A 56,123-nucleotide genomic window follows, 5' to 3' on the forward strand; every position below is an offset into this window, starting at 1 on the left:
GCGTTTTCCCTCGGCCGCGAGGGCGAGGGCGAGAGCGGCGGCGACGGTGGTCTTGCCGGTACCGCCCTTGCCACTGACGACATGGAGCCTGCTCATGGTGCGGAGCCTAACCAGTCGCCGCGCGGGCTACGCACGAGGCTGTCAGTGTGAGGCATTACAGTCGGGCCATGACCAAGTGGGAATACGCGACGGTGCCGCTTCTGGTGCACGCGACCAAGCAGATTCTGGACACCTGGGGCGAGGACGGCTGGGAGCTCGTCCAGGTCGTTCCCGGGCCGAACAACCCCGAGCAGCTCGTGGCCTACCTGAAGCGGGAAAAGGCGTGAGTGCCGTCGAGGACAGGCTCGCGGAGCTCGGGCTGACCCTGCCGGACGTCGTCCCTCCGCTGGCCGCCTACCAGCCGGCCGTGCGCAGCGGCGCGTACGTCTTCACCGCGGGCCAACTGCCCATGGTCAAGGGGTCCATTCCCGTCACGGGCAAGGTCGGCGCGGAGGTCAGCCCCGAGCAGGCCAAGGAGCTGGCGGGCGTCTGCGCGCTGAACGCCCTGGCCGCCGTGAAGTCGGTCGTCGGCGATCTGGACCGGATCGTCCGGGTGGTGAAGGTGGTGGGCTTCGTCGCCTCCGCGCCCGACTTCACCGGCCAGCCCGGCGTGCTGAACGGTGCCAGCGAGCTGCTGGGCGAAGTCCTCGGCGACAAGGGCGTGCACGCGCGTTCCGCGGTGGGCGTCGCGGTGCTGCCGCTGGACGCGCCGGTCGAGGTCGAGCTCCAGGTGGAGATCGCGGACTGACGTCCGGTTCGTCTCCAGGGCGGTCGGACCCTCCGTCGCCGGGCCGGGACCGGTGACGGTGCGCGGTGAGGTCCGGCCGAGTCCCGCCGCGCCGTGACGAGTTCCGGGCGTGGAGGTCCGTGGCGCCGGGCGTCCCGGGCCTTTCGCGCCCCCTCGAACATCCGCGCACCAGCGCATAGCATCCGGCCATGGTGACGACGAACGGCCGGACGGGCGGCGACGGAGCGGACGACCGCGCGAGCGGTCGCGAGAACGGCCAGTGGTACCCGCCCGAGTGGCCCGACCGGATCCGGCGGCTCGCGCACGGCGAGCTCGAACCCGTACCGCCCCGGCGCGCCTCCACCGTCCTGCTGCTGCGGACGGACACCGATGGCGCGCCGGCCGTGCACATGCTGCGCAGACGGACCTCCATGGCCTTCGCCGGCGGCGCGTACGCGTATCCGGGCGGTGCCGTCGATCCCCGCGACGAACGCGACGTGCCCTGGGCCGGCCCCTCGCCGCAGGAGTGGGCCGCCCGGCTCGGTGTCGAACCGGAGGTGGCACAGGCCGTCGTCTGCGCGGCCGTCCGCGAGACCTTCGAGGAGGCGGGCGTGCTGCTCGCCGGCCCGGACCCGGCCACGGTCGTCGCGGACACCACCGGCGCGGAGTGGGAGGCCGACCGTGCCGCGCTCGCCGGCCACGAGCTGTCGTTCGGCGACTTCCTGGAACGCCGCGGACTGCTGCTCCGCAGCGACCTGCTGGGCGGCTGGGCCCGCTGGATCACCCCGGAGTTCGAACCCCGGCGGTACGACACCTGGTTCTTCGTGGCAGCCCTGCCCGACGGCCAGCGCACCGCCGGCGTCTCCACCGAGGCCGACCGGGCCGTCTGGATCCGCCCCTTCGAGGCCGTCACCGGGTATGACCGCGGTGAGCTGCTGATGATGCCGCCCACCGTCTCCACGCTGCGCGCGCTGCTGCCGTACGAGGACGTGTCCGCGGTGCTGGCGGCGGCGGGTGAGCGGGATCTCACCCCGGTGCTCGCACGGGCCCGGCTCGTCGGGGAAGAGATCGTGCTGAGCTGGCCCGGGCACGAGGAGTTCACCAAGCACCTCTCGTCCCGCCCTCCGGGCCCTCCGCACACTCCAGCGACCGCGACTCCGGGAGCCGACGCATGACGTACGCAGCCGTACCCGCCGAACCGCCGGGGCGCCCCCGGGCGGGCAGCCCGGCCGGTTCCGCCACCCCGCGCGCGACCTGCGTCCTCGCGCCCAACCCGTCCGCGATGACGCTCGACGGCACCAACACCTGGCTGCTGGCCGAGCCCGGGTCCGACGAGGCGGTGGTCGTCGACCCCGGCCCGCTGGACGAGTCCCACCTGCGGGCCGTCATCGCCGCGGCCGAGGAATCGGGCCGGCGGATCGTCCTGGCCCTGCTCACCCACGGCCACCTGGACCACTCCGGCGGCGCCGAGCGCTTCGCCGAGCTGACGGGCGCGCCGGTGCGGGCGGTGGACCCGGCCCTGCGCGTGGGCGACGACGGGCTCGCCGCGGGCGACGTCATCACCGTCGGCGGCCTGGAACTGCGGGTCGTCCCCGCGCCCGGCCACACGGCGGACTCCGTCTGCTTCCACCTGCCCGCGGACCGGGCCGTGATCACCGGGGACACCGTCCTCGGCCGGGGCACCACCGTCGTCGCCCACCCGGACGGGCGGCTCGGCGACTACCTCGACTCACTGCGCCGGCTGCGGTCGCTCGTCGTCGAGGAGGACGTACGGACGGTCCTGCCCGCCCACGGCCCCGTCCTGGAGGACGCGCGCGGCGCCCTGGAGTTCTACCTGGCCCACCGGGCCAAGCGCCTCGCCCAGGTGGAGACCGCCGTCGAGGCGGGGCACCGGACTCCGGCCGAGGTGGTGGCGCACGTGTACGCGGACGTGGACCGCGCGGTGTGGCCGGCGGCGGAGCTGTCGGTCAGGGCGCAGCTGGACTATCTGAGCGAGCACGGGCTGATCTAACCGGTCCGGCGGGCGCGGCGGCTCCTCGGGCACGGTGGCTCCTCGGGCACGACGGCCCTTCCACCGCCCGGAAGCCGGAGCACGCCGTAGGAGGGCCCCGCCGGAGCGGGACCCTCCTACGGGCGGGCGCGGCTCGGCGCCCGCGGGGTCAGCGCGAGCGCTTGGCCAGCCGCTCGACGTCCAGGAGGATCACGGCGCGCGCCTCCAGACGCAGCCAGCCGCGCCCGGCGAAGTCGGCGAGGGCCTTGTTGACCGTCTCCCGGGAGGCGCCCACGAGCTGGGCCAGCTCTTCCTGGGTGAGGTCGTGCACCACGTGGATGCCCTCCTCGGACTGCACGCCGAAGCGGCGCGACAGGTCCAGCAGCGCCTTGGCGACACGGCCGGGGACGTCCGAGAAGACGAGGTCCGACATGGAGTCGTTGGTGCGGCGCAGCCGGCGCGCGACGGCGCGCAGCAGGGCGGTGGCCACCTCCGGGCGGGCGTTCAGCCACGGCTGGAGGTCGCCGTGACCCAGGCCGAGGAGCTTGACCTCGGTGAGCGCGGTCGCGGTGGCGGTACGCGGCCCGGGGTCGAAGAGGGACAGTTCGCCGATCAGCTCGCCGGGCCCCAGGACGGCGAGCATGTTCTCGCGGCCGTCGGGGGAGGTGCGGTGAAGCTTCACCTTGCCCTCGGTCACCACGTAGAGGCGGTCGCCCGGGTCGCCTTCGTGGAACAGGGCGTCGCCCCTCGCGAGAGTGACCTCGCCCATGGAGGCGCGCAGCTCAGCGGCCTGCTCGTCATCGAGCGCCGCGAAGAGCGGGGCGCGCCGCAGAACGTCGTCCACGAGTTCTCTCCTTGTCGACATGCACAGAGGACCGTGGTCCCCATGATGCCCGTCGGTAAAACTGTGTGATCAAACACAAGTGTGGCGCATCGTCGACGGAAGCCCTACGGCAGGGGTCCGATTGGGCTGTGCTTTTCCCGCGCTCGAGGCGGATGTCAGTGCCGGGCTTTAGTCTGGCTGGGTGTCCAATACGCCGGTGAGAGCACAGGGCAAGGGGGCCGGGAGGGTGACCTCGACCCGCGATTCCGCTGTGGGCGAACAGCCCGCGGCGAAAACCGCAAAAGACGCAGATACCACCAAATCGCAGGCCCGTGGAGAGAGCGGCCGGACGGCGGGCGGGAAGGCGAAGGCGGCGCCGTCGGCCGAACGGGGGGTGCGGCCGGCCGACGGCGCCGGCTCGGCCGTGAAGGCAGCCCCGAAGACGGGCGCCGTCGGCCGGAGCGCCGCCGCAGGGAGAACGGCGGCGAAGAAGGCCACGGCGAAGAAGACGACTGCCGCCAAGAAGGCTGCCCCCGAGGAGGCGGCGGCGAAGAAGACCGTGGCCGGCAAGAAGGCCGTGGTCACCAAGAAGAGCGCGACGCCGGCCGCGAGTGGCAGCGGCGCCCCCGCCGAGTCGCGGGCCGCGCTCGTCCGGCGCGCCCGGCGGATCAACCGCGAGCTCGCCGAGGTGTACCCCTACGCCCACCCCGAGCTGGACTTCGAGAACCCGTTCCAGCTCCTCGTGGCCACGGTCCTCTCCGCCCAGACCACCGACCTGCGCGTCAACCAGACCACCCCGGCCCTCTTCGAGGCGTACCCCACGCCCGAGGACATGGCGGCGGCCGACCCGGAGCGGCTGGAGCAGCTGATCCGCCCGACGGGCTTCTTCCGCGCCAAGGCCCGGTCCCTGCTCGGGCTCTCCGCCGCCCTCCGTGACGACTTCGGCGGTGAGGTGCCCGGCCGGCTCCAGGACCTGGTCACGCTCCCCGGCGTCGGGCGCAAGACGGCCAACGTCGTCCTGGGCAACGCCTTCGGTGTTCCCGGCATAACGGTCGACACGCACTTCCAGCGGCTCGTCCGGCGCTGGCGGTGGACGGCGGAGACCGACCCGGAGAAGATCGAGGCCGAGGTCTGCGCGCTCTTCCCGAAGAGCGACTGGACGATGCTCTCGCACCGTGTCATCTTCCACGGCCGCCGCATCTGTCACTCCCGCAAGCCCGCCTGCGGTGCCTGCCCGATCGCCCCGCTCTGTCCCGCGTACGGCGAGGGCGAGACCGACCCGGAGAAGGCGCGGAAGCTGCTCAAGTACGAGAAGGGCGGCCTGCCGGGCCAGCGCCTGAAGCCTCCGCCGGACTTTCCGGGCCCGCCCGCGCCCCCGCTGGGAGCCGAGTGAGGGAGCCGCCGCGCGGAGGCACGGCGCGGATTCCGCCAGAAGACCAGGGAACGCCCGGCAGCCGCCGGGAAGATCGTCGGGAACATTGGGGAAGCGCATGAGGAGCACGTACGGCCGCGACAGCCGTGAGATCACCGTGACCGCCGAGGGGCTGCCCGAGTGGCTGGAACCGGTGGCGCGCTTCCTGACGACCGTCGAGCCGCACCAGCTGAGCCGCTTCCTGCCGCCGGAGACCGGAGGGCGCCTCTCCGCGGTGCTCGTCCTCTTCGGCGAAGGACAGGACGGCCCCGAGCTGCTGCTCCTCGAACGGTCCGGCACCCTGCGCTCGCACGCCGGCCAGGCGTCGTTCCCCGGAGGCGCCCTGGACCCGGAGGACGGTGAGCCGGCCGACGGCGGCCTGGTCCGCGCGGCGCTGCGCGAGGCCGAGGAGGAGACCGGCCTCGACCCCTCGGGCGTCCAGGTCTTCGGTGTGCTGCCGGACCTCTACATTCCCGTGAGCGGCTTCGTCGTGACCCCGGTCCTCGGCTGGTGGCGCGAGCCCAGCCCGGTCGGGCCGGTCGACTCCGCGGAGACGGCCCGCGTCTTCACCGTCCCCGTCGCCGAGCTCACCGACCCGGCGAACCGGGCGACCGCCGTCCACCCCAGCGGTCACCGGGGCCCCGTCTTCCACGTGGGCTCGGCGACGGTCTGGGGCTTCACCGCCGGGGTGATCGACCGCATCCTGCACTACGCGGGCTGGGAGCGGCCCTGGGACGCCGGCCGGGAGGTGCTGCTGGACCGGACCGCCTGACCACATCGGCGGCACAGTCCGTACCGTCACACGCGCCCCGTCACACCCGCACCTCACACCCCGCCGCGTCACCACCGTCGACAACCGCAATGCGAGGCACCCTTCGGTGAACGTTCTGGACATCGTGCTGCTGCTGGCCGCCGCCTGGTTCGCGGTCATCGGCTACCGCCAGGGGTTCGTGGTCGGCGTGCTCTCGGTGATCGGTTTCCTCGGCGGCGGGCTGGCCGCCCTCTACGCGCTGCCCGTGATCTGGGACAACGCGACCGGGGACCGCACGCCGGGCACCCCGGCGGCCGTCGCGGCGGTGGTCATCGTGATCGTCTGCGCCTCGGTGGGCCAGGCCGCCACCACCCACCTGGGGAACCGGCTGCGCCGCCACATCACGTGGTCCCCGGCCCGCGCCCTGGACGCGACGGGCGGCGCGCTGGTCAACGTGGTGGCCATGCTGCTGGTCGCCTGGGTGATCGGCTCCGCCCTGGCGGGTACGTCGCTGCCGACGCTCGGCAAACAGGTCCGCACGTCGAAGGTGCTGCTCGGCGTGGCCCGGGTGGTGCCGACGGAGGCCAACACCTGGTTCGCGGACTTCAGCACGGCCCTCGCCCAGAACGGCTTCCCACAGGTCTTCGCCCCCTTCTCGACCGAGCCCATCACCTCCGTGCCGGCCCCCGACCCCGCGCTCTCGGGCAGCGCCGTCGCCGCCGAGGCGCAGCGGAGCGTCGTGAAGGTGGTCGGCAACGCGCCGGGCTGCGGGAAGGTGCTGGAGGGCAGCGGCTTCGTCTTCGCCCCGCAGCGGGTGATGACCAACGCCCACGTCGTGGGCGGGGTGACGGATCCGACCGTGCAGGTCGGCGGGCGCGGCCGGCTCCTCGACGCCAAGGTGGTGCTCTACGACTGGAAGCGCGACATCGCCGTCCTCCAGGTCCCCGACCTGCGCGCCCCCGAGCTGCGCTTCGCCCGCGCGGAGGCGGAGAGTGGGATGAGCGCCATCGTCGCGGGCTTCCCGGAGAACGGCGCCTACGACGTCCGGTCCGCCCGTATCCGCAGCCGTGTGGACGCCAACGGCCCCGACATCTACCACCGCGGCTACGTCCGGCGTGACGTCTACTCGCTGTACGCGACCGTGCGGCAGGGCAATTCCGGCGGCCCGCTGCTCACACCGGACGGGCGGGTGTACGGCGTGGTCTTCGCCAAGTCGCTCGACGACGCGGACACCGGGTACGCGCTGACGGCGGACGAGGTGCACGAGGACGTCGTGGAGGGGCGTACGGCCGTGGAACGAGCCGACACCCAGGGGTGCGCCCTCTGAGCACGCCCTCACGCGCCCCCAGAGGCGCCCGGTCCGGGGCGCGTGAGGACGTGCTCCGGGGGCGCGAAGGGGGCGTAAGGGGGGCCTGCGCTACGGGCGTGAGCCCCGCGCTATGTGAGCGCTGCGGGGTCGGCCGGGCCGTCCCGGGCGCCGGCCCGGCGGTCAGCGCCCGCGAGGATGGCGGAGCCGCGCCGACACCCAGCGCGCGCGGCGCCGGATGATGCGCGGGATGCCGAGCTGGGGGTCCGTACCGTCCCCCGGCCGGAGGAAGCCGCCGTGCGGTCCCTCCACCCTCTCGGATGCTTCGGTCACCACAGTCACCGCGGCATCGTCATCGGCGCCGCGCTGCTGAGTCAGGTCGCGATGGTCGTGCGTCCAGCCCATACCGGGTCCTGTGCCCGGGGCGGAAGGTCGGTAATCGCCGACGCGGCGGGCAATTGGCCTATGCACGAGGCAATGACCGATCGTCGGCCAATTGTTCGGCCCGTTGTTCCGGCAGGCCCGGGTCCGCCCCTACCGGTCCGGTTCGGGGTCCTTCAGCCAGCCGATCAGCTCCGCCGAGAACGCGTCCGGGTCCTCCTCGTGCGGGAAGTGCCCCAGGCCGTCGAAGAGGCGCCAGCGGTAGGGAGCCTCCACGTACTCGCCCGAACCCGCCGCGCTCCGGGTCCGCATCACCGGATCGAGCGACCCGTGGACGTGCAGCGTCGGGACGCGTACCGGCCGCTTCATCCGCCGGTTGAACTGGATGCCGTCCGGCCGCGCCATCGACCGCACCATCCACCGGTACGGCTCGACCGAGCAGTGCGCCGTCGACGGGATCGTCATCGCGCGCCGGTATACGTCGACCGTCGCGTCCTCCGGCTGCCGCGGTCCGGACCAGTCCCGGATCAGCCGGCCGACCAGCGTCGCGTCGTCCGCGACCAGCCGGCGCTCCGGGATCCACGGCCGCTGGAAGCCCCAGACGTACGACCCGGCTGCCGTCTGCTGCGGGTCGGTGAGCATCGCCGAGCGCCACCGCCTGGGGTGCGGCATCGACGACACCACCAACCGCCGCACCAGCTGCGGCCGCATCACGGCCGCCGTCCACGCCAGATAGCCGCCGAGGTCGTGGCCGACCAGGGCCGCGTCCGGCTCGCCGAGCGAGCGGATCACCCCGGTGATGTCCAGGGCGAGATTGGCCGGATCGTAGCCCCGAGGCGTGCGGTCGCTGCCGCCCACACCGCGCAGGTCCATCGCGACCGCCCGGAACCCGGCCTCCGCCAGCGCGGGCAGCTGGTGCCGCCACGTCCACCAGAACTGCGGGAAGCCGTGCAGCAGCAGTACCAGCGGCCCCTCGCCCATCTCGGCGATATGGAACCGCGCCCCGTTCGCCGCGACGTCCCGGTGCGTCCACGGCCCGTCCGGGCGCACCACCGCCGTCGGCGACGCGGCGGAGACCGCCGGCGCGGACGGGTCCGGGGCCTTGGCGGGTTCGGGAGACGCGGGCGCTGCGGAGGTATCGGGCACCGTCATACGGACGAGCGTGTCACAGATGCGTCCGCAGGGCGCGTGTCCGTCAGAGGACGGGGGTGCGGCTTGACCGTGCTCAGGACGGCGGCCGTCTCCTTGGCCGACGCCATGGTCCGCTCCGGCTTGCTGATCTTCTTCAGCTTGCTGATGGCCAGCAGCCCCAGCAGACCCGCCAGCACCAGGAACGCACCGCCCGTGATCAGGAACGACCAGGCGAGGCCGAGGCCCAGGTTGTGGATGCCGTACGCCGCTGCGAAGCTCAGCACCGGCAGCGAGAAGAGCGCCAGGGTCCCCGCCGCGGCGATCGCGCCGCCGCCCACGCCGACCCGCTTGGCGTCCTCCCGCAGTTCGGCCTTGGCCAGCGCGATCTCGTCGTGCACCAGCGCGGACAGCTCCGCGGTGGCCGTCGCCACCAACTGGCCGAGGCTGCGTTCGGCACCGTCGTCGGCTGCGCTCATCGCTGCTCCCTCATCGTCGTCGCTCCCTCGTCTGCGCGTCCTCGGCGGCCCGGACCGGGTCCGGCCTGGGTGTTCCGCCCACCTTCGGCGGTGGTGAGGACACTCAGATCATGCCGGACCATCGTCGCCGGTGGTGCGCCCGGAGGCGACTTCCGCCCGGCGGCGGTGTTCCGCGGCCTTCGCTTCGAGGATCGTCGCCATGCGCAGGTGGTACGCCGGGTCGTCCTGCTCGTAGATGTCCGGGATGCCGTCCTGGTCCTCGTTCCGGTCCTCCTCGGCGCAGAGCTTCTTGTATTTGTTGTCGCGGAGCTTCAGCAGGATGCTCGCGAGGACCGCGGCGATCAGCGAGCCCACCAAGACCGCCGCCTTGATCTCGCCGCCCAGGACCGGATCGTCGCCGAAGGCCAGCTCACCGATGAGCAGCGAGACGGTGAAGCCGATGCCGGCCAGCGAGGCGACCGCGAGGACGTCGGGCCACTTCAAGTCCGGGTTCAGCTCGGCCCGGGTGAAGCGGGCCGCCAGCCAGGTGCCGCCGAAGACCCCGATCGCCTTGCCGAGCACGAGGCCGAGTACGACACCCAGCGTCTCGGGCCTGCGGAAGATGTCGGAGAGCGCGCCGCCGGAGAGCGAGACGCCCGCGGAGAACAGGGCGAAGAGGGGTACGGCGAGTCCGGCCGACAACGGGCGTACGAGGTGTTCGATGTGCTCCCCCGGGGAGACCCGCTCGTCGTCGTGCCGGTGGCAGCGGAGCATCAGCCCCATGGCGACACCGGCGATCGTCGCGTGGACCCCGCTGTTGTACATCAGCGCCCAGTTGACGACGGCCAGCGGGACGTAGACGTACCAGCCGCGCACGCCCTTCCACAGCAGCAGCCGGAAGACCGCGAGGCCGAGCACCGCGAAGCCGAGGGCGACGAAGTTCAGCTGCGAGGTGAAGAAGACGGCGATGATCAGGATCGCGAAGAGGTCGTCGACGACGGCGAGGGTGAGCAGGAAGGCGCGCAGCGCGGACGGCAGTGCCGTGCCGATGACGGCGAGGACGGCGAGGGCGAAGGCGATGTCCGTGGCGGTGGGGACGGCCCAGCCCTGGAGGGAGCCGCCGCCGCTGCTCGCGACCGCGGTGTAGACGACGGCGGGGATCGCCATGCCGCAGAGGGCGGCGACCACCGGGAGGATGGCCGCCTTGGGGTCGCGGAGTTCCCCCGCGACGAGTTCGCGTTTGAGCTCGATGCCGGCGACGAAGAAGAAGACGGCCAGCAGCCCGTCGGCGGCCCAGTGCTGGACGGAGAGGTTCAGTCCGAGCGCGCCGGGTCCCACGTGGAAGCCGCTTATGGACTCGTAGCCGTCTTTGAGCGGGGTGTTCGCCCAGATCAGGGCGGCGACGGCGGCGGCCAGCAGCAGGATGCCGCCGACGGTCTCGGTGCGCAGCGCGTCCGCGAGGTGGTTCCGCTCGGGCAGCGGCAGTCGGCCGAGGAAGACGGAACGGTTCTTCTGGGGCGCGGCCACGGTGGAGACCTCCTGGGGTCGATCGACGGACACACGTGGGGCCACGTGTGCCGAGTGCCGACCAGACTTCCCGGCGCGCCTGTGATTCTTGTCGAGATTTCTACGCGATGTGTCTTTACTTTAGCCCGAACAGGTGAAGGGCGCCCGGTGTGCACCGAGCGCCCTTCCGCCGTGGACTTCCAGGGGGTCAGTCCTCGCTGGGCGCCGCCGGGAGCTTGGCCTGGATGAGCTCCATGACCGAGGAGTCGGTCAGCGTGGTGACGTCACCAAGGGTGCGGTTCTCGGCGACGTCGCGGAGCAGCCGGCGCATGATCTTCCCGGAGCGGGTCTTGGGCAGCTCCGCCACCGGCAGGATCCGCTTGGGTTTGGCGATCGGGCCCAGCTGCTTGCCCACGTGCGCCCGCAGTTCCTCGACCAGCGCGGCGCTCTCCTCCTCGCCGAGGTCGGCCTCGCCGCGCAGGATCACGAAGGCGCAGATCGCCTGGGTGGTCTGGGGGTCGGTCGCCCCGACGACCGCCGCCTCGGCGACCCTGGGGTGCGAGACGAGTGCCGACTCCACCTCGGTGGTGGAGATGTTGTGCCCGGACACCAGCATCACGTCGTCCACCCGGCCGAGCAGCCAGATGTCGCCGTCCTCGTCCTTCTTCGCGCCGTCTCCGGCGAAGTAGCGGCCCTCGAAGCGGGACCAGTAGGTGTCGAGGTAGCGCTGGTCGTCGCCCCAGATCGTGCGGAGCATCGACGGCCACGGCTCGGTGAGGACCAGGTAGCCGCCGGAGCCGTTCGGCACCTCGTTGGCGTCGTCGTCCACCACGGTCGCGGCGATGCCGGGGAGGGGCACCTGCGCCGAGCCGGGCTTGGTCTCGGTGACGCCGGGCAGCGGGCTGATCATGATGCCGCCGGTCTCGGTCTGCCACCAGGTGTCGACGACGGGCGTGGTGCCGGCGCCGATGTGCTCGCGGTACCAGACCCACGCCTCGGGGTTGATGGGCTCGCCCACCGAGCCGAGGACGCGCAGGCTGCTGAGGTCGAACTTGGCCGGGATGTCGTCGCCCCACTTCATGGCGGCGCGGATCGCGGTCGGCGCGGTGTAGAGGATGGTGACGCCGTACTTCTGGACGATCTCCCACCAGCGGCCCCGGTGCGGGGTGTCGGGCGTGCCCTCGTACAGCACCTCCGTGGCGCCGTTGCTGAGCGGGCCGTAGACGATGTACGAGTGGCCGGTCACCCAGCCGACGTCCGCGGTGCACCAGAAGACGTCCGACTCGGGCTTGAGGTCGAAGACCGCGTGGTGGGTGTACGAGATCTGGGTGAGGTAGCCGCCGGTGGTGTGGAGGATGCCCTTCGGCTTACCGGTGGTGCCGGACGTGTAGAGGATGAACAGTGGGTGCTCGGCGTCGAACGCCTCGGGCGTGTGCCGGTCGGACTGCCGCTCGACCAGGTCGTGCCACCAGACGTCGCGGCCTTCGGTCCAGGCGACGTCCTCCTGGCCGGTGCGGCGGACGACGAGGACGCTGCGGACGTTCTCCGTGCCCGGGCGGGTGAGAGCCTCGTCGACGGCCGGCTTGAGCGCCGAGGGCTTGCCGCGGCGGTAGCCGCCGTCGGCGGTGATGACGACGCGGGCGTCGGCGTCCTCGATACGGGTGGCGAGGGCGTCGGCGGAGAAACCGCCGAAGACGAGCGAGTGCGGGGCGCCGATGCGGGCGCAGGCGAGCATCGAGACGACCGCTTCGGGGATCATCGGCAGGTAGATGGCGACCCGGTCGCCGGCCTGCACGCCCAGCTCGGTCAGGGCGTTGGCGGCCTTCGAGACCTCGCGCTGCAGCTCGGCGTAGGTGATCGAGCGGGTGTCGCCCGGCTCCCCCTCGAAGTGCAGGGCCACCCGGTCGCCGAGGCCGTTCTCGACGTGGCGGTCCACGCAGTTGTACGCCACGTTGAGCTTGCCGTCGGCGAACCACTTGGCGAACGGCGGGTTCGACCAGTCCAAGGTCTGGGTCGGCTCGGTGTGCCAGCTCAGGCGGCGTGCCTGCGCGGCCCAGAAGCCCAGCCGGTCGGCCCGCGCCTGCTCGTAGGCCTCCGCGGTGACGTTGGCCTGCGCGGCCAGGGCGGCAGGCGGTGCGAAGCGGCGCTCCTCCTTCAGAAGGTTGGCCAGGCTTTCGTTGCTCACGACATCTCCCTTTCCCAGGGGGCTCGTTGCGTCCCGGGCATAGCTCACCAGCCCGGGGCACACCCTGACAAGGGGTGTTGGCGATTGATTGGTGTAGACCTGTACCCGTTCGGGTCGCGGAAGGTCGTCCGAGGTCAGACGGCATCGAGCACCTCCGGCCGGACGGCGGCGAACGTGCGTGACCGCTGGTCGAGGACGTATGCCTGGGCCTCGCCCACATGGAAGTACATGCCCTGGAGGTGGAGCGTGCCCTCCGCCACCCGCCGGGCGACACAGGAATGCGCCCGCAGGTGGTCGAGCTGCTGCATCACGTTGACGAGGGCGAGCCGCTCGATGTCGTCCGCCACGGGCCGGTCGGCGAGCGCCACCTCACCGCGTCCGAGCCGCCCGATCCGCTGCATCCGGGCCAGACTCGGCCGGCCGTGCCGCAGCCAGCGGGCGAGCGGAGTCTCCGGGCCCGCGGCCGTGCCGGAGCCGCCCGCCGCTCCCGGGCGGGCCGCCGGTGGACGCGGCACGGTGTCCAGCAGCGCCTGCATCGCTCCGCAGCCGGAATGCCCGCAGACGGTGATGCTCCCGACCTTCAGCACCTCGACGGCGTACTCCACCGCGGCGGCCACCGAGTCGCAGGAGGTGTCGGTGCCGGGCGGGGGCATGAGGTTGCCGACGTTCCGCACGGTGAAGAGGTCGCCGGGCCCGCTCGACGTGATCATGCTGGTCACCAGGCGGGAGTCGGCGCAGGTCAGGAAGAGCTGGCTGGGGTTCTGCCCCTCCCGGGCGAGCCGCGCCAGCTCGTCGCGGACCAGCGGCGCGGTGTCCCGTTGGAACGCGCTCACCCCGCCGATCAGCTGCCGCCCGCCGGGGCCCCCGCCGGGCCCGGACAGCGGTCGGGTGAAGCGGTGGTGGCGCCAGGGCGTCCACGGCCGGAAGGCGGGAGGCGCCGCACCGGGCGGGGAAGCCGGGGTGGGCCGCCCGCCGGCTCGTGGGGAGGGTTCCGGCCGGTCCTGATGTTCCGTCAGGTCCGGATGGCCGGGCCGGTCATGGCGTTCGGGCCGGTCCCGGCGTCCGGTTCCTTCGGTATGGCCGTGCTGCTCTCCCGCCGCCGTGCGCCCTGTGCGAGCGGACTTCCGCACCGCCATGACGGTGGGCACCAGGGCCGCGACCACCAGCCCCGGTACCACGCCGGACAACGCGACGGCCGCGAAGGCGACCGGGTAGCCGGCCCGGGCCGCGCGGTCGCGGGGCCGGTGGGTGTGCGCGTGGCAGGCCATCCGCACAGCGGCCGCCATGACCAGCGCCGAGAGCGCGGCCACGGGGATGCGTTCCAGAACGGTCGCGAAGAGCACCGCCCCCAGCGGCACCCAGAGTCCGTACAACACCAACGAGGTCCGGGACACCGCCGACCGGCCCCCGCCCGCCGGGCCGCCGGGCCGGAGCATGCCCCCTGCGACCGGCAGGCCTCCCAGCAGCCCGGAGACGGCGGTGGCCGCTCCATGGCAGATCAGCTCCCGGTCCGGACGTTCCGGCTGCCGGCCGCCGTCCTCCGGAGCCAGCGTCGCCATGCCGGCCGCGAGCGCCACACCGAGCACGGCGGAGGCCACCGTGAGGACGGAACCGGACGGCAGCCCGGGCAGGGCGTGCGTCTCCCACCCGGACAACTCCACCCGTGGCAGCGGCAGCCCCGTGCTCGCCGCGGTGACGACGGCCAGCGCGGCGAGCGGCGCCGGCACGGCCCCCGCCCAGCGGCCGGCCCATCCCGGCAGCCTCCGCCACACGAGGAGGACGGCGATCGTGGCCGTCCCGACCAGCGCGCCCCTGAGCCATGGGTGCGCCATGTCCCCGGGCAGCGCCACCAGATTCCGCAGCGTGGACGCTTCGGTGCCCGCCACGCCCAGGACGCACCGCAGTTGCCCCAGCGCGACCGTCAGCCCCAGGCCGGCCAGTGCGCCGTGGACGAGCCCGGGGGCGACGACGGGTACGGCCCGCGCCACTCGCAGGGCACCCAGGGTGACGTGCACCAGTCCGGCCAGCACGGTGATCGCGCAGGTCGCACGCCAGCCGTACCGCTGGGTCAGCTCCGCCGTGACCGCCACGAGCGCGATGCTCGGGCCACCCGCCCGGAAGGGCGCCCGCCCCAGGCCGCCTGCCACGAGACCGGCGGCGGCCGCCGCGATCAGCCCCGCTCGCGGCGGTGCGCCCGCCGCCAGGGCGATCCCCAGGCAGAGCGGCGCGGCGGCCAGGGCCAGAGCGACGGAACGGACCAGGTCCCGCTGCCACGCGGCGCGGCGCGGTCGGTCCGGAGTGTCGTCGGCGGGCCCCTGGGCGGGCCGGGTCGGGTGTCTCGGCTGAACGTGCATGTCGGTCCCGTCTTCATCGTCGGCGGCCGGCGGGAGCGCTTGGGCGAGAGGAGCGCAATGGCAACTCTCGGTAAATGAATCGTAATGCTGAGTAAAGGCCGAGGGAAGGGGCAGACAGGAGTCAAGGGGGAGCTTCCTCCCATCAGGTGAATATGCACTTTTATCGGCTTGTCATACTTTTCTATGCCGTTCGTGCATGCGAGGTTGACGGCGGCTCAGGGCGTCCGAACGCCCACCGAGGGATCGGCCGAGCGGGTCGAAAGATGAGGTGCCTGATGGCGGCTGCATGGAGATACACGTTGGGCGCGCTCGCCGCGCTGTCGCTGGCGACCGGGACCGCGGCCTGCTCCGGTACCGGGCCCCCGGAGCCGAGCGGTCCGCAGGCCGCCCCCGGGCCCAACACGGTCGAGCGGCCGGTCCGCCTCCTCGGCGACGGCTCCACCGCCGACACCGGCCCCCAGCCCCGGCAGCCGAAGCCCCGGCGGATGGCGTCCGGCGAGAAGCCCCCCCAGTTCGTCGTCTTCTCCTGGGACGGCGCGGGCGAGGATAGTCAGCGGTTGTTCTCCCACTTCCGCAAGGTCGGCAAGAAGTACCACGCGTCGATGACGTACTTCCTCAGCGGCGTCTACATGCTCCCCGAGGACAAACGCACCCTCTACGAGCCACCCCAACACGCCGCCGGCGCCTCGGACATCGGCTTCAACGACGTCCGGGGCGTCCGCGACACCGTGGAGCAGCTCCGGGGGGCCTGGCTGGACGGCAGCGAGATCGGCACCCACTTCAACGGCCACTTCTGCGGCCGGGACAGGGGAGTGGGCACCTGGTCGCCGGCGGAGTGGAAGAGCGAGATCCGACAGGCCCTGTCCTTCGTCCGCAACTGGAAGACCAACGCCGGGCTGAGGAACGAGCCCCCGCTGCCCTTCGACTACACCAAGGAGCTGGTCGGCGGGCGCGCTCCGTGTCTGGAAGGGCAGCACAACCTCATCACCGCCGCACGGTCGTTGGGCTTCCGCTACGACGCCAGCTCGGCGGGCGGCCGGCAGGTCTGGCCGTCGAAGATCGGCGGCCTGTGGGACTTCCCGCTCCAGGACGTCCCCGTCCCCGGCCGGGGCTTCGAGACCCTGTCGATGGACTACAACTTCCTGGCGAACCAGTCGGGGACCACCAAGGGCGACCCCTCACGGCGCGAGGCCTGGGGGCGCCAGATGCGCGACGGGCTGCTGGCCGGCTTCGAGCGGGCGTACCACGGCAACCGCGCCCCCCTGTTCATCGGCGATCACTTCGAGTCGTGGAACGGCGGCATCTATATGAAGGCCGTCGAGAGCGTCATGGCCCGGATCTGCACCAAGGAGGGCGTGCGCTGCGTGTCCTTCAAACAGCTCGCCGACTGGCTGGACGCCCAGGATCCCGAAGTGCTCGCCAAGCTCCGCCGGTTGGAGGTCGGTGAGGCGCCGAGGGGCGGCTGGGCCCACCTCGGTGACGCGCGGTCGTCCGCGCCCCACCAGCCCACCCCGCACCTGCCCTCGTGGCACGCCCCCTCCTCGCAGGAGCCCTCGACGCACGAGCCGTACGAGAGCTCCCAGGGCGATGACGAGGAGGACGACGACAAGCCGATGCGGATCAGGCCGGTCCTGGTCAGGCCGGCTGCGGAGTAGCCGACATCCGCTCCCCGAGCACGAAGGCGGGGTCGACCTGGGCTGCCAGGTCGGCGCCCGTCTTCGCGTTGCCCCAGCTCTCGGCGTTCTTGAGGTGGAAGTGAACCATCTGGCGGGTGTACCGGTGCCAGTCCCGCCGCTCGTAGGCCGCGTCCGCCGCCGTGTGAAGGGTGTCCAGCGCCTGGTGGTTGGCCCCCTCGAGCAGCTCGAAGAGGGGTGGCCGGCCCTTCTCCATGGCCCGGACCCAGTCGGAGTGGCCGAAAGTGGTCAGCAGGTCGTCCCCGACCTCGTCCCGGAGAAAGTCCAGGTCGTCCTGGCCCTGCACCTTGTTCCCGACCACCTTCAGGCGGACCCCGAAGTCCCGCGCGTACTCCTTGTACTGACGGTAGACCGACACCCCCTTGCGGGTGGGTTCCGCCACCAGGAACGTCATGTCGAAGCGGGTGAACATCCCGGAGGCGAAGGAGTCGCTGCCCGCCGTCATGTCCACCACGACGTACTCGCCAGGCCCGTCGACCAGGTGGTTGAGGCAGAGCTCCACGGCTCCCACCTTGGAGTGGTAGCAGGCGACGCCCAGGTCCGACTCGGTGAACGGGCCGGTGGCCATGAGGCGTACGGACGCCCCGTCGTCGAGGGCGACCGTCCGCGCGCAGGCCGCGTAGACCGGGTTGTCCTCGTCGACGCGGAGCAGTCGGGAACCCTCCCCGGGCGGCGTGGTCTTGATCATCGTGTCGGCGGAGGCGATCCGCGGGTTGGTACCGCGGAGATAGTCCTTGATCAGTGGGAGGTGCGCGCCCATCGCGGGCAGGGCGGCGGCCTCCGTCTCGTCCAGCCCGAGCGCGGCCCCCAGGTGCTGGTTGATATCGGCGTCCACGGCGATGACCGGGACCCGGTGGGCGGCGAGCCGGCGGATGAACAACGAGGACAGCGTGGTCTTTCCGCTGCCGCCCTTGCCTACGAAAGCGATCTTCATGTTCACCAAGAGTAGGTGCGGAGGTGCGTGGAGTGAGAGCGGTGAGTGAAGAAGACCACTCCTTCGGGGGGTGTAAGGCGGAAGTGCGTAGTGTCGTACTCATGAGTACGACTGCCGATCCCCTGGCCGCTCTGGGTTCCCTGCCGGGCGTCGCCGCATCCGTGGAGTCCGTGCGCAAGGCGGTGGACCGCGTGTACGGCCACCGGGTGATGCGCCGGCGCAGCAACGAGGTGACGTCCGAGGCGGCCCTCCGGGGCGCCCGCGGGTCGGCCGCGCTCTCCGGTGCCGACTGGGCGCTGGAAGAGGTGCGCCGCCGCACCGACTTCGGTGGGGACGGCGAGCCGCGCACGGTCGGAGCGGCCCTGCGCCTGACCGCCGAGGCGGGGCAGTTGCTGAGCGTGTGGCGGCAGTCGCCGCTGCGGGTGCTGGCCCGGCTGCATCTGGTGGCCGCGGGTGGTGCGCAGCCCGACGACGCGGTGGGCCGGCCGCGGCTGCGGGGCGAGTCCGTCGACGAGCCGCTCGTCGACCTTCCGCTGCCCGACGCGGACGAGATGTCGGGCCGCCTGGAGGGCCTGGCGGCCCTGCTGATCGCGGGGACCGAGGCGCCCGCCCTGGTGACGGCGGCCGTGGTGCACGGTGAACTCCTGGCCCTGCGCCCGTTCGGCTCGTGCAACGGGCTGGTGGCGCGGGCGGCCGAACGCGTCGTGCTGGTGGGCAGCGGGCTCGACCCGAAGTCGATCTGCCCGGCGGAGGTGGGCCACGCGGAACTGGGACGGGACGCCTACACGGCCGCCCTCGCGGGCTACGCATCCGGTACGCCCGAGGGGGTGGCGGCCTGGATCGCCCACTGCGGCCGGGCGGCGGAGCTGGGGGTGCGGGAGTCGACGGCCGTGTGCGAGGCCCTGCAACGCGGCGCGGCCTGACTCTTTCGGGCGCGCAATCGGCGGGCGGGACGCGCCTGCCGGGCCCGCACAGGGTTGCGGCGGTACCGGTGCTGCAGTGGTACCGCCGCTGGCATGTTCGCCGGGTTACCAGTGCGTGCACGAGATGCGTCCATCAGGCGGGGGTACTTTGCTCCGCCTGGTGCGACAGGCCCGTAATCGACGGGTCGGCGTCGCGTGGGTGCCCGACGTTCATGCATTCGGTCCGTGGGGCCGTGGTGCGTGAAGGGCGTCCTCTCGGATGTCCCTGGTCTCGCGGGCCGTTGACTCCTTTTTACTCCGCTCTCCGCTCAAGCGGAAGGCGGAGGCGCACTTCTTTACTTTTAGCTTCAAAGACGGGTATTCCGGGCGCCCGCCCCGGGAGTGCGACGGCGGCTCGCCAGCCAGAACAGGCCCGCGGCCGCCAGTGCGGCGCCTACCGTCGCCGCCGTCACCAGGGCGGGGCGGGACGGCATGCGCAGCGCGGCGACACGCTGCTTGAGCCGGACGGGACGGTCGAAGGTGAGCACCGGCCATTCCCGTGCCGTGGCCTCGCGGCGCAGGGCCCGGTCCGGATTGACCGCGTGCGGGTGGCCGACGGCCTCCAGCATGGGCAGGTCGGTCGCCGAGTCGCTGTACGCGTAGCAGCCCGCGAGGTCGTATCCCTCCGACGCGGCGAGCTCCCGGACGGCTTCGGCCTTCGTCGGGCCGTACGCGTAGTACTCCACCTCGCCGGTGAAAACACCGTCCTCGACGACCATCCGGGTGGCGACGACGCGGTCCGCCCCGAGCATCCGGCCGATGGGCTCGACGACCTCCGCTCCGGACGTGCTGACGATCACCACGTCCCGGCCGGCGGCATGGTGCTCCTCGATGAGCGACGCGGCCTCGTCGTAAATGATCGGGTCGATGAGTTGGTGGAGCGTCTCGGCGACGATCTCGCGGACCTGGTGGACATTCCAGCCTCGGCAGAGCTCGGAGAGGTACTTCCTCATCCGCTCCATCTGCTCGTGGTCGGCCCCGCCCAGCAGGAAGACGAACTGGATGTATGCCGTACGCAGCGCGGCGCGCCGGTTGATCAAACCGCCTTGGTAGAAGGACTTGCCGAAGGTGAGCGTGCTCGACTTGGCAATGACCGTCTTGTCCAGATCAAAGAAGGCGGCCGTTCGGCGAGAGGAGTGGTTTTCCACGTCGCCGAGCATAGGGGCCCTCCATTCGGCGTAAGCTGAGGCGTGTGGGTTTGCCTGAGAAGCCTCTCGGGTACACCATGGAAGTCACGGATCGTTCGCGACCGTGTCTAACCCGGTCCGACTCCTCCCCCCCCGAGTCGGCCGTGGGGACGACCCCCGCTCTCCCCCCCGGCGGGGGTCGTCGCATGTCCGGACGCGTTTCGTGTGTCACTCCGGGCCTCCTCCGCCTTCCGCGGGCCCCGCTCGGCGCCCGTCCTCTCCCCTTCATACACGTGACTGTGCGTAATCGCCGCGCTGCGCTGGGGAAGTCACCGGTATAGGTGAGCGGGATATCCACAACCGGTGAGTTGTCCACAGTTTTTCACCAAGATCCACACGATTTCCCGCGCCGCCGCACGGTGATTCCCCACGAGTTCCGCGATGACCGCGGATGCGAGAGCGCGCCATGGGGCGCGCTGGAGAAGCACCGGAGAAGGGGGAGGGGCCATGACCGGACCCGAGACATCCGATTGGGCGCGGGCCGCCGCCACAACGCGGGGCGGGCCTTTGATCGCCACCGAGGACGAGGACCTGCTCGACGATCTGCTGCGATTGTGCGCGGCGGCGGGAGCGCTGCCGGAGGTCTGCCACGGCACGACCACCCACCGCGGCACCTGGGAGCGGGCCTCCCTGGTCCTGGCCGGCGGCGACTGCGCCGGCCGGCTGGCCGGTCTGCCGCACCGCGAGAACGTGGTGCTCGTCGGCCGCGAGCCCGCCGATCCGGACCTCTGGCGGCGAGCCGTTCTCGTCGGTGCCCGGAACGTCGCGCTGCTGCCCGACGAGGAGGGCTGGCTCGTCGACCGGATCGCCGACACGGTCGAGGACGTGGACGGGCCGGCGCTCACCGTCGGGGTGATCGGCGGCCGGGGCGGCGCCGGAGCGAGCACGCTCGCGTGTGCCCTGGCGATCGGGGCGGCCCGGACCGGTCGGCGGACGATGCTGGTCGACGCCGACCCACTGGGCGGCGGCCTCGACGTCCTGTTGGGGGCCGAGCGGATCGACGGACTGAGATGGCCCGCGTTCGCCGGGTCCCGGGGCCGGATGGCGGGCCGGGCCCTGGAGGAGGTGCTGCCCGAGCCGCACGGACTGCGCCTGCTGAGCTGGGACCGCGGCGACTCGGAGGTGCCGCCCGAGGCCGTGCGCGCCGTCCTCGCGGCCGCTCGGAGGCGAGGCGGCGTGGTGGTCGTGGACCTTCCGCGCGGGACCGACGGTTCCGCGGTCGAGGTCCTCAGGCAACTGGACCTGGGCCTGCTGGTGGTCCCTTCCGAACTGCGCGCCGTGGCCGCCGCCCACCGCGTCGCGTCGGCGATCGGCCTGATGATGGGCGACCTCCGGCTGGTCGTCCGGGGCCCGTGCGGGCCAGGGCTCGACGGCGAGGAGATCGCACGGCTCCTGGGCCTCCCGCTCGCGGGCGAGGTCCCGCAGGAGCCCGGCCTGGCCCAGGCGCTGATCAGCGGGCGCCCGCCTGGTGCGGCCGAACGAGGCCCGCTGGCCGCCTTCTGCGCGGAGTTCTGGGCCCGCGCCCTGCCCGAGGGGCCGGAGGTGCCGGCGTGAACACCGCGCTGCTGGACGCCGTACGGCTGCGACTGGCCGGCACGGGCGCCGAGCCCACACCCGCCCGGGTCGCCGAGGCCCTGCGCCAGGAGGGCCGGCTGCTCGGCGACACGGAAGTGCTGGGCATCGCCACCCGGCTGCGCTCCGAACTCGTCGGGACCGGACCGCTGGAGCCGCTCCTCGCCGAACCGGATGTCACCGACGTCCTCGTCACCGCCCCCGACCGGGTCTGGGTGGACCGCGGCGCCGGACTGCGCCGGGCCGACGTCTCCTTCCCCGACGCCACCGCCGTCCGACGGCTCGCGCAGCGCCTCGCCGCCGTCGCCGGCCGACGGCTGGACGACGCCCGGCCCTGGGTGGACGCGCGGCTGCCCGACGGCACCCGCCTGCACGCCGTCCTTCCCCCGGTGGCCGTCGGCTCGACCTGCCTCTCCCTCCGCGTCGTGCGCCCCCGGGCCTTCACCCTGGACGAACTGGCCGCGGCCGGCACGCTGCCGCCCAGTGGCCAGTGGCTCCTCCGGGCCGTGCTGGACGCCCGCCTCTCCTTCGTGATCAGTGGCGGCACGGGGTCGGGAAAGACCACCCTGCTCTCGAGCCTGCTGGGGCTGGTCGCCCCGGACGAACGGATCGTCCTCGCCGAGGACTCGGCCGAGCTCAGGCCCGATCACCCGCACGTGGTGCGGCTGGAGAGCCGGCCCGCCAACCAAGAGGGCACCGGGCGGGTGACCTTGCGGGATCTGGTCCGGCAGGCACTGCGCATGCGACCGGACCGGCTCGTCGTGGGCGAGGTGCGCGGCCCGGAGGTCACCGACCTGCTGGCAGCGCTCAACACGGGCCACGAAGGCGGATGCGGCACGGTCCACGCCAACGCCGCGGCGGACGTTCCGGCCCGCCTGGAAGCCCTCGGGTCCACGGCGGGACTGGATCGGGCGGCGCTGCACAGCCAGTTGGCCGCGGCGCTTTCGGTGGTGATCCATCTGGTGCGGGGCCGTGACGGCCGTCGCAGGGTCGCCGAGGTGCATGTCCTGGACCGGGATCCGGCCGGATTCGTGACGACCGTACCGGCCGCGCTGTGGGGGCCGGATGGGTTCCGACGGGCCACGGGATGGGACCGGTTGATGGCGCTGTGCGGACGCGGCGGGCACGTACCGGATCACGGCGGCGTCCGGCCGGAAGCGGACGGAGTGCTGTCATGAAGACGTACGGCGCGCTCGCCCAGCCGGTGTTCGCCGGCGTGCTGCTTCTCTGCGTCACCCTGATGGCCTGGCAACTGGCGCGACGGGGCCAGGAACTCCGGCGCGCGAGGGTCGTCCTGGCCGGAAGCGGCCCCTGGGGGCCCTGGGCCCCCACCCTGCCGGCACGGATCCGTGTGGGGATCGACCGAGTCGCGGAAGAGGCAAGTCGGCGAAGGGAGTTGCTCTGTCTGCCGGCGGGGTGCCTGATCGGTTGGTGGGGTGACTCGCTTCTTCCGCCGCTCGCCGCGCTGGCGGCCGTGCCGCTGGTGAGACGCCGGCTGGACGCGCGGGCGCGCCGGCGCGCCCGTGAGCGGCGTTCCGAGGCGGTGATCGAGCTGTGCGGGGCCGTCGCGGGCGAGCTGCGGGCGGGCCGCCAGCCCGGTGAGGCGGTGCGGGCCTTCGACGGCGAGGCCCTCGGGCCGGCCTGGGCCGCGGTACCGGCCGCCGCGCGCTTCGGCGGTGACGTCCCGGCCGCGCTGCGGGAGGCGGGGCGGCAGCGGGGCGCCGAAGGGCTGGCCGGGATGGCCGCCTGCTGGCAGGTCGCGGTCGACGGCGGCGCGGGGCTCGCGGCCGGTCTCGAACGGGTCGGGCACGCCCTCTCCGTCGAGCGCGATCAGCGGGAGGAACTCGCGGCGCAGTTGGCGGGCACCAGGTCCACCGCCGTGATGCTCGCCCTGCTGCCCGCCGTAGCCCTGGCCATGGGAACGGCCCTCGGCGCCGAGCCCTTGAGGGTTCTGCTGCACACACCGGCCGGCCTCGGCTGCCTCGCCCTCGGCGGGCTTCTCGAAGGAGCGGGTCTGGCCTGGACGCGGCACATCGTGCGTGCCGCGGCCGGGGGAGGGGAGGGCACATGACAGGCGCGGGAGGAGAGGGAGTTTCGGCGCTCGGGCCGGCGCTCGGGCCGGCGCTCGTGCTGGCCGCCGTCCTGGCGGTCGCCGCGGCCGGCGCGGTGACGGCACTGCGCACGGCACACCGGCGGAACGTCGCCCGACGGCGCCCGGCACGGCTCTTCGCCACCGCCACCCCGGGCGGAGGCCCTCGCGGGCCTGCCCGGCTCCGGCTGTGGATGACGAGACCGGTCGTCACCCGACGGGTGCTGCCGGCGATGGCGGCGGGGGGCGCGGGGCTCGTCCTGGTGGACGGCGCCGGGGGTTGGGCGCTCGGCGCGGCCGCCGCCGGCGCGGCCTGGTGGTGGTGCGGGAGGGCGGCACGCGCTGCCGCGGTGCGCGCGGTTCTTCCCGCGGACGACGTGCTGCGCCAACTGCCCCTCGCGGCCGATCTGCTGGCGGCGTGCCTGGCCGCCGGGGCCGGGCCGGGAGAGGCGGCCGAAGCGGTCGGCGGCTCGCTCGGCGGCCCGGTCGGCGAACGGCTGGCCCGCTCCGCCGCGGAGGTACGCCTCGGCGGGGACCCGGCGGTCGCCTGGGGGCGGCTAGGCGAACTGCCGGGTGCCCGGGGACTGGCCCTGAGCCTGGAACGGGCGCAGGCGACGGGAGTTCCGGCGGTGGACACGATGGCGCGGCTGGCCGGCCGCCTGCGGGCCGCCCGGGGCCGTACGGCGGCGGCCGGGGCGAGACGCGCCGGCGTGCTGGCCACGGCTCCCCTGGGGCTGTGCTTCCTGCCGGCCTTCCTGGCGGTCGGAGTGGTGCCCATGGTGATCGGTCTGGCGAGCGGGTTGCTGACAGGCCGGTGAGCAGCCTGAGGGAGGTCCGGACGGCCCGGCACGACCGGCCGGTGGGGGAACGGAACGCGAAGACGTCCGGGCGACAGGCCCGGAGAGGAAAAACGGCGAACGAAGGGGTGGAGATGGACATGCGGTGGTGGAAGAGGGCCCGGTGCCGAGCCGGCTCGGCGGGTGAGGCCGGCATGACGACGGCCGAGTACGCGGTGGGCACGCTCGCGGCGTGTGCGCTGGCGGCGGTGCTCTACAAGGTGGTCACCAGCGGCGCCGTGAGCGCGGCGCTGCAGGCCCTGATCGAAAAGGGGCTCCATGCGGCGTTCTGACGGGGGTCAGGTCACCGCGGAGGCCGCGCTGGTGCTGCCGGCGCTGGTTCTGGTCGGAACGGCTCTCATGTGGGGGCTGGTGGCCGCCTCGGCGCAGCTCCAGTGCGTGGACGCCGCGCGGGCCGGGGCCCGCGCGGCGGCCCGGTCCGAGCCCGGCCCCGCGGTGGTCGCCGCCGCGCGGTCGGCGGCGCCCGCCGGCGCCCGGGTGGCGCTGACGAGGGAAGGAGACCTGGTGAGAGTGCGGGTGGAGGCCCGGGCGGCCGGTCCGGGGCCGCTCGCGGTCCGGCTCGACGGAGAGGCGGTGGCCCTTGCGGAGGAGACGGTGGGCTGACCGAGGGGCCGGTCCGGACCGGGGTTCCGCCACGGTCTGGACGGCGGTCGCCGCCACGGCGCTGTGCGCGGTCTTCCTGGCCCTGCTGGCCATGAGCCAGGCGGTGCTGGCCCGGCACCGCGCCGGTGGCGCCGCCGACCTGGCGGCCCTGGCCGCCGCCGACCACGCCCTGCTGGGCCAGGAGGCGGCCTGTGGCTTCGCCCGCCGGGTCGCCGACGCCCAGCGGGCGGCCGTGGTCGGGTGCGCCGTGACGGGTGGGACCGCCGAGGTGGCGGCCGAGGCGGGAGCGGGCCCTTATACGGTCCGGGTCCGCTCGCGGGCGGGGCCCGCCTCGGCCGCTGGGGCCCCGGCGGACGCGAAGGCCGGGCCGCCGGGCGGGGCGGCGGAGAGGGGGCCCTGAGGGCGGATCAGAGCTGCTGGTCGGCCTCCGCCGTCGGGGCGTCCACCGGTTGCGGCGCGTCGGCCAGCAGGCGGGTGAGGAGGCGGATCGCGGCCCGTTTGTCGAGAGGGTCGTTGCCGTTGCCGCACTTGGGCGACTGGATGCAGGACGGGCAGCCGGTGTCGCACTCGCAGGCGGCGATGGCCTCGCGGGTGGCGGCGAGCCAGCGCGCGGCCGTGTGGAAGGCGCGTTCGGCGAAGCCGGCGCCTCCCGGGTGGCCGTCGTAGACGAAGACGGTGGGCAGGAGCGTGTCGGGATGGAGGGGCACGGAGACGCCCCCGATGTCCCAGCGGTCGCAGGTGGCGAAGAGCGGCAGCATGCCGATGGAGGCGTGCTCCGCGGCGTGCAGAGCCCCGCCGAGGGCCTCCTGCGGGATGCGGGCGTCGTCGAGCTGGTCCTCGGTGACCGTCCACCACACGGCCCGGGTGCGCAGGGTGCGCGGCGGCAGGTCCAGCTTGGACTCGCCGAGGATCTCGCCGGTGATGAGCCGGCGCCGGAGGAAGGAGACGACCTGGTTGGTGACCTCGACCGAGCCGAAGCAGAGCCGCGCGTCTCCCCAGGGGATCTCCCTGCCGGTCTCCAGGATGGAGATGGTGGTGGTGTCGCGGGCGGTCGTCGAGTAGGGCGGGTCGGCCTCCTCGACCAGGGCGACGGAGTCGTCGAGGTCCAGGTGCCGGACGAGGTAGCTGCGGCCCTGGTGGAGGTGGACCGCGCCTTCGTGGACGGTGGTGTGCGCGGCGGAGGCGTCCACGGTGCCCAGCAGCCGTCCGGTGCCCTCCTCGACGACCTGGACGGGCCGCCCGTCCTCGCCGCGGATGCCGGTGAGGTCGGCGGCGCGTTCCCGGCGGGTCCAGTGCCAGGCGGAGCCGCGGCGGCGCAGCAGCTTGCGGAGTTCCAGCCGGGTGAGCAGGCTCCGCGTCTCCGGGCCGAAGAGCGACAGGTCGGCCTCGGTGAGCGGCAGTTCCTCGGCCGCCGCGCACAGGTGCGGCGTCAGGACGTACGGATTGTCCGGGTCGAGGACGGTGGCCTCCACGGGCTGCCGGAACAGGGCGTCCGGGTGGTGCACGAGGTAGGTGTCCAGCGGGTCGTCACGGGCGACGAGCACGGCGAGGGCGCCCTGGCCCCGGCGGCCCGCGCGGCCGGCCTGCTGCCACACCGAGGCGCGGGTGCCGGGGTAGCCGGAGAGGACGACGGCGTCGAGCCCGGCCACGTCCACGCCGAGCTCCAGAGCGGTGGTGGCGGACAGGCCGAGCAGTTCGCCGGTGTGGAGGGCGCGCTCGATGGCGCGGCGCTCCTCGGGGAGGTAGCCGCCGCGGTAGGCGGCGACACGGGAGGGGAGGGAGCGGTCGACGGCCGCCAGGCGTTCCTGGGCTATGAGGGCGATCAGTTCGGCGCCGCGCCGGGAGCGGACGAAGGCGACGGTGCGGACGCCCTGCACGGCGAGGTCGGTGAGCAGGTCGGCGGTCTCGGCGGTGGCGGTGCGGCGGACGGGCGCGCCCCGCTCGCCGTGCAGCTCGGTGAGCGGCGGCTCCCAGAGGGCGAAGACGAGCTCGCCGCGCGGGGAGGCGTCGTCGGTGATCTCCACCACCGGCACCCCCGTGAGGCGGGTCGCCGCGGCGGCCGGTTCCGAGGCGGTGGCGGAGGCGAGCAGGAAGACGGGTTCGGAGCCGTAACGGGCGCAGAGCCGGCGCAGCCGGCGCAGCACCTGGGCGACGTGGGAGCCGAAGACGCCGCGGTAGGTGTGGCACTCGTCGACGACGACATAGCGCAGGGCGCGCAGGAAGGAGGCCCATCGGGGGTGCGAGGGCAGGATCGAGCGGTGGAGCATGTCGGGATTGGTGAGCGCGTAGTTGGCGTACTGCCGCACCCATTCGCGTTCCTCGAACGGGGTGTCCCCGTCGTAGACGGCCGGCCGGACGGCCTTGCCGAGCGGCGCGGCGAGCTCGCGTACGGCCCGCCGCTGGTCGGCGGCGAGCGCCTTGGTGGGGGCCAGGTAGAGGGCGGTGGCGCCACGGCCGTTGGGGGCCTCGGAGCCGTCCAGCAGGGTGCTCAGGACGGGCGCCAGGTACGCGAGGGATTTTCCGGAGGCGGTGCCGGTGGCCACCACGGCCGATTCGCCGCGCAGCGCGTGCTCGGCCATGAGCGCCTGGTGCGCCCACGGCCGGGCGATGCCGGCGGCCCGGATGGCGTCGGTCACTTCCGGCCGGATCTTCTCGGGCCAGGGGGCATGACGTCCGGGACGAGGGGGCAAGTGCTCCGTATGAGTGATGCGTGCAGCCCGGCCTGCCCCGGCGGCGAGTCGGTCGAGGACCGCCCGGGGAGTGGGATGTACGCCCGCCTCCGGCGGGAGTTGATCGTGGGCCATCGACATCGAGTGTGTCACTGGCGTGACGGACAATGGCGTCAAGGCGTCGTGCGCGCCTGCCGGTAAGTGATTGAATGCCATCGCGGCTGCCGATCCATGGGGGGCGACCGCTCGATGCAAGGTGCTGGAGGATCCGTGGACCTGTCCCTGTCGACCCGGACCGTTGGCGACCGTACGGTTGTCGAGGTGGGTGGCGAGATTGATGTGTACACCGCGCCCAAGCTGCGGGAGCAGCTGGTCGAGCTTGTCAACGACGGCAGCTACCACCTCGTCGTGGACATGGAGCGGGTCGACTTCCTCGACTCGACCGGTCTCGGCGTGCTGGTCGGCGGCCTGAAGCGGGTGCGGGCGCACGAGGGCTCGCTGCGCCTGGTCTGCAACCAGGAGCGCATTCTCAAGATTTTCCGTATCACCGGTCTGACCAAGGTGTTCCCGATCCACACCTCGGTCGACGACGCGGTGTCGGCGACCGACTGACGGTCGCCGCAGGACTGGTACGCGGGGGTGCCGGGCAGGCCGCTCGGTTCCTCCGTGATGTCGCCCTGCCCCGGAGGCGAGGGGGAGGGCACGTACGACTGAGGGGGATGGGATGGCCACCGTCGAACTGCTCTTCAGTGCCCTTCCCGAGCACGTCCGCACCGCCCGCCTGGTGGCGGCGGCGGTGGCGCGTCGGGCGGGCGTCGACGAGGCCGTGCTGGACGAGGTGCGGCTGGCCGTGGGCGAAGCCTGCTCGCGCGCCGTCGGCCTGCACCGGAACGGCGGCATTTCCTCCCCGGTCCGTGTCCGGCTCACGGAGGACGAGAAGAAGTTCTCCATCGAGGTGGGCGACGACGCGCCGCACCCGGTCGTCACCGAGGTCGTGGTGGGCGGCACCACGGTGACGACGGCCGCCGAGCACGACGACGCGGGCTCCGAGGGCGAGGACGACATGGGCCTCGCCGTCATCAGCGGCCTGGTCGACGATGTCGAGGTGTCCGCCGACGAGAACGGCGGCGTCATCCGGATGAGCTGGCCGACGACCTCGGCGGCCGTCCTGCCGTAGCCCCGCGTCCGCCGTTCGGTCCAGTGGCGGCTGCCGGATCCGCCGTAGCCGTGGGCGATGGCGGAATTCACTTGTCTAGCCGCACATTTCCGTCGGCTTTTTCCGGCCGTGAGGGTCCTGTTCCGCCGCCCCCTCAGGAAAGGGCCGTCCGGCCGGAAACGGGTGAAGGGCATTTCCCGATCTTCACGGGCGGCCCGTCGAGTGTACGGATCATCCACGGATTCTCCACCGGAGAAGACTCATTCCGTTTGTGGCGCCCTGTTGGGACCTCGTCATGCTCCCTACAATCCGTCCATCTTGAGCTCAGGACGCCTGAGCGTGGTGGCCGTCCCGTGCGAACGGTCCGGCCGCGCGCCCATGTGCCAAACGTCAAGGAGGACGAATGGCGGGGCCCTTCACCCCTGAACAGGTGGTCTTCACTCAGAATCTCGCGGTTGAGCTCACCGGCGGCAACCGCGTCCTCGTGATCGTCATCGCGGCCGTGGCCCTTGCGGCCCTCGTGGTGGCCGTGGTGTTGGTGCGGCAGGTGCTGGCGGCCGGAGAAGGCACCGAGAACATGAAGAGAATCGCCGCGGCTGTACAGGAAGGCGCGAATGCCTATCTGGCGCGGCAGTTGCGGACGCTCGGTGCGTTCGCCGTCATCGTGTTCTTCCTCCTCATGCTTCTTCCGGCGGACAACTGGTCGCAGCGTCTGGGGCGTTCGGCTTTCTTTCTGGTCGGTGCGCTTTTCTCCGCGGCCACCGGCTATATCGGTATGTGGCTCGCGGTACGCAGTAATGTGCGTGTGGCCGCCGCGGCGCGGGAGGCGGCGCTTTCCGCGGCCGAATCCCCCGCGGGTTCCGCTGCCGTCCCGGGACCGGGGAACTCCCCGGTCGCCGGGGACGCGGGTGCCACGGCCGCTTCCCACCGGGCCATGAAGATCGCGTTTCGTACGGGTGGCGTCGTCGGCATGTTCACCGTCGGCCTCGGCCTGCTCGGCGCCTCCTGCGTGGTGCTGGTCTACGCGGCCGACGCGCCCAAGGTGCTGGAGGGCTTCGGCTTCGGGGCGGCGCTGCTGGCCATGTTCATGCGGGTCGGCGGCGGCATCTTCACCAAGGCGGCCGACGTCGGCGCCGACCTGGTGGGCAAGGTGGAGCAGGGGATCCCCGAGGACGATCCGCGCAACGCCGCCACCATCGCCGACAACGTGGGCGACAACGTCGGCGACTGCGCGGGCATGGCGGCCGACCTCTTCGAGTCGTACGCCGTGACCCTGGTCGCCGCGCTGATCCTCGGCAAGGCGGCCTTCGGTGACTCCGGGCTCGCCTTCCCCCTCCTCGTGCCCGCGATCGGCGTGGTCACCGCCATGATCGGCATCTTCGCGGTGGCGCCGCGCCGGGCCGACCGGAGTGGGATGACGGCCATCAACCGGGGCTTCTTCGTCTCGGCCGTCATCTCCCTCGCGCTCGTCGCGGTGGCCGTCTACACCTATCTGCCGTCCAGCTACGCGGACCTGGACGGTCTCGGCGACCCGTCGATCAGCGGCCACGACGGCGACCCGCGGGTGCTGGCGCTGGTCGCCGTCGCCATCGGCATCGTCCTGGCGGCGCTCATCCAGCAGCTCACGGGTTACTTCACGGAGACCGGCAGGCGGCCCGTGCGCGACATCGGCAAGACCTCGCTCACCGGCCCCGCGACCGTCATCCTCGCGGGCATCTCGGTGGGGCTGGAGTCGGCCGTCTACTCCGCCGTGCTGATCGCCCTCGGCGTCTACGGGGCGTTCCTGCTGGGCGGCACGTCCATCATGCTCGCGCTGTTCGCGGTGGCCCTGGCCGGCACCGGCCTGCTGACCACGGTGGGCGTCATCGTCGCGATGGACACCTTCGGCCCGGTCTCCGACAACGCCCAGGGCATCGCCGAGATGTCCGGGGACGTCGAGGGCGCCGGGGCGCAGGTGCTGACCGAGCTCGACGCGGTGGGCAACACCACCAAGGCCATCACCAAGGGCATCGCCATCGCCACGGCCGTCCTGGCCGCGTCCGCGCTCTTCGGCTCGTACCGGGACGCGATCGGGACGGCCGTCGAGGACGTGGGCGCGAAGTCGACCGAGATGAACCTGAGCCTGGACATCTCGCAGCCGAACAACCTGGTGGGCCTGATCCTCGGGGCGGCCGTCGTCTTCCTCTTCTCCGGACTGGCCATCAACGCGGTGTCACGGTCGGCGGGTTCGGTGGTGTACGAGGTGCGGCGGCAGTTCCGTGAGCATCCCGGGATCATGGATTACACCGAGAAGCCGGAGTACGGCCGCGTCGTCGACATCTGCACCAAGGACGCGCTGCGGGAACTGGCCACTCCGGGGCTGCTCGCGGTCATGGCGCCGATCGCGGTCGGCTTCGCCCTGGGCGTCGGCGCGCTCGGTTCGTACCTGGCGGGCGCGATCGGCGCCGGCACGCTGATGGCCGTGTTCCTGGCCAACTCCGGTGGCGCCTGGGACAACGCCAAGAAGCTGGTGGAGGACGGGCACCACGGCGGCAAGGGCGGCGAGGCGCACGCCGCCACGGTCATCGGCGACACGGTCGGCGATCCGTTCAAGGACACCGCGGGACCGGCCATCAACCCGCTGCTCAAGGTGATGAACCTGGTGGCGCTGCTCATCGCGCCGGCGGTGGTGAAGTTCTCCTACGGCGCCGACGCGAGCAGGCCGTTGCGGATCGGGGTGGCGGTGCTGGCCGCGTTGGTGATCATCGTCGCCGTGTGCGTGTCCAAGCGGCGGAGCGTCACCGTCGACGGCGGCACCGACCGGTCGGCCAAGTCGACCGATCCGGCGGTGGTGTCCTGACGCGGACGGCGGCGGGAGCGCGGGCGGGACGGCGTGTCCGTACGCCGGACGGTGTGTCATCAGCCGTTCCGGCCGGGTGCCGTCCCGCTCGCGCGTGTCCGTCCGGCGGCCCCGCGCGCTTCCGGACGGGCGGGTCCGGCGCGGCGAACGCCACATCGAGATTGCCGTAAATGGCGAGGTAGGAGGTCATATGGGATGCTCGGCTCGCGGGCCGTGCCGGTGGGACGTGTAAGTTCCGGGGCCGAGAGCCATTGAAGGGACCGATCCGGTGAACAAGAAGCTTTTGGCCGCACTGTCCGGCGGTGCGGCGCTCGTCCTGGCGCTGACGGGATGCGGTGGCGGCGGCGAGGACAAGGGCAAGAAGCTCGACGACTGGGCCAAGAAGGTCTGCGACACGATGCAGCCCCAGGTCAAGAAGATCCAGCAGGCCAACGCCTCGATCACCTCCGTGCGCACGGAGGAGGACTCGAAGAAGGTCCAGCGGACGGACTCGGCCGCCTTCCAGGCCAACGTCGACGCGTACAACGCCCTCGCCCAGTCCGTGCAGAACGCGGGCGCGCCGCCCGTCGGCGACGGCAAGACCAACCAGGAGGACGCCGTCAAGGCGCTCAAGGACCTCTCCGCGTCGTACAAGAACCTGAAGACGAAGGTCGACGCGCTCGACACGTCCGACCGGGCCAAGTTCTCCGAGGGCCTCAAGAACATGGCCGCGGACCTCGGGAAGCTGAGCGGCAAGAGCGGCGACGCGCTCAAGAAGTTCCAGTCGGGCGACGCCGGTCAGGCGATGGCCAAGCAGGAGTCCTGCAAGATCCCGGCGGCCACGCCGCCCGCGCAGGTCTGACGCCGGGCCGCCCGGGGGCCGGGAGAGGGGGCGCCGCGGCGGGCTGTCACGGATTGTCAGTGGTGCCCCCGACAATGGTTCCGTGAGTACGCTGCCTTCCGCCGACGCACCCTTCCAGTCCGCGCGCACCGACCGGCTGCGCGACGCCCTGCTCGCCGCCGCCTTCACGGCCGACGGCCTGCTCGAACTGCTCGGCGCCCCCGCCTACGCCGCGCTCGCGCGCAGCGAGACCGTTCCCGCCCTGCGCGCCACCCGGGGGGACGGTCCGCTGGAGACCCTGGTCCGGCTCTTCCTGCTGCAGCGGTCCGTTCCCGCCGCGCGGGCCGCCGCCGCGCTCCCCCTGGAGGACTGCCTCGCCGACGGCTGGCTGGTCCGCGACGGTGACGCCGTCCGCGCGAGCGTCGACGTGCGGCCCTACGGCGGCCCGGAGGGCCAGGACTGGTGGATCGTCTCCGACCTGGGCTGCGCGGTCGGCGGCGCCGGCGGCATCGCCGGGGGCGGGGCGGGCCCGTCCGGCATCGACCGCTCGGAGCTCGTCCTCGGCGTCGGCGGCGCCTCCACCACGCTCGCCGGCATCACGGTCCGTACGCCGGTCGGCAGCGCCCTGGACCTCGGCACGGGCTCCGGCATCCAGGCGCTGCACGCGGCCCAGCACGCGAGCCGCGTCACCGCGACCGATCTGAACCCGCGCGCCCTGCGGTTCGCCCGGCTCACGCTCGCGCTCTCCGGCGCGCCCGAGGCGGACCTGCGCCAGGGCTCGCTGTTCGAGCCGGTGGCCGGTGAGACGTACGACCTGATCGTCTCGAACCCGCCGTTCGTCATCTCCCCCGGGGCCCGGCTCACCTACCGGGACGGCGGCATGGGCGGCGACGACCTCTGCCGCACGCTGGTGTCCCAGGCGGCGGACCGGCTCAACGACGGCGGTTACTGCCAGCTGCTCGCCAACTGGCAGCACGTCGAGGGGGAGGACTGGCGGGAGCGGCTCTCGTCCTGGGTCCCGGCCGGCTGCGACGCCTGGATCGTCCAGCGGGAGGTCCAGGACGTGGCCCAGTACGCCGAGCTGTGGCTGCGGGACGCGGGGGACCACCGCACCTCCCCCGAGGAGTACGCGGCGCGGTACGACGCGTGGCTCGCGGAGTTCGAGGAGCGGCGGACGAAGGGGGTCGGATTCGGCTGGATCACCCTGCGCAAGTCGGGGGCCGAGCGGCCCTCGGTGATCGCCGAGGAGTGGCCGCACCCGGTGGAGCAGCCGCTGGGCGCGAGCATCCGCGACCACTTCGCACGGCAGGAGTTCCTGCGCACGCACGACGACGCGGCGCTGCTGGAGGCCCGCTTCCGGCTGGCTCCCGAGGTCGTCCAGGAGCAGGTCGGGCTGCCGGGCGCGGAGGATCCGGAGCACGTGGTGCTGCGGCAGAACCGCGGCATGCGCCGCGCCACCAAGGTCGACACCGTGGGAGCCGGGTTCGCCGGGGTCTGTGACGGGACTCTCAGCGCGGGCCGCATCCTCGACGCCATCGCCCAGCTCGTCGGCGAGGATCCGGTCCTGCTGCGCGACCGGACGCCCGAGGCGATCAGGCTGCTGGTGGAGCAGGGGTTCCTGACCCCGGAGGGGTGAGGGGAGCCGTCGGACGCGGGGCCTCGTCCCCGAGCGCTCGGAGCGGCCCCGGAGGCGGGGCCGCCTCCGGGGGCGGCGGCGCTCGCGGGGCGTCAGCCGCGGAGCACGTGGCCGTTCTTGTCGGTGCGGGTGTCGCTGACGAGGAAGATGATTCCGTCGATCAGGGCCCACAGGCCGAACCCGCCACACGTCAGGAGCTGGGCGACGCCCATGCCCACGTGCCCGGTGTAGAAGCGGCCGATGCCGAGAGTGCCCAGGAAGATCTGAAGGATGCCGGCCACGATCTTGGACTTCTCGGAGTACGGCTGCCCGTTGGGGGCGTAGCCGAAGGGGGCCGGCGGGCCCTGGTAGGGCGGGGGAGCGGGGTACGACATTGGATGGACTCCTCAGCGGTCGGGACGATGCCGCCGGCCCGTCAATGGGGGAAGGGCCTGTACGGCGGCGATCAAGCAGACCGGAGGGGCGCACGGAAAGTTGTGCCGGTCCATTAATCGTGATCATTCGGTGACAGAGCGCAGACCGGGCCGGGTGGTGCGGACGTGACGGTCTGTGAGGTGATCCGGCAGACGCTCGGTTGGCCGAAACCGGTCGGTCGGTGAGCTCGCCGGCGGCGTCATCCGGTCAGATCAGATTGCGTACCAGTGCCCAGGCCACCGCGGTTCCCAGGACGGCGGCCGTCCCGCCCCGGCCGAGCCGCGGCCGGTACCGGCGGCTTTTCAGCCCCTCGACGAGCCACCGGCCGCACCAGTACGCGGCCGCGGGGAGACCGAGGAGCAGCAGGAGCGCGTTGTCGTGGAACGCGGCGCCGAAGTCCCCGTGCAGCAGGTCGTACGTCATGCGCGTGCCGCCACAGGCCGGGCAGAGCAGTCCCGTCGCCCAGTGGAACGGGCAGCGGGGGAGCCACTGCCCCGGGCGGTGCGGATCGGTGCCCCACAGGTAGGCGGCCCCGGCCGCCCCGGCCGCGAGAGCCCCGAGCGGTGCCGCGGCCGGGTGGCGGACGGCGCGCACGGCCTTGGCCCGCGCCCCGCGACGGGGCTTATCAGCCACGGAGCGGGCGGCCTGCCGCGTCGGTGTTGTTTCCGACCAGCAGCATGATTCCGTCGATCAGCGCCCAGATGCCCAGACCGCCGCAGGTGAAGAGCTGGCCGAGAGCGATGCCCACGTGTCCGGTGTAGAAGCGGCCGATGCCGAGAGTGCCCAGGAAGAGCTGGAGGATGCCCGCCACGATCTTGGACTTCTCGGAGTAGGGCCGCCCGTAGGGGTCGTAGCCGTAGGGGGCGTTCGGGTCTCCCATGTACATCCCCGGCGCGCCCGGGGCCATCGGCGGCGGGTAGGCGTAGCCGGGCTGCTGAGCGTAAGGGGACGACGCCTGCGGGTAACCTGGCTGCTGCCCCTGCTGGGGCCGGCCGTACGGGTCCTGCGGGTACCCGTACGGGGTCTGGTCGGACATGGGCGGAAAGCTCCTGCCGTGTGAGGTGTGGCGGAAATCAGTCGCACGATCGGATGGCATGACGTGCGGTGGTCATCCTGCCAGCAGGGTCCGACACGGCGCTCAGGGCTTTCGCCGCGGTTCCTCCACGGCTCCTCCGCGACGCGTTCCCGGCTTCTCCGCCGGCTCGTACGGCGCGGGGGCCGGGGCTCGGCGGATGTGGCGTCCGACGCTCCGGGCGGCAGACAGGACGCTTGTCGGGTTACCGTTCGAGTGGCGTTGCGGGCTTTCCCCGTTTGACACGGGGGCGGGATGTACCGTCACACTCCGCAGCGTCACCGCAACTCCCATGCCGATTGCGACCGGAAGAAGAGCGAAGTTGTCCCCGACCAGCGAGACCGCACAGGGCGGCCGCCGACTCGTCATCGTCGAGTCGCCTGCCAAGGCGAAGACGATCAAGGGCTACCTCGGCCCCGGATACGTCGTCGAGGCGAGCGTCGGGCACATCCGTGACCTGCCGAACGGGGCCGCCGAAGTCCCGGCGAAGTACAAGGGCGAGCCGTGGGCCCGCCTGGGCGTGAACGTGGACGCGGACTTCCAGCCCGTCTACGTCGTCAACGCCGACAAGAAGGACCAGGTCAAGAAGCTCAAGGAGCTGCTGGCCGAGTCGGACGAGCTCTTCCTGGCCACCGATGAGGACCGCGAGGGCGAGGCCATCGCCTGGCACCTCCAGGAGGTCCTCAAGCCCAAGGTCCCGGTCCGCCGGATGGTCTTCCACGAGATCACCAAGGACGCGATCCAGGCGGCCGTCGCCCACCCGCGCGAGCTGAACAAGAAGCTGGTCGACGCCCAGGAGACCCGGCGCATCCTCGACCGCCTCTACGGCTACGAGGTCTCGCCGGTCCTGTGGAAGAAGGTCATGCCCCGGCTGTCCGCCGGACGGGTGCAGTCCGTGGCCACCCGGCTCGTCGTGGAGCGGGAGCGCGAGCGGATCGCGTTCCGCTCCGCCGAGTACTGGGACCTCACCGGCACCTTCTCCACCGGTCGCGGCGGTGACGCCGCCGAGCCCGGCACCTTCGCCGCGCGGCTGTCCGCCGTGGACGGCCGGCGGGTCGCCCAGGGCCGTGACTTCGGCTCGACCGGCCGGCTCAAGGACGCCGCCCAGGTGCTGCACCTGGACGAGGCGAACGCCCGCGCGCTGGCCGCCGCCCTCGCCGACGCCTCGTTCGCCGTCCGCTCGGTCGAGTCCAAGCCGTACCGCCGCTCCCCGTACGCCCCCTTCCGCACCACGACCCTCCAGCAGGAGGCGTCGCGCAAGCTGGGCTTCGGTGCGAAGGCGACCATGCAGGTGGCCCAGAAGCTGTACGAGAACGGCTTCATCACCTATATGCGTACGGACTCCACGACGCTGTCCGACACCGCCGTCACCGCGGCCCGGGCGCAGGTCACCCAGCTCTACGGGGCCGACTACCTGCCGGAGAAGCCGCGTACCTACGCGGGGAAGGTCAAGAACGCCCAGGAGGCGCACGAGGCCATCCGTCCTTCGGGTGATCGTTTCCGCACTCCCGCGGAGACCGGCCTGACGGGCGACCAGTTCCGGCTGTACGAGCTCATCTGGAAGCGGACCGTCGCCTCTCAGATGAAGGACGCGGTGGGCAACTCGGTCACCGTGAAGATCGCGGGACGCGCCGCCGACGGCCGGGACGCCGAGTTCAGCGCCTCCGGCAAGACGATCACCTTCCACGGCTTCATGAAGGCGTACGTCGAGGGCGCGGACGACCCGAACGCCGAGCTCGACGACCGCGAGCGCCGGCTGCCGCAGGTCACCGAGGGCGACGCGCTGACCGCCGAGGAGATCACCGCCGACGGCCACGCCACCAAGCCCCCGGCCCGCTACACCGAGGCGTCGCTGGTCAAGGAGCTGGAAGAGCGCGAGATCGGCCGCCCGTCGACCTACGCGTCCATCCTCGGCACCATCCTCGACCGCGGCTACGTCTTCAAGAAGGGCACCGCGCTCGTCCCGTCCTTCCTGAGCTTCGCGGTCGTCAACCTGCTGGAGAAGCACTTCGGCCGGCTCGTCGACTACGACTTCACCGCCGCCATGGAGGAGGACCTCGACCGCATCGCCCGCGGCGAGGCCCAGGCCGTGCCGTGGCTGCGCCGCTTCTACTTCGGCGAGGGCTCGGGAGAGGTCACCGGCCGTGCCGCCGAGGCGGGCAACGGCGATGGCGACCACCTCGGCGGTCTCAAGGAGCTGGTGACCGACCTGGGCGCGATCGACGCCCGGGAGATCTCCTCGTTCCCCGTCGGCGAGGGCATCGTGCTGCGCGTCGGCCGTTACGGTCCCTACGTCGAGCGCGGCGAGAAGGACACCGAGGGCCACCAGCGCGCGGACGTCCCCGAGGATCTGGCGCCGGACGAGCTCACCGTGGAGTACGCGGAGGAGCTGTTCGCCCGGCCCAGCGGCGAGTACGAGCTGGGCACGGACCCGGAGTCGGGCCACCCGATCGTCGCCAAGGACGGCCGTTACGGCCCCTACGTCACCGAGGTGCTGCCCGAGGGCACGCCGAAGACCGGCAAGAACGCGGTCAAGCCGCGGACGGCGTCGCTCTTCAAGTCGATGTCCCTCGACACGGTCACGCTCGACGACGCGCTGAAGCTGATGTCGCTGCCGCGCGTGGTCGGCGCCGACGCCGAGGGCGTGGAGATCACCGCGCAGAACGGCCGCTACGGCCCGTACCTGAAGAAGGGCACCGACTCGCGCTCCCTGGAGACCGAGGACCAGATCTTCAACATCACGTTGGAGGAGGCCCTCGCGATCTACGCGCAGCCCAAGCAGCGCGGGCGGGCCGCGGCCAAGCCGCCGCTGAAGGAGCTGGGCACCGACCCGGTCAGCGAGCGTCCGGTGGTCGTCAAGGACGGCCGCTTCGGCCCGTACGTCACGGACGGCGAGACCAACGCCACGCTGCGCCGCGACGACGACGTGGAGACGATCACGCCGGAGCGCGGCTACGAGCTGCTCGCGGAGAAGCGGGCCAAGGGGCCGGCCAAGAAGACCGCGAAGAAGGCGGTCAAGAAGGCTCCCGCCAAGAAGACCGCCGCGAAGAAGACGACGACCGCCAAGAAGACGGCGGCGAAGAAGACGACGACGGCCAAGGCGGCCACCGCGAAGAAGACCGCGGCCAAGAAGACGGCGGCCAAGACGGCCGCCGCGGCCAAGGCCGAGTAGGCGGGGCGGCGAGAGGCGACCACAGGCGGCGGGCCGGATTCCGGTTCCGCCGCCCGGCCGTTTTCCGGGGCCCGGCGTGCCTCTCCGGCCTCACTGTTCGATCGTGTGTTCGCTCGGGCGGTTGGTATTCAGGCGCTCCGGATAGGCTGGCAGGATGACGCGAGCCGAGCAGCCAACAGTGGTGACCTCTCCCTCAGGGGCACTGGCCGCGGACTCCCGCGAGCGTGCCGTCCGCGCCCTGCTGCGCATCCCCTCGTTGCGGCGGCTGTGGAGCGCCCAGGCCGCGGGGGGCGTCGGTGACGCCCTCGGCCTGCTGGTCCTGCTCCTGCTGGCGCTCCAGGCGGCCGTCACCGCCGGATCGTTCGGCGGCGGGTACCGGGGCGCCGCCTTCGCCGTGGCCGCCGTCCTCGGCGCGCGGCTGCTCGCGACGCTGCTGCTGGGCACGGTCCTGCTCGGCCCCTTCAACGCGCTGCTGGCGCCCTCGGGGCCGCTCGACCGGCGCTGGACGATGATCGGCGCCGACGCCGTCCGGGCCCTGCTGCTGGCCGTCGCCCCGGTGTGGATCGACTTCACCGAGAGCAAGGCGCTGGCGTCCCTGCTGGTCACGGCCTTCCTTCTGGGCGTCGCCGAGCGGGTGTGGACCGTGGCCAAGGACGGCGTGGCGCCCACGCTGCTGCCGCGGCCGCCTCTCGAGGGCGCGGCCGTCCGGCCCGTCCCGGACCACGCCGACGCGCTGCGGCGGCTGACGCTGCGCACGTCGTTCGTCGCCCTGCCGGCCGCCGCGGCGGCCCTCGTCGCCATCACGCTCGTGAGCAATCTGCTGGGGTCCGGCATCGACTGGTTCCACCAGCACCAGCCGGCGCTCGGTTCGTACCTCGCGGCGGCCTTGTTCAACGCCTCCGGTGTGATCGTCTACTTCCTGGCCCTTCCCGGCGCGCGGGAGGTGACCGCGCGCTCCCCGCTGGAGGGTCTGCGCCGGCCGAAGCGCGACCAGGCGCCCGACAAGGGCCGGACGGGCGGCATCCCCGTCTTCGTCCTGTCCTGCGCGGCCGTCGCCGGGGCGGTCGCCGCGGCGTTCGGCGTCGCCGTCCTCCAGGCGTACGACCTGGGCGGCGGCCCCGTGGCCTTCGGGCTGCTGGCCCTGGCCCTCACCGGCGGACCCGTCCTCGGCATCCGGAGCGCGGGCCGCGTCCTGCCCGGGTTCTCCCGCCGCCGGCTGCTGGCCCTCTCGCTCGCCGTCACCGGCGTCGCGCTGCTGGCGGCCGGGCTGGTGCCCGACGCCACGACCGTGCTGCTGCTGATCCTGGTCGCGGGCGTCTCCGCGGGCGTCGTCGCGAACACCGGGCACGCCCTCCTCGACCAGGAGGCCGAGGAGGAGCGCCGTCCGCGCGTCACGGAGCACCTGCACGCGGTCATCCGCGTCACCGTGGCGCTGTCCGCGGTCGTCGCCCCCGTCCTCGCGGCGCTCATCGGCCCGCACCGGGCCGAGGACGGCAACTTCGTCTTCGACCACGGCGGCGCGGCCTTCACGCTGATGCTGATCGGCGCGCTGCTGCTGCCGGTGGGCGCGCTCGTCCTGGGCAAGACCGACGACCGGCACGGGGTGCCGTTCCACCGTGACCTGCTGGACGCCGTCCGCGACGGTGACCCGGCCGAGGCGACCGCCGCCAACGGCTTCTTCCTGGTGTTCGACGGCGGCGACGGCGCCGGCAAGTCCACCCAGGTGCAGGCCATCGCCGAGTGGATCCGCTCCAAGGGCCACGAGGTCGTCGTCACCCGCGAACCCGGCGCCACCGCCATCGGCAAGCGGCTGCGCGCGATCCTGCTGGACGTCGCGTCGGCCGGGCTGTCGGACCGCGCGGAGGCACTGCTGTACGCCGCCGACCGCGCGGAGCACATCAACGCCGTCGTCCGGCCCGCCCTGGAGCGCGGCGCGGTCGTCATCTCGGACCGCTACATCGACTCGTCCGTCGCCTACCAGGGCGCCGGCCGGGACCTGTCCCCGACCGAGATCGCCCGCATCAACCGCTGGGCGACGGAGGGGCTCGTTCCGCACCTGACGGTGCTGCTGGACGTCTCGCCGGAGACCGCGCGGGAACGCTTCACCGAGGCGCCCGACCGGCTGGAGTCGGAGCCCGCCGAGTTCCACGAGCGGGTGCGGAAGGGCTTCCTCGCCCTGGCCGCCGCCGACCCGGCCCGCTACCTCGTCGTCGACGCCGGGCAGGAGCCCGAGGCCGTCACCACCGTCGTGCGCCACCGCCTCGACGAGGTGCTGCCGCTGTCCGCCCAGGAGATCGAGGCCCGCGAGGAGGCCCGCAGGGCCGCCGAGGCCGAGGCCCGCCGCAAGGCGGAGGAGGAGGCGGCGCGCAAGGCCGAGGAGGAGCGGCTGGAGCGCGAGCGCCAGGAGCAGATCGCCAAGCTGCGCGCGGAGGAAGAGGAGCGCAAGCGCCGGGAGGCCGAGGAGGCCCGGCGCCTGGAGGCCGAACGGCAGGCGGAGGAGGCGCGGAAGCGCGCCGAGGAGGCGCGCCGGCTCGCGGACGAGGAGCGCAGGCGCCGTGAGGCGGAGGAGCGCGCCCGGGCCGCCGAGCAGGAGCGGCTGCGCAAGCAGGCCGAGGAGGAGGCGCGGTTGCGCGCCGAGGCCGAGGAGCGGCGGCGCGAGAAGCAGCGCAAGGCCGAGGAGGCGCTGCTGCGCGCGGAGGAGGCGCGGACGGCGGCGGACGGTGTGGCCGCAAAGGGTGCGGCTCCTGACGGTGGGGCTCCTGACGGTGTGGCGGGCTCCGATGCCGGGGCGCGGGCCGACGCCACCGGGGCCGACGAGGTGCCCACGGTCGAGCGGTCGGCGCTGCGGGAGAGCGGGGCCGGTGCGGCCGGGAAGGCCGCCGACCTCACCAAGCGGGCGAAGGCGTCCGACGCCGGGTCCGCCGTGCCCCGGCCGGGGGCGCGGGCTGCCGACGCCGAGCGGACCGAGCAGCTCCGGGTCCCGCCCGTGCACCGCCCGGACCCGCGCGAGACGCTGCTCATGCGGGACGCCGACGAGACGGTGACCGTCCAGACGCCGCTGGTGCACCGCAAGAATCCGCACGAGGCCGACAGGGCCGCGGGCGGGGCGGCCGTCTCCGGCGAGGCCGGTGCGGAGGACGAGACCGCGTACCTGCCGCCGGTGCGTTCGGATGAGCCGGGGTCGGCCGGGGGTCGTGGTGGCGAGGATGAGACGACGGTGTTGCCGCCGGTGCGCTCGGGCGAGTCCGCGTCGGCCGGGAAGGCCGGTGCGCCGGAAGCGGCCGAGGGGCGTGGTGCGGAGGACGAGACGGCCGTGCTGCCGACCACCGGCCCGGTCCGGTCCGGGAAGGCGCCCGTAGGCGCGGAGGACGAGACCGCGTACCTGCCGCCGGTGCGTTCGGATGAGCCGGGGTCGGCCGGGGGACGTGGTGCCGAGGACGAGACGACGGTACTGCCGCCGGTGCCCACGCTTCCGCCGCCGGTGCAGCGGGTCACCTGGGGGCTGCGCTCCGGCAAGGACGGCGCGGAAGGCGCTGGCGGCACGGAAGGCGCCGGCGGTGCCAAGGCCGCGGGGCCGGCGGACGCCGGGCGGGCCGAGGACCCGGTGGAGAGGGTTCCGGACTGGCTGTTCCGCCCGGAGGAGTCCGCCGGTGCCGGCCGGCCGGGCGGCGCCGAGGGGGAGCGCGCTCCGGCGGACGACGCGGACAGCATGCGCACGCGCGAGATGCCGCGCCCCGGCGCCGGAGCGGACGCCGCGGACGCGGCGGACCGGGCGCGCAAGGCCCGGCGGCGCCCGGAGTGGGCCGAGGGCGGCCGGGAGGGCGACGACGCCGAGGCGCCGACGCTCGCCGACGACCTCTTCGGTCGGCAGGACCGTCGCACCGGCGACGGCCCGGACGGCGGCGCTTCCGGCGCCGCCGGCCGGCGCGGAGGCCGCTGAGCGGCCGAGGGCGCCCGCCGGAGCGGGCGCGGCACTGCGGCGGGGCCCTTGCCCGGGCCCCGTTGTCAGTGGTCTGCCCCACAATGGGTGACCGGGGAGACCGCAGGACCAACGGGCGCGGAGGACAGTCATGGCGGTATGGGACGACCTGGTCGGGCAGGACCGGGTCACGGAGCAGCTCTCCGCTGCCGCCCGTGACGCGGACGCGCTGGTCACGGCCGTGGAGGCGGATCGCGCCGGACAGGGCGGCGAGGCGCCCGCCGACGTGTCCGGCTCCCGGATGACGCACGCGTGGCTGTTCACCGGCCCGCCCGGCTCCGGCCGGGCCACCGCGGCCCGCGCCTTCGCGGCGGCCCTGCAATGCGTGAGCCCGGACCGGGCGCTCCCCGGCGGGGCCCCCGGCTGCGGGTTCTGCGACGGCTGCCACACGACGCTCGTGGGCACGCACGCCGACGTCGAGATCGTCCGCACCGACCTGCTGTCGATCGGCGTCAAGGAGACCCGCGAGCTCGTCCGGCGCGCCCAGCTCTCACCGGCCGGCGGCCGGTGGCAGGTGATCGTGCTGGAGGACGCCGACCGCCTCACCGAGGGCGCCGGGAACGTGCTGCTCAAGGCCGTGGAGGAGCCCGCTCCGCGGACGGTGTGGCTGCTGTGCGCCCCCTCGCTGGAAGACGTCCTGCCGACGATCCGCTCGCGTTGCCGGTCCCTGACGCTGCGCACGCCGTCCACCGCCGCCGTCGCGGACGTCCTCGTCCGCAGGGACGGCATCGAGCCGGAGCTCGCCGCCCGGGTCGCCCGCGCCACCCAGGGCCATATCGGCCGCGCCCGCCGCCTGGCGACGGACGAGCGCGCCCGGACGCGCCGCGCCGCCGTGCTCAAGCTGCCGCTCCGGGTGGACGACGTGGGCGGCTGTCTGAAGGCGGCCCAGGAGCTGATCGACGCGGCGGCCGAGGACGCCAAGCAGGTCGCCGAGGAGGTCGACACCAAGGAGACCGAGGAGCTGCGCGCCGCGCTCGGTGCCGCGGCCGGCACCGGCGGCCGCCTCCCGCGCGGCACGGCCGGCGCCATGAAGGAGCTCCAGGACCGGCAGAAGCGCCGGTCCACTCGCACCCAGCGCGACAGCCTGGACCTGGCCCTGACCGAGCTCACCGGTTTCTACCGCGACGTCCTGGCCCTCCAGCTCGGCTCCCGCGTCGAACTCGCCAACGCCGACGACCGCGACACCGTTCAGCGGATCGCCTCCGCCTCGCGTCCCGAGCACACCCTGCGCCGCATAGAAGCCATCGGAGCCTGCCGCCAGGCCCTCGACCGCAATGTGGCGCCCCTGCTCGCCGTGGAGGCCATGACGATGGCCCTGCGGGCGGGCTGAGGGGGACGGCCGGGAGGAGCGAGGGGCCCGTCGGGGTCCACCGGCCCGCCGTGGCTCACCGGCCGCCGTGGTTCACCAGCCCGGCGGGAGGAACCCGGCCTGCAGGCCGACCGAGACGACGCAGTCGCCGATGCGGCGGATCAGTTCGGCGTCCGCCTCGCCGTCCCGCTCCGCCGTGGTGCCGTCCGGCTTCTCCGGCAGCCGCGGCCCGACCGGTGTCCGCGCCGCCCGGGCCGCCCGCTCGCCCTCCGTCGGAGTGCGTGCGGCGAGGTCGCCGACCAGCCGTGCCATCGTGGTCCCCCTTTCCGCCGCCAGGACTGCCAAGCGGTCCCGGACCGTCTCCTCTACTTCGATCGACACGTATGCCATGTCCCGGCAGCCGCTCCTTCCGGCTCAAGGGCGCGAAGCGGCGGTTCCCGTCACCGCCGCATCCCCGCGGGGTCGTGGATTCCATGGGCGCGCAGCGTCTCGTCCCACAGCCCGCTCACCGATTCGCGCAGCGAGCGGACGGCGGTCCAGCCGAGGAGCCGGCGGGCGGGCTCGGGGTCGATCCGGACCCAGTCGTCGCCCGCGGTGCCCGTCGTGGCGGCGGGAAGCTCCCGGACCTCGGCGGGCACGCCGCTGACCTCCACGAGGAGGTCGACCAGCCACCGCACCGCCACGGCCTCACCGCGTCCGATCGGGACGACCAGCCCCGGTATGCGGGCGCGGGTGGCGGCCAGCACGGCTTCCGACACGTCGCGCACGTCGACGTAGTCGCGGTGGGCGCGCAGCTGGGACAGCTCCACGACCGCCGGGAGGGTGTCCCGGGCGACGGCCTCGGCGAGCCGCCCGGCCACCCGGCCCAGCAGGCTGACCGCCGGGGTGCCCGGGCCCGCAACATTGCCGATCCGCAGCACGCCCGCCTCGACGACGCCCTCCGCCGCGGCCTCCAGCACGGCACGGCTCGCCGCGAGCTTGGCCTTGCCGTAGGTGGTCGTCGGCCGGGCCGGCGAGGCGATCCGGGTCGTCTCGCCGGGCGGGGTCGGGCCGTACTCCAGTACGGAGCCGAGGTGGACGACGTAGGGGCGGCACGCGGTACGCCGCAGCGCGTCCATCAGGCGTCTGGCCGGCACCGCGCAGTTGGCCTCCAGGTCCCGTTCGGCGATCCCCCAGTTGCTGCCGATGGCGTTGACCAGCGTGTGCGGGCGGAACGAGTCGATCAGGCCGGCCAGTTCGCCGGGCGAGGCCGTGGTGACGTCCAGGGTGAGGATCCGGCACGGCAGGGGGGAGTCCGGTGCGCGCCGGGCGACCGCGGCCACCTCGGCCCCGGTCGCGACGAGGTCCGCGCAGAGCCGGCGGCCCACGAACCCGGTACCACCGGCGACGAGAACACGCTCGCGCTCATCGGCCATCTGCTCCTCCTGACCAGCCGTTGCCGAGCAGCCGTGCCCGGTCCTGCACCTGACGTACCAAACGGGCCCGCGCGACGACCTCGGCGCCGTGCGCCGCCGCCCCACCGCCGGCGATGGCCCGGACGAAGCGCGCCAGGGTGCCGGCGAACTGGTCGTCGGCCGGCAGGAGGCGCTCCCGCACCTCGTCGGCGCGTTCCAGCCGGACCGTGGGGCGGAAGTCGGGCGGCGGGGTGAAGGCGCGGTCGACGACGATCCGGCCCTCGCTCCCCCACAGCGTGTACGCGCAGCGGTAGACGTGCTCGAAGCCGAAGGACACGTGGGCCGTGCGGCCGTCCGGCGCGCTCAGCAGCGCGTCGCCGGCCACGTCCACGTCTGCTGCGGTGCCCTTCCGCAGCGTCGCCCCGACGACGTCGAGTTCGGGCCCGAGGAACATGCTCGCCGCCGTGAGCGGATACACGCCCGCGTCCAGCAGGCTGCCGCCGGCCAGGTCCGCCCGGTAGCGGACGTTGCCGGGGTGCAGCGGCGGGAAGCCGAACTCGGCGCTGATGGAGCGCAGTTCGCCGATGTCGCCCTTCTCCAGCATCCCGCGCACGGCTTCGTGCATCGAGTGCTGGGGGAAGGTCATGTTCTCCATCAGCGTCAGGCCGAGGGAGTGCGCGAGGCCGACCGCCGCCACGGTGTCCGGGTGCCGGGCGGTCAGCGGTTTCTCCGCGAGCACGTGCTTTCCCGCCCGCAGCGCCCGCTCGATCCAGTGGTGGTGCAGCCCGGTGGGCAGCGAGACGTAGACCGCCTCGACGTCCGGGCTCTCCAGCAGCGCCTCGTAGCCGGCGACGGCCTCACCGCCGAACCGCGCGGCGACCGCGCGGGCGGTGTCCTCGCACCGGGAGGCGACGGCGGCCACCGTCACCTCCGGCACCTTGAGTACGGCCGGGAGGGTGCGGCGCCGGGCGATGTCGGAGCAGCCGAGAATGCCCAGCCGCACGGGACGCTCGTTCTTCATGGGTTCACCAACTCTGCAGGCAGGCCAGCAGGCTGCGCGCCTCGACGTTGACGTAGTAGCCGTGCCGGAGGAGCAGGGTGAGCTGGTGCGCGGTCATCCAGCAGTAGTCCTCGGGGACGGCCGTGGGGAAGTCGTCGCCGGCTTCGACGAGGAGGTAGTTGTTCTGCGAGTGGTAGAAGCGGCCACCCTCCTCGGCCAGGACGGCGTTGTAGAGCACGCGCTCCCGGGGGGCGTTCAGGACGTAGTCGAGGAACCGCGGCGGTCCGTCCGGGTAGTTCTCCGGGACGCACTGCACGGTCGGGCCCATCTCCATGCCGTCCAGCAGGCCGGGCTGGAACCGGGCGTGGACGAGCAGGTGCGCGACGCCTTCGATCACCTTGATGACGAACGCGACGACGCCGCGTCCTTCCGGGTACAGCAGGGGCTGGTCCCATTCGGCCACCTCGCGGTTGCCGACCTCGGCGGTCACCCCGATGATGCTGAAGTGCCGCCCGTTCTCGTGGGTGATCTGCTCCGGGGTGGCGCGCCAGCCGGGCAGGGCGCGCAGGGGGATCCGGTGCGCCGACAGTTCGTGCCGGCTCTTCGCGCCGGTGAACCAGCGCAGCACGGCTGCGGTGTCGTTCAGCGCGGGGCCCCGGCCCGTCGTCGAGAGGACGAGCGCCGACGCGGCGTCCCCGGCCGGCACCGGCTGGGACGCGGGGAAGGTGTCCGCCGGGAGGCAGGCGAGCACGGTCCTGGTGTCCATGTTGACGAGGCCGTCGATCCGCAGCAGCCGCCGCAGTTCGGGCAGCGGCAGCCAGTGGTGGTCCTCGGTGGCGGGGACGTCCTCGGTGACCTGCACGACCATGTTGCGGTTGCGTTTGCGCAGGAACCACGAGCCCTGCTCGGACTGCAGGACGTCCACCAGGGTGCGGCCCGCGCCGGGGTCCGTGAAGTACTCCAGGTAACGGGTGCTCCGGCCCTGGTGGATGCGCGTGTAGTTGCTGCGCGTGGCCTGGACGGTCGGCGACACCTGGATGCCGTTGTGGTTCCCGGGCTCGATCTTGGCCTGCACGAGGCAGTAGGGGACGCCGTCGACCTCCTTGACCAGCATGCCGAGGATGCCGATCTCGGGCTGGTTGATGATGGGCTGGCTCCACGCGTGGACCGGTCCGTAACCGGTCCGCACCTCCAGGCCCTCGACGACGAAGAAGGCCCCGGAGTCGTGGGCGAGGTTCCCGGTGTCGGGGTCGAACCGCCAGCGCCGCAGCTCGGCCAGCGGTGTCCGGGTCACCCGGCACCGCGCGGCGGCGGAGCACCGGGCGAACCAGTCGATGAACTCCGCGCCGGCGAAGTCCGCGAGATACGCCTCCGGCGGGAGGGACCGTACGAGTCCGTCGGCCGGTCCTGCCGGGAGGGTTACCACAGACCGGCCTGTTCGAGGACGGCTTCGGCGGCGGCGTTCTCGCTCTCGGTGAGCAGGCGCAGGTCGTTGTCGACCATCATGGCGATCAGTTCCTCGAACGAGACCTCGGGCTTCCAGCCGAGCTTCTCCCGGGCGCGGCTCAGGTCGGCGCAGAGCAGTTCCACCTCCGCCGGGCGGAGCAGCCGGGGGTCGACCTCCACGTGGTCGCGCCAGTCGAGGCCGGCGTGCGCGAAGGCGTACTGCACCAGGTCGCGGACGCTGTGGGTGACGCCGGTGCCGAGGACGATGTCCTCCGGCTCGTCCTGGGCGAGCATCATCGTCATGCCGCGCACGTAGTCCCCGGCGAATCCCCAGTCGCGCTCCGCGTCGAGGTTGCCCAGCCGGAGCTTGTCCACCAGGCCGAGTTTCACGGCGGCCACCCCGAGCGAGACCTTCCGGGTGACGAACTCGGGGCCGCGGATGGGGGACTCGTGGTTGAACAGGATGCCGCTGACCGCGTACATGCCGTAGGACTCGCGGTAGTTCTGCACCATGTAGTGCCCGAACGCCTTGGCCACCCCGTAGGGGCTGCGGGGGTGGAAGGGCGTGGTCTCGCTCTGCGGGGTCTCCCGCACCTTTCCGAACATCTCGGAGGTGGACGCCTGGTAGAAGCGCGGGACGCCGCTGCCGGTGGTCCGGGAGGCGCTGAGCCCCGCCACGCTGCGGATGGCCTCCAGCATGCGCAGCACGCCCTTCCCGGTCACCTCCGCGGCGACGGCGGGCTGCTTCCAGGAGACCGGGACGTACGACAGGGCGCCGAGGTTGTAGACCTCGGTGGGGGCGGCCTGCTCGACGGCGGCTATCAGGCTCGTCTGGTCCAGCAGGTCGCCGCTCACCACCCGGATGTCCGGGTGCAGGGGACTCCCGTCGCGCGCGTACGGCCGCCCCTGCCCGCGCACCATTCCGAACACCTCGTATCCGGATTCGATGAGCTGGCGCGCGAGATAAGTGCCATCCTGGCCTGTGATTCCCGTAATGAGCGCTCGCCTAGACAGAATCATCTCCCAGCCGTGAGGAACCCACAGAACGGCATTCGCATGGCTTTTGGGTTCCATGCGCCGCGGGGCAATGCGTATCACCGGTCACCGGAAACGGTACGGGAAAAGCACAGGTAATTCACTGTCCGCACAGGCAGTGTAGTGAATTCACTAGCGTCTTTCCGTAGGCGGCCCGGGCATTCGGGACGGGCCCGAAATAAGACGCCGGGCGCGGTGGAATTCCCGGTTCAGGCCGTCGGGCCCGCGGCGGCGGGGACGGCCTCGATCAGCCACAGGTCGGTGCCGTCCAGCGGGGTGAACGCGCCGGCCGTCAGGCCCGCCGCCGCGCAGAGCCGCTCGAAGTCGCCGCGGGTGCGCTCCAGCCCGTTGCCGTTGACGAGCAGGTTGAGGTCGTTGAGGTACGTCGTCGGCACCGCGTCGGCGGGCACGGTGTCGGGCAGCACGTGCTCGACCATGACGACCCGGCCGTGCGCCGGCAGCGCCCGGCGGCAGTGCGCCAGGATCGCCGCGGCCCGCTCGTCCTCCCAGCCGTGGACGACGCTCTTGAGCAGGTAGAGGTCGCCGCCCGGGGGCACGGCGGCGAAGAAGTCGCCGGTCTCCACCGTGGAGCGGTCGGCGACGCCCGCCGCCGCCAGCTCCTCGCCGGCCCGGGCGGCGCCGGCCGCCGTGTCGTACAGCACGCCGCGCAGCGCCGGGTGCGCGCGCAGCACCGCGGCCAGCAGCGTCCCGTCCCCGCCGCCGACGTCCACCACGGTGCGGACGCCGGAGAAGTCCTGGCGCGCCGCGACGAGGCCGGCGATCCCGCGGGTGCCCTGGCTCATCGCGGCGTTGTAGAGCCCCGAGAGGTCGGGGTCGTCCGCGAGGTGGGCGAAGAAGTCGCGGCCGAAGACCTGGTCGAAGGCCGGGCCGCCGGTGCGGACGCTGTGGTCGAGGTGCTGCCAGGCCGTCGCGACCGCGGGGTCGGTGAGCATCCGGGACAGGGCGTGGAAGGACGGCGTGCGGTCGGCGCGCAGCAGCTCGCCGACCGGCGTCAGCCCGAACACCCCCGGCTCGGACTCGCGGAGCACCCCGAGCGCGGCCAGGCCGCGCAGCAGCCGGTTCATGGCGGCGGGTTCGCCCTCGAAGCGGGCGGCCAGCTCCGCGGTGGTCCGTTCGCCCGCCGCGATCGCGTCGGGCAGCCGGAGCCGTACCGCCAGGCCGACGACCTGGGTGGCCATGCCGCCGAACACCAGCCGGATCACGTCCGTCCAGGGGGCCTGCGCGTCGTGTCGCTCTTCCATGTCACCGGCTCTCTCGTCGCGGAACGTCCTGGCCCAGGCCCCGGCGCACGGCCTGTTCGACCGGGGTGTACCGGCCGTCGGGCCGGTCGAGTTCGAGCTGCCCCACGGGCAGCAGGTTCGGCTGGGCCATGAACCGCGGGCGGGTGCCGGTGTTGGCCACCGGCGTGTGCACCAGGAAGGGGTGGCAGAGGTAGGCGTCGCCGGCCTTGCCCGTCGCGGACCTCAGGGGCCGGTCCCGGCCCACCTCCCCGGCCTCCAGGTAGGTGCCCTCCGCGCCGTACGGCGCCAGCAGCGGCGGTACGTCCAGGTGGGAGCCGACGCGGATCAGCGTGGGCGCGTCCTCCTCGCCGGTGTCGGAGAACAGCAGCAGGAGCAGCAGCGCCCGGCCGCGGGACCACACGTTGTACCGGAAGATCTTGTCGTAGTCCGGCGGGATCACGTCCAGCTCACCGGACCAGTCCCGGTCGGCGTCGGCGCCCTCGGCGAGGAAGCTGGCGTCGATGTGCCAGCCGTAGTCCTCGGTCTCCTCCGGCCGCTTCGTCACGGGGAACCGCACCGGGAACGTGCCGACCTGGGTCAGCGGCTGCCAGCGGCCCTCCCCGGCGAGCCGGTCGTAGGCGGCGTGCAGCAGCGGGGTGTTGGCGGCGCGGACGAACACGTCGTCGTCGCGCACCCCGAGCCGGACCACCTCCCGCGTCCAGGTGCCCGGGTCGTCGGGGTCCATGTCCAGCTGCCGCCACAGCAGGGCGCGCGCCTCCTCGGCGAGCTCCCCGGGGAACGCACCCGGCAGGTGGACGAAGCCGTCGGAGACGAAGCTCTCGACCTGCTCCTCGGTCAGTACGCGGGTTCCCATCACGCTCCTTTGCAGGACGATCGCCGAGCTCGGCACTAATCCCGGAGCGGATGCTACATAGCCGGAACCGGAGAAGGACTAGAGATTCCACTAGAGCGTGGTCACTACACTCGGAGAAGTATTTCGCAATTGACCGTGCCTGGCGTTGCCCACCTTTCCGTAACGCGCCGCCAAGTGAAACCCGAATTGTCAGGGGGAGCTCGATGCCCAGAAAAGTGCTCGTAATCGGCGGTGGGCCGGCAGGGTCCACTGCGGCCTCCTTGCTCAGCAAGGCCGGAATGTCCGTCAAGCTGCTGGAGCGGGAGACTTTCCCGCGCTATCACATCGGCGAGTCGATCGCCTCCTCCTGCCGCACCATCGTCGATCTCGTCGGCGCGCTGGAAGAGGTCGACTCCCGCGGCTACACGGTCAAGAACGGTGTGCTGCTGCGCTGGGGCAAGGAGGACTGGGCCATCGACTGGCCGAAGATCTTCGGCCCGGACGTGCGCTCCTGGCAGGTCGACCGCGACGACTTCGACCACGTGCTCCTGAAGAACGCGGTCAAGCAGGGCGCCGACGTCACCGAGGGCGTCACGGTCAAGCGCGTGCTGTTCGACGGCGACCGCGCGACCGGGGCGGAGTGGACGGACCCCGACACCGGTGAGCTGGTCAGCGAGGAGTTCGACTACGTCATCGACGCCTCCGGCCGGTCGGGCGTCATCTCCCGGCACCTGAAGAACCGCCAGCCGCACGAGATCTTCCGCAACGTGGCGATCTGGGGCTACTGGCAGGGCGGCTCCCTGCTGCCCACCTCGCCCACCGGCGGCATCAACGTCATCGGCGCCCCCGACGGCTGGTACTGGGTGATCCCGCTGCGCGACGACCGGTACAGCGTCGGCTTCGTCTGCCACCAGGACCGCTTCCTGGAGCGCCGCAAGGAGCACGCCGACCTGGAGGCGATGCTGGCCTCGCTGGTCCAGGAGAACCCGACCGTCCGCGACCTCATGGCGGAGGGCGAGTACCAGCCGGGCGTCCGGGTGGAGCAGGACTTCTCCTACGTCGCCGACAGCTTCCACGGCCCCGGCTACTACCTCGCCGGCGACGCCGCCTGCTTCCTCGACCCGCTGCTGTCCACCGGCGTCCACCTGGCGCTCTACAGCGGCATGCTGGCCGCGACGTCCGTGCTCGCCACGGTGAACGAGGACGTCACGGAGAAGGAGGCCGGCGCGTTCTACGAGTCGCTCTACCGCAACGCCTACCAGCGGCTGTTCACCCTGGTCTCCGGTGTGTACCAGCAGCAGGCCGGCAAGGCCGCCTACTTCGGCCTGGCCGACGCGATGGTCCCGGAGCGCGCCACGGAGGAGTACGAGCAGGTGGACGGCGCGGTGGCCTTCGCCGAGCTGGTCGCGGGGCTCGCGGACATCCACGACGCCGTCACCGGGACGCACGAGGACCACGCCCACCAGGCGCAGGCCCAGGCCGTCGCCCTGCCGGAGGACAACTCCGTCCGCCAGCTGCTCGCCGCGGCCGAGAACGCCCGGCTGATGGCGGAGGCCGGCACGCCGAGCGCCCCGGTCAGCGAGGCCCCCGGCAAGATGGACGCGCACGACCTCTACGACCCCGCCACGGGTCTGTACCTGCGGACCACCCCGACCCTGGGGATCGGCCGGTCCCGGTCCTGACCAGGCGGTTCCGGGCCGCGGTACCCGGCGTCGTACGAGACGGCGCACGAGACCGGGGCCCGGGACCACACAGCGCGCCCCGGGCCCGGGGCGGAGAACCGAGCGGCCTTCACAGGCCGTTGGCGTTCCCCGCCCCGGGCCCGGGGCGCGCGCGGATCCGCCGCCGGAGCGCCGGGGCCGCTAGAGCGTCGAGACGGAAGGGGTCCGGCCGGCGTCGTCGAGCACGCGCTCCCAGCACGCGCGGACGCCCTCGGCCAGCGGGATCTCGGCCCGCCAGCCGAACTCGGCCTCGGCCCTCGTGACGTCCAGCCAGTTGCCCTGCCGGTCGAAGGAGCGTCCGCGCTCCCAGCGCACCGCGACGGAGCCGCCGGTCACCGCGGACACGACGTCCAGCAGACCGCTCAGCGACGTGGGCACGCCGGAACCGACGTTCACCACGGAGGGCAGCCGGCCGCCGGCGACCCGGGTGCGCAGCGCGAGCAGGAACCGGGTGACGTCGTCGACGTTGACGTAGTCCCGGACCACGTGCGGATCGCCGAACACCCGCACGGGCTCACCCCGGACGGCCGCCCGCAGCCAGTGCGGCAGCACGCCGAAGCCGCGGACGGGACGCTGGCCGGGGCCGTAGACGTTGCTCAGCCGCGCCACCACGGCGCGGACCGCGTCCGGGCGCCGGAACAGCTCGGCCTCGAGGCGGAGTTTGGCGTGCCCGTAGGCGGAGTCGGGCCGGGTCGGGGTGGTCTCCCGGTACGGCGGCGCGACCTCGGGCGCGTAGACCGCGCCGCCCGAGCCGGCCAGGACGAACACCGGACGGCGTCCGGCCGCGGCCAGCGCGTCCAACACCTCGACCAGCAGCAGGCGTTCGGCCTCCACCAGGTCGGGCCGCCGCTCGGCCAGGATCGGGCTCAGGCCGGCGGCCAGGAAGTAGACGATGTCGGCCTCCACCAGGCCCGGGGCCGCGCGGCCGCCGGCCACCGGCGGGAACGCCCGGTTGAAGGCGGCCGGGACGCGCGCGTCCTCGTCGGTGAGCGCGGCCGTCAGCCGGGAGCCGATGAAACCCGTCGCGCCGATCACCGCCGTACGGCCGCCGGGCAGCGGGTCCGCCGTGGTCACAGCGCACCGAGGCGCGCCAGGGGCGACGCGGCCAGCTCGGCGAGGGAGGCCACCCGCGGCACGTCGTCGCCCGGAGGCGCGGTGCGGACCGTGCGCAGCGCGCGGTAGGCCCGGACGATGTCCGGGTGGACGCCCGGCGGAACGCGGTAGCCGTCCTCCGGCAGCACGAACACCGCGGGGCAGCCCAGGGCGCGGGCGGGCGCCACGTCGTGGTCGGCGCGGTTGCCCACCACCAGCAGTCCGGCGGGCGGCAGGCCCAGCCGGTCCAGGGCGATGCCCAGCAGCCGCGGATCGGGCTTGGCGACCCCTTCGAAGCAGTCGAGGACGACCGTCTCCAGGACGGCGGTCAGCCCCCACGCGGCGAGCACGCCGGCGCACTCGGGCGGCTGATTGGCGACCACGGCCGTCGGTATTTCGCGGGCGAGCGCCTTCGTCGCCGCAATGGCGCCGGGAATCTCCTGGGCCAGTTCCCCCCAGGCCCGCAGGATCCGGACCCAGCTCTCGTCGGCGGCCGCCGAACCGAGAATGTCCGGCCGGCCCGCGGAGACTTTCCCGCCCAGATAGAAACGCTCGGTGTCATCGATGAAATGTCGGAGGGTGACGCTCGGATCAGTGGTGACCGCGAGGTCGAAGGTCCCCTGAAGCCAAGCCAGTTCGAAAGGCTCGTCGTAGTAGATGACGCCTCCGACATCCAACGCAATCGCACTGTGTCCAGTCATAGCAACCCGCTCCCGTATTTCACATACGTCGCGCCGAGAGTATTGCACGCGTTTCATCGGGGTCGCCGTCCGATGGCCGTGGGAATCGCCGTCGGCGGCCAGAGTCTAGTCAATTCACTATTCTCCGGCTAAAGGCGATGCCCTATTCCGGGAAGGAACGTATCGTACTCGTCGAATACCTGACGAAAGGAGCCGCCGTATGGGGGCCGTGGAAACCGTGATCGACGAGGAGCTCGTCGCAGCCTTCCGGGACGACGGATTCGCAGCGCTGCCGCGACTCGTGGACGACGCGGAGCTGGGGTGGCTGCGCGGTGTCTACGACCGGCTGTTCTCCGAGCACGCCGACTTCGCGACGGGCGACTACTTCGACATCGCCGCCCGCCAGGATTCCGACGGGCCGGCGCGGCTGCCGCAGATCGTGCGCCCGGAGAAATTCGCGCCCGAACTGGTCGAGAGCGAGCACTTCAAGCGCTGCCGGGCCATCGCCGCGCGGCTGCTGGACGTCCCCGAGGACGAGCTCGACTTCTACGGGCACGCCATTCTGAAGCCGCCGAACTACGGCGCGGAGACGCCCTGGCACCAGGACGAGGGCTACATGGACCCGCGCTGGCACCGGCGCGGGCTCAGCGTGTGGACCACGCTGGACGAGGCCACGGTGGAGAGCGGCTGCCTGCACTACCTGCCCGGCGGCCACCTGGGTCCCGTCCTGCCGCACCGGCACATCGACGACGACGACCGCATCCGCGGGCTGGTGACCGACGCGGTGGACCCCGCCGCCGGTGTGGCCGTCCCGCTCGCCGCGGGGGAGGCCGTGGTGCACACCCTGCGGGCCCCGCACTACGCGGGCCCCAACCGCACCGGCCAGACCCGCCGGGCGTACGTGCTCGTCTTCATGGGGCCGGTCGAAGAGGTCGCCGACCCCGAGCCGCGCCCCTGGCTGGACGCGCGCTGACGACGTGCCGGGGTCCGGGCGGCGTACCCGCTCCGGACCCCGGCACCTCACGTCCAGGTCATCCCGGAGAGCAGCCTGCGGTACTGCTCCACATACCGGCCGGCGATCTCCACATGGCCCCACAGCCGGACCGCCTCGCGCCGGACCTCGCCGGGCGACGGCAGCTGTTCCACGATCCGGCGGGCCTCGTCGGGCGCGAAGTCCGTGCCGTACCCGACGACCCGGCCGACCGCCGGGACGATCTCCGCCAGACAGCCGTTGTGCGTGCCCACGACGGGGGTGCCGCTCACCGCCGCCTCGGAGACCACCGTCGCGCCCGGTTCGCACCAGGTGCCGCCCCACGGCCCCTCGACCGCCTGGGACATGGCCAGCACCGCGTGCGCCGAGGCGAGCAGGTCGAGCCGCCGTTCGGCGCCCACCTCCCCGATCGGCTCGACGGCCGAGCCGTACCGGGAGGTGATCTCCGCGAAGTACTCCGGCTCCCAGGCGGGCCCGGCCAGCACCAGGCGCCGGCCGCACGCCGCCGCGAACGCGGCCGCCTCCAGCGCCCCCTTGTGCGGCGAGATCCGGCCCATGAAGAGGAGGAAGTCCTCCTTGGGCACCGCGTCCGCCGCCGACCGGTAGCGGGCCGGGTCGACGGGGATCGGTATGACGGGCGCGTCGGC

General features: G+C 73.0%; 50 protein-coding genes (2 of these 50 only partly in view). 26 read left to right on the forward strand and 24 right to left on the reverse strand.

The features are described from left to right. On the reverse strand, nt 1-96 hold the 5' end (the start) of the coding sequence (locus ACH4PU_RS09095) for an ArsA family ATPase (protein WP_398268240.1). 996 nt of this gene lie to the left of the window's left edge; the window shows 96 of its 1,092 coding nt (coding positions 1-96); its start codon is at nt 94-96; the stop codon falls past the left edge of the window. 71 nt (nt 97-167) lie between these two features. On the opposite strand from ACH4PU_RS09095, the gene ACH4PU_RS09100 reads away from it, so the two are divergent. From ACH4PU_RS09100 to ACH4PU_RS09115, 4 genes are all read left to right on the forward strand, one after another. Next, nucleotides 168-326 (forward strand): DUF4177 domain-containing protein, encoded by a 159-nt coding sequence (locus ACH4PU_RS09100; RefSeq protein ID WP_003967454.1) that lies wholly within the window; start codon nt 168-170, stop codon nt 324-326. Further along, the gene (locus tag ACH4PU_RS09105) at nt 323-787 is read left to right on the forward strand and encodes a RidA family protein (protein WP_398268244.1); all 465 of its coding nucleotides are present in this window, start codon (nt 323-325) and stop codon (nt 785-787) included. Before ACH4PU_RS09100 ends, ACH4PU_RS09105 begins: the two co-directional genes overlap by 4 nt. Before the next feature lie 188 nt (nt 788-975). Beyond that, nucleotides 976-1,941 (forward strand): NUDIX hydrolase, encoded by a 966-nt coding sequence (locus tag ACH4PU_RS09110; RefSeq protein ID WP_398268247.1) that lies wholly within the window; start codon nt 976-978, stop codon nt 1,939-1,941. Next, nucleotides 1,938-2,777, forward strand: a complete 840-nt coding sequence (locus tag ACH4PU_RS09115; RefSeq protein ID WP_398268250.1) for an MBL fold metallo-hydrolase — start codon at nt 1,938-1,940, stop codon at nt 2,775-2,777. The genes ACH4PU_RS09110 and ACH4PU_RS09115 overlap by 4 nt, the downstream gene beginning before the upstream one ends. 148 nt (nt 2,778-2,925) lie before the next feature. Here the strand turns inward: ACH4PU_RS09115 and ACH4PU_RS09120 are convergent, their stop codons facing one another. Continuing rightward, nucleotides 2,926-3,600, reverse strand: coding sequence for a Crp/Fnr family transcriptional regulator (locus tag ACH4PU_RS09120; RefSeq protein ID WP_004939715.1), 675 nt, complete (start codon nt 3,598-3,600; stop codon nt 2,926-2,928). A 403-nt stretch (nt 3,601-4,003) separates the two neighbouring features. Between ACH4PU_RS09120 and nth the strand changes: the two genes are divergently transcribed. The 3 genes from nth (at nt 4,004) to ACH4PU_RS09135 (ending at nt 7,068) form a co-directional block, all read left to right on the forward strand. Then, nucleotides 4,004-4,972, forward strand: a complete 969-nt coding sequence (gene nth, locus ACH4PU_RS09125) for an endonuclease III (protein WP_398268254.1) — start codon at nt 4,004-4,006, stop codon at nt 4,970-4,972. Between the two features lie 97 nt (nt 4,973-5,069). Continuing rightward, complete coding sequence (locus ACH4PU_RS09130; RefSeq protein WP_398268257.1) at nt 5,070-5,762, forward strand: NUDIX hydrolase; 693 nt, start codon at nt 5,070-5,072, stop codon at nt 5,760-5,762. Nucleotides 5,763-5,868: 106 nt separating this feature from the next. Then, the gene (locus ACH4PU_RS09135) at nt 5,869-7,068 is read left to right on the forward strand and encodes a MarP family serine protease (protein ID WP_398268260.1); all 1,200 of its coding nucleotides are present in this window, start codon (nt 5,869-5,871) and stop codon (nt 7,066-7,068) included. 162 nt (nt 7,069-7,230) lie between these two features. On the opposite strand, the gene ACH4PU_RS09140 is transcribed toward ACH4PU_RS09135, so the two are convergent. The 6 genes from ACH4PU_RS09140 to ACH4PU_RS09165 all read right to left on the reverse strand — a co-directional run bounded on the left by ACH4PU_RS09140 (nt 7,231) and on the right by ACH4PU_RS09165 (nt 15,059). Further along, a complete protein-coding gene (locus tag ACH4PU_RS09140; protein ID WP_398268263.1) occupies nt 7,231-7,452 on the reverse strand; it encodes a hypothetical protein in 222 nt (73 codons plus the stop codon). 129 nt (nt 7,453-7,581) lie between these two features. Then, on the reverse strand, nt 7,582-8,580 hold the full coding sequence (locus tag ACH4PU_RS09145) for an alpha/beta fold hydrolase (protein WP_398268266.1): 999 nt from the start codon (nt 8,578-8,580) through the stop codon (nt 7,582-7,584). After that, nucleotides 8,577-9,035, reverse strand: a complete 459-nt coding sequence (locus ACH4PU_RS09150; protein WP_398268269.1) for a phage holin family protein — start codon at nt 9,033-9,035, stop codon at nt 8,577-8,579. The genes ACH4PU_RS09145 and ACH4PU_RS09150 overlap by 4 nt, the downstream gene beginning before the upstream one ends. A gap of 108 nt (nt 9,036-9,143) precedes the next feature. Beyond that, entirely contained in the window at nt 9,144-10,541 is a 1,398-nt protein-coding gene (gene nhaA / locus ACH4PU_RS09155; RefSeq protein WP_398268271.1) for a Na+/H+ antiporter NhaA, read from the reverse strand. A 187-nt stretch (nt 10,542-10,728) separates the two neighbouring features. Continuing rightward, complete coding sequence (acs, locus tag ACH4PU_RS09160) at nt 10,729-12,705, reverse strand: acetate--CoA ligase (protein ID WP_398268274.1); 1,977 nt, start codon at nt 12,703-12,705, stop codon at nt 10,729-10,731. Nucleotides 12,706-12,839: 134 nt separating this feature from the next. Next, complete coding sequence (locus tag ACH4PU_RS09165; protein WP_398268277.1) at nt 12,840-15,059, reverse strand: carbonic anhydrase; 2,220 nt, start codon at nt 15,057-15,059, stop codon at nt 12,840-12,842. 275 nt (nt 15,060-15,334) lie between these two features. Between ACH4PU_RS09165 and ACH4PU_RS09170 the strand changes: the two genes are divergently transcribed. Then, on the forward strand, nt 15,335-16,714 hold the full coding sequence (locus tag ACH4PU_RS09170; protein ID WP_398268280.1) for a hypothetical protein: 1,380 nt from the start codon (nt 15,335-15,337) through the stop codon (nt 16,712-16,714). On the opposite strand, the gene ACH4PU_RS09175 is transcribed toward ACH4PU_RS09170, so the two are convergent. Continuing rightward, nucleotides 16,695-17,687 (reverse strand): ATP-binding protein, encoded by a 993-nt coding sequence (locus ACH4PU_RS09175; protein WP_398268283.1) that lies wholly within the window; start codon nt 17,685-17,687, stop codon nt 16,695-16,697. The genes ACH4PU_RS09170 and ACH4PU_RS09175 overlap by 20 nt on opposite strands. A gap of 101 nt (nt 17,688-17,788) precedes the next feature. Here ACH4PU_RS09175 and ACH4PU_RS09180 point away from each other — a divergent pair, with 101 nt between their 5' ends. Next, nucleotides 17,789-18,610, forward strand: a complete 822-nt coding sequence (locus tag ACH4PU_RS09180) for an oxidoreductase (RefSeq protein WP_398268286.1) — start codon at nt 17,789-17,791, stop codon at nt 18,608-18,610. 347 nt (nt 18,611-18,957) lie between these two features. On the opposite strand, the gene ACH4PU_RS09185 is transcribed toward ACH4PU_RS09180, so the two are convergent. Further along, a complete protein-coding gene (locus tag ACH4PU_RS09185; protein WP_398268289.1) occupies nt 18,958-19,809 on the reverse strand; it encodes an HAD family hydrolase in 852 nt (283 codons plus the stop codon). A 474-nt stretch (nt 19,810-20,283) separates the two neighbouring features. Between ACH4PU_RS09185 and ssd the strand changes: the two genes are divergently transcribed. The 7 genes from ssd (at nt 20,284) to ACH4PU_RS09220 (ending at nt 25,357) form a co-directional block, all read left to right on the forward strand. Continuing rightward, entirely contained in the window at nt 20,284-21,390 is a 1,107-nt protein-coding gene (ssd, locus tag ACH4PU_RS09190) for a septum site-determining protein Ssd (protein ID WP_398268292.1), read from the forward strand. Further along, a complete protein-coding gene (locus tag ACH4PU_RS09195) occupies nt 21,387-22,586 on the forward strand; it encodes a TadA family conjugal transfer-associated ATPase (protein WP_398268296.1) in 1,200 nt (399 codons plus the stop codon). Before ssd ends, ACH4PU_RS09195 begins: the two co-directional genes overlap by 4 nt. Beyond that, a complete protein-coding gene (locus ACH4PU_RS09200) occupies nt 22,583-23,479 on the forward strand; it encodes a type II secretion system F family protein (RefSeq protein ID WP_398268299.1) in 897 nt (298 codons plus the stop codon). Before ACH4PU_RS09195 ends, ACH4PU_RS09200 begins: the two co-directional genes overlap by 4 nt. After that, nucleotides 23,476-24,315, forward strand: a complete 840-nt coding sequence (locus ACH4PU_RS09205; protein WP_398268302.1) for a type II secretion system F family protein — start codon at nt 23,476-23,478, stop codon at nt 24,313-24,315. The genes ACH4PU_RS09200 and ACH4PU_RS09205 overlap by 4 nt, the downstream gene beginning before the upstream one ends. Nucleotides 24,316-24,488: 173 nt before the next feature. Next, the gene (locus ACH4PU_RS09210; protein WP_351503528.1) at nt 24,489-24,626 is read left to right on the forward strand and encodes a DUF4244 domain-containing protein; all 138 of its coding nucleotides are present in this window, start codon (nt 24,489-24,491) and stop codon (nt 24,624-24,626) included. Next, the gene (locus ACH4PU_RS09215) at nt 24,613-24,957 is read left to right on the forward strand and encodes a TadE family type IV pilus minor pilin (RefSeq protein WP_185942381.1); all 345 of its coding nucleotides are present in this window, start codon (nt 24,613-24,615) and stop codon (nt 24,955-24,957) included. Before ACH4PU_RS09210 ends, ACH4PU_RS09215 begins: the two co-directional genes overlap by 14 nt. Next, nucleotides 24,935-25,357 carry an Rv3654c family TadE-like protein gene (locus ACH4PU_RS09220; RefSeq protein WP_398268307.1) on the forward strand — a complete coding sequence of 141 codons (423 nt, stop codon included), beginning with the start codon at nt 24,935-24,937 and terminating at the stop codon, nt 25,355-25,357. The genes ACH4PU_RS09215 and ACH4PU_RS09220 overlap by 23 nt, the downstream gene beginning before the upstream one ends. Nucleotides 25,358-25,364: 7 nt before the next feature. Here ACH4PU_RS09220 and ACH4PU_RS09225 read toward each other — a convergent pair whose 3' ends face one another. After that, nucleotides 25,365-27,842, reverse strand: coding sequence for a DEAD/DEAH box helicase (locus tag ACH4PU_RS09225; RefSeq protein ID WP_398268310.1), 2,478 nt, complete (start codon nt 27,840-27,842; stop codon nt 25,365-25,367). Nucleotides 27,843-27,896: 54 nt separating this feature from the next. Between ACH4PU_RS09225 and bldG the strand changes: the two genes are divergently transcribed. The 5 genes from bldG (at nt 27,897) to ACH4PU_RS09250 (ending at nt 34,077) form a co-directional block, all read left to right on the forward strand. Next, nucleotides 27,897-28,238, forward strand: coding sequence for an anti-sigma factor antagonist BldG (gene bldG / locus ACH4PU_RS09230; protein WP_049716377.1), 342 nt, complete (start codon nt 27,897-27,899; stop codon nt 28,236-28,238). Nucleotides 28,239-28,350: 112 nt separating this feature from the next. Further along, nucleotides 28,351-28,803 (forward strand): ATP-binding protein, encoded by a 453-nt coding sequence (locus ACH4PU_RS09235; RefSeq protein ID WP_398268314.1) that lies wholly within the window; start codon nt 28,351-28,353, stop codon nt 28,801-28,803. 382 nt (nt 28,804-29,185) lie between these two features. Then, the gene (locus ACH4PU_RS09240; protein ID WP_398268317.1) at nt 29,186-31,621 is read left to right on the forward strand and encodes a sodium-translocating pyrophosphatase; all 2,436 of its coding nucleotides are present in this window, start codon (nt 29,186-29,188) and stop codon (nt 31,619-31,621) included. Between the two features lie 268 nt (nt 31,622-31,889). Next, on the forward strand, nt 31,890-32,462 hold the full coding sequence (locus ACH4PU_RS09245) for a small secreted protein (protein WP_398268320.1): 573 nt from the start codon (nt 31,890-31,892) through the stop codon (nt 32,460-32,462). Nucleotides 32,463-32,544: 82 nt separating this feature from the next. After that, a complete protein-coding gene (locus tag ACH4PU_RS09250; protein ID WP_398268323.1) occupies nt 32,545-34,077 on the forward strand; it encodes a methyltransferase in 1,533 nt (510 codons plus the stop codon). Nucleotides 34,078-34,169: 92 nt separating this feature from the next. On the opposite strand, the gene ACH4PU_RS09255 is transcribed toward ACH4PU_RS09250, so the two are convergent. The 3 genes from ACH4PU_RS09255 to ACH4PU_RS09265 all read right to left on the reverse strand — a co-directional run bounded on the left by ACH4PU_RS09255 (nt 34,170) and on the right by ACH4PU_RS09265 (nt 35,527). Then, nucleotides 34,170-34,451 (reverse strand): TM2 domain-containing protein, encoded by a 282-nt coding sequence (locus ACH4PU_RS09255; protein ID WP_398268326.1) that lies wholly within the window; start codon nt 34,449-34,451, stop codon nt 34,170-34,172. A 247-nt stretch (nt 34,452-34,698) separates the two neighbouring features. Beyond that, the gene (locus ACH4PU_RS09260) at nt 34,699-35,124 is read right to left on the reverse strand and encodes a DUF2752 domain-containing protein (RefSeq protein WP_398268329.1); all 426 of its coding nucleotides are present in this window, start codon (nt 35,122-35,124) and stop codon (nt 34,699-34,701) included. After that, entirely contained in the window at nt 35,117-35,527 is a 411-nt protein-coding gene (locus ACH4PU_RS09265; protein ID WP_398268332.1) for a TM2 domain-containing protein, read from the reverse strand. The genes ACH4PU_RS09260 and ACH4PU_RS09265 overlap by 8 nt, the downstream gene beginning before the upstream one ends. Before the next feature lie 358 nt (nt 35,528-35,885). Here ACH4PU_RS09265 and topA point away from each other — a divergent pair, with 358 nt between their 5' ends. The 3 genes from topA to ACH4PU_RS09280 all read left to right on the forward strand — a co-directional run bounded on the left by topA (nt 35,886) and on the right by ACH4PU_RS09280 (nt 44,044). Next, nucleotides 35,886-38,735, forward strand: a complete 2,850-nt coding sequence (topA, locus tag ACH4PU_RS09270; RefSeq protein WP_398268335.1) for a type I DNA topoisomerase — start codon at nt 35,886-35,888, stop codon at nt 38,733-38,735. A gap of 154 nt (nt 38,736-38,889) precedes the next feature. Beyond that, nucleotides 38,890-42,675: a dTMP kinase gene (tmk, locus tag ACH4PU_RS09275; protein WP_398268338.1), complete on the forward strand. Its 3,786-nt coding sequence runs from the start codon at nt 38,890-38,892 to the stop codon at nt 42,673-42,675. A gap of 130 nt (nt 42,676-42,805) precedes the next feature. After that, nucleotides 42,806-44,044, forward strand: coding sequence for a DNA polymerase III subunit delta' (locus ACH4PU_RS09280; protein WP_398268341.1), 1,239 nt, complete (start codon nt 42,806-42,808; stop codon nt 44,042-44,044). A gap of 72 nt (nt 44,045-44,116) precedes the next feature. Here the strand turns inward: ACH4PU_RS09280 and ACH4PU_RS09285 are convergent, their stop codons facing one another. The 7 genes from ACH4PU_RS09285 to ACH4PU_RS09315 all read right to left on the reverse strand — a co-directional run bounded on the left by ACH4PU_RS09285 (nt 44,117) and on the right by ACH4PU_RS09315 (nt 51,013). Next, nucleotides 44,117-44,413: a hypothetical protein gene (locus ACH4PU_RS09285; protein WP_398268344.1), complete on the reverse strand. Its 297-nt coding sequence runs from the start codon at nt 44,411-44,413 to the stop codon at nt 44,117-44,119. A 50-nt stretch (nt 44,414-44,463) separates the two neighbouring features. Then, the gene (locus ACH4PU_RS09290; protein WP_398268347.1) at nt 44,464-45,438 is read right to left on the reverse strand and encodes an NAD-dependent epimerase/dehydratase family protein; all 975 of its coding nucleotides are present in this window, start codon (nt 45,436-45,438) and stop codon (nt 44,464-44,466) included. Beyond that, the gene (locus ACH4PU_RS09295; RefSeq protein WP_398268350.1) at nt 45,428-46,438 is read right to left on the reverse strand and encodes a Gfo/Idh/MocA family protein; all 1,011 of its coding nucleotides are present in this window, start codon (nt 46,436-46,438) and stop codon (nt 45,428-45,430) included. Before ACH4PU_RS09295 ends, ACH4PU_RS09290 begins: the two co-directional genes overlap by 11 nt. Nucleotides 46,439-46,442: 4 nt before the next feature. Then, nucleotides 46,443-47,843, reverse strand: a complete 1,401-nt coding sequence (locus ACH4PU_RS09300; protein ID WP_398268353.1) for an NDP-hexose 2,3-dehydratase family protein — start codon at nt 47,841-47,843, stop codon at nt 46,443-46,445. Beyond that, the gene (locus tag ACH4PU_RS09305; RefSeq protein WP_398268518.1) at nt 47,837-48,877 is read right to left on the reverse strand and encodes a GDP-mannose 4,6-dehydratase; all 1,041 of its coding nucleotides are present in this window, start codon (nt 48,875-48,877) and stop codon (nt 47,837-47,839) included. Before ACH4PU_RS09305 ends, ACH4PU_RS09300 begins: the two co-directional genes overlap by 7 nt. A gap of 230 nt (nt 48,878-49,107) precedes the next feature. Then, nucleotides 49,108-50,160 carry a methyltransferase gene (locus ACH4PU_RS09310; protein WP_398268356.1) on the reverse strand — a complete coding sequence of 351 codons (1,053 nt, stop codon included), beginning with the start codon at nt 50,158-50,160 and terminating at the stop codon, nt 49,108-49,110. A gap of 1 nt (nt 50,161) precedes the next feature. After that, on the reverse strand, nt 50,162-51,013 hold the full coding sequence (locus ACH4PU_RS09315) for a phytanoyl-CoA dioxygenase family protein (protein WP_398268359.1): 852 nt from the start codon (nt 51,011-51,013) through the stop codon (nt 50,162-50,164). 203 nt (nt 51,014-51,216) lie between these two features. On the opposite strand from ACH4PU_RS09315, the gene ACH4PU_RS09320 reads away from it, so the two are divergent. Further along, the gene (locus tag ACH4PU_RS09320; RefSeq protein WP_398268362.1) at nt 51,217-52,674 is read left to right on the forward strand and encodes an NAD(P)/FAD-dependent oxidoreductase; all 1,458 of its coding nucleotides are present in this window, start codon (nt 51,217-51,219) and stop codon (nt 52,672-52,674) included. 180 nt (nt 52,675-52,854) lie between these two features. On the opposite strand, the gene ACH4PU_RS09325 is transcribed toward ACH4PU_RS09320, so the two are convergent. Further along, a complete protein-coding gene (locus ACH4PU_RS09325; RefSeq protein WP_398268366.1) occupies nt 52,855-53,787 on the reverse strand; it encodes an NAD-dependent epimerase/dehydratase family protein in 933 nt (310 codons plus the stop codon). Further along, nucleotides 53,784-54,506, reverse strand: coding sequence for an HAD family hydrolase (locus tag ACH4PU_RS09330; RefSeq protein WP_398268369.1), 723 nt, complete (start codon nt 54,504-54,506; stop codon nt 53,784-53,786). The genes ACH4PU_RS09325 and ACH4PU_RS09330 overlap by 4 nt, the downstream gene beginning before the upstream one ends. A 199-nt stretch (nt 54,507-54,705) precedes the next feature. Between ACH4PU_RS09330 and ACH4PU_RS09335 the strand changes: the two genes are divergently transcribed. Continuing rightward, nucleotides 54,706-55,458, forward strand: a complete 753-nt coding sequence (locus ACH4PU_RS09335) for a phytanoyl-CoA dioxygenase family protein (protein WP_398268373.1) — start codon at nt 54,706-54,708, stop codon at nt 55,456-55,458. A 47-nt stretch (nt 55,459-55,505) separates the two neighbouring features. Here the strand turns inward: ACH4PU_RS09335 and ACH4PU_RS09340 are convergent, their stop codons facing one another. Beyond that, nucleotides 55,506-56,123, reverse strand: the 3' portion of a protein-coding gene (locus ACH4PU_RS09340) for a glycosyltransferase (protein ID WP_398268376.1). 411 nt of this gene lie beyond the right edge of the window; 618 of the gene's 1,029 nt are visible here — the last part of the coding sequence; its start codon lies off the right edge, out of view; the stop codon is at nt 55,506-55,508.

The sequence above is a fragment of the Streptomyces sp. NPDC021100 genome (genome assembly GCF_044333095.1).
Taxonomy (GTDB): domain Bacteria; phylum Actinomycetota; class Actinomycetes; order Streptomycetales; family Streptomycetaceae; genus Streptomyces.

Bases quoted from the DNA above. Each gene is read 5' to 3' on its own strand.
- ACH4PU_RS09100 (WP_003967454.1), top strand. From the start codon at position 168: ATGACCAAGTGGGAATACGCGACGGTGCCGCTTCTGGTGCACGCGACC.
- ACH4PU_RS09110 (WP_398268247.1), top strand. From the start codon at position 976: ATGGTGACGACGAACGGCCGGACGGGCGGCGACGGAGCGGACGACCGC.
- ACH4PU_RS09115 (WP_398268250.1), top strand. From the start codon at position 1,938: ATGACGTACGCAGCCGTACCCGCCGAACCGCCGGGGCGCCCCCGGGCG.
- ACH4PU_RS09130 (WP_398268257.1), top strand. From the start codon at position 5,070: ATGAGGAGCACGTACGGCCGCGACAGCCGTGAGATCACCGTGACCGCC.
- ACH4PU_RS09140 (WP_398268263.1), bottom strand. From the start codon at position 7,452: ATGGGCTGGACGCACGACCATCGCGACCTGACTCAGCAGCGCGGCGCC.
- ACH4PU_RS09145 (WP_398268266.1), bottom strand. From the start codon at position 8,580: ATGACGGTGCCCGATACCTCCGCAGCGCCCGCGTCTCCCGAACCCGCC.
- ACH4PU_RS09150 (WP_398268269.1), bottom strand. From the start codon at position 9,035: ATGAGCGCAGCCGACGACGGTGCCGAACGCAGCCTCGGCCAGTTGGTG.
- ACH4PU_RS09165 (WP_398268277.1), bottom strand. From the start codon at position 15,059: ATGCACGTTCAGCCGAGACACCCGACCCGGCCCGCCCAGGGGCCCGCC.
- ACH4PU_RS09170 (WP_398268280.1), top strand. From the start codon at position 15,335: ATGGCGGCTGCATGGAGATACACGTTGGGCGCGCTCGCCGCGCTGTCG.
- ACH4PU_RS09175 (WP_398268283.1), bottom strand. From the start codon at position 17,687: ATGAAGATCGCTTTCGTAGGCAAGGGCGGCAGCGGAAAGACCACGCTG.
- ACH4PU_RS09180 (WP_398268286.1), top strand. From the start codon at position 17,789: ATGAGTACGACTGCCGATCCCCTGGCCGCTCTGGGTTCCCTGCCGGGC.
- ACH4PU_RS09185 (WP_398268289.1), bottom strand. From the start codon at position 19,809: ATGCTCGGCGACGTGGAAAACCACTCCTCTCGCCGAACGGCCGCCTTC.
- ssd (WP_398268292.1), top strand. From the start codon at position 20,284: ATGACCGGACCCGAGACATCCGATTGGGCGCGGGCCGCCGCCACAACG.
- ACH4PU_RS09200 (WP_398268299.1), top strand. From the start codon at position 22,583: ATGAAGACGTACGGCGCGCTCGCCCAGCCGGTGTTCGCCGGCGTGCTG.
- ACH4PU_RS09205 (WP_398268302.1), top strand. From the start codon at position 23,476: ATGACAGGCGCGGGAGGAGAGGGAGTTTCGGCGCTCGGGCCGGCGCTC.
- ACH4PU_RS09210 (WP_351503528.1), top strand. From the start codon at position 24,489: ATGACGACGGCCGAGTACGCGGTGGGCACGCTCGCGGCGTGTGCGCTG.
- ACH4PU_RS09215 (WP_185942381.1), top strand. From the start codon at position 24,613: ATGCGGCGTTCTGACGGGGGTCAGGTCACCGCGGAGGCCGCGCTGGTG.
- ACH4PU_RS09225 (WP_398268310.1), bottom strand. From the start codon at position 27,842: ATGGCATTCAATCACTTACCGGCAGGCGCGCACGACGCCTTGACGCCA.
- ACH4PU_RS09235 (WP_398268314.1), top strand. From the start codon at position 28,351: ATGGCCACCGTCGAACTGCTCTTCAGTGCCCTTCCCGAGCACGTCCGC.
- ACH4PU_RS09240 (WP_398268317.1), top strand. From the start codon at position 29,186: ATGGCGGGGCCCTTCACCCCTGAACAGGTGGTCTTCACTCAGAATCTC.
- ACH4PU_RS09255 (WP_398268326.1), bottom strand. From the start codon at position 34,451: ATGTCGTACCCCGCTCCCCCGCCCTACCAGGGCCCGCCGGCCCCCTTC.
- ACH4PU_RS09265 (WP_398268332.1), bottom strand. From the start codon at position 35,527: ATGTCCGACCAGACCCCGTACGGGTACCCGCAGGACCCGTACGGCCGG.
- tmk (WP_398268338.1), top strand. From the start codon at position 38,890: ATGACGCGAGCCGAGCAGCCAACAGTGGTGACCTCTCCCTCAGGGGCA.
- ACH4PU_RS09280 (WP_398268341.1), top strand. From the start codon at position 42,806: ATGGCGGTATGGGACGACCTGGTCGGGCAGGACCGGGTCACGGAGCAG.
- ACH4PU_RS09285 (WP_398268344.1), bottom strand. From the start codon at position 44,413: ATGGCATACGTGTCGATCGAAGTAGAGGAGACGGTCCGGGACCGCTTG.
- ACH4PU_RS09290 (WP_398268347.1), bottom strand. From the start codon at position 45,438: ATGGCCGATGAGCGCGAGCGTGTTCTCGTCGCCGGTGGTACCGGGTTC.
- ACH4PU_RS09295 (WP_398268350.1), bottom strand. From the start codon at position 46,438: ATGAAGAACGAGCGTCCCGTGCGGCTGGGCATTCTCGGCTGCTCCGAC.
- ACH4PU_RS09310 (WP_398268356.1), bottom strand. From the start codon at position 50,160: ATGGAAGAGCGACACGACGCGCAGGCCCCCTGGACGGACGTGATCCGG.
- ACH4PU_RS09315 (WP_398268359.1), bottom strand. From the start codon at position 51,013: ATGGGAACCCGCGTACTGACCGAGGAGCAGGTCGAGAGCTTCGTCTCC.
- ACH4PU_RS09320 (WP_398268362.1), top strand. From the start codon at position 51,217: ATGCCCAGAAAAGTGCTCGTAATCGGCGGTGGGCCGGCAGGGTCCACT.
- ACH4PU_RS09330 (WP_398268369.1), bottom strand. From the start codon at position 54,506: ATGACTGGACACAGTGCGATTGCGTTGGATGTCGGAGGCGTCATCTAC.
- ACH4PU_RS09335 (WP_398268373.1), top strand. From the start codon at position 54,706: ATGGGGGCCGTGGAAACCGTGATCGACGAGGAGCTCGTCGCAGCCTTC.